Here is a 57,671-nt window from a genome sequence, read left to right as displayed (position 1 = left end):
TTGCAATCCTGCTTACGACGATCCCTCTCCTGCTACCGGTGCTGCCCGTGCTCGGGATCGACCCGCTGTGGTTCGGCGTGTTCGCCGTATTCATGGGCGAGCTCGCGATCCTCACGCCACCGGTGGGCATCCTGACGTTCGTCATCCACAAGCTGCTGCAGGATCCCGCCGTGAATCTCGGTAACCGGGTGACCGTCACCGATGTCTTCAAGGCTGTGTTGCTCTTCCTGCCGATGGCGATCCTCATCACGATCCTGTGGATCCTGGTGCCCGAGATCGTCACCTTCTTGCCAGGTCTCATGGGCACCTAGCGCGGCGATCCCTCGTAGCCCCTGAGCGAATCGAAAGGATGAAATGACATTGGTGCCGGAGACCATCGAGGGCGTTGTGAAGGCGGGACTGTGCACAGGATGCGGGCTCTGCGAAAGCATGGCCGGGCGGGAAGCCGTCGAGATGGGTCTTGGAATCAACGGGCACATGCGCCCACTCGTGCGCAAACCGCTTCCGTTGCTCGTCGAAAAGCGCATCATGCAGGTTTGCCCGGGAGCGAATCTCGAAGGGCCGTACGCCGAAGTCGAAGCGGCGTGGGAAGCCCCAGGGCCGGGTCGACCATCACGCATGACCGAGGTGCGCACCACACGGCGACGCCCCACCGCAGCCCGAGCCGCGCAGGGCGACGAGCGAATGCTGGCAGCCGTCACGTCCCTCGGGCCCGCCGACGTCGACACCACGAAGAAAGAGCCGCTGTGGGGTCCGATCCGCACGGTGAACCGTGCGTGGGCCTCCGACGAAGACGTGAGATACCACGGTGCCGGCGGCGCGACCCTCACTGCGCTGGCCCACTATCTTCTCGATTCCGGCGAGGTGGACGCAATCTTGCATGTGAAAGCCGATCCAGAGCGGCCGTGGCTCACGATCTCGACCATCTCGCGCGCGGTGGGCGATCTGGAAGATACCGCCCAGTCGCGCTACGGGCCGTCTTCGCCGCTCGTGCTCGCACACACCCTTCTTGACGAAGGAGCGCGGTTCGCGGTGATCGCCAAGCCGTGCGACGTCTCAGCCGTGCGTTCGCTGATGAGGCGCGACGAGCGGGCGGCCGGCCAGATCAGATACCTGCTGACGATCTTCTGCGGCGGCACGCACCACGCACGCATCCCAAAGGCGATCATGAGGTACCACCGAGTAGACGAGCGTGATGTGTCCGTTTTCACATACCGTGGCGATGGATGGCCCGGGCCCCTTCGGGTCCAGACGAAGACAGGCGACACACACGACATGACGTATCAGGGCGCATGGCTCAACAGGCCCTGGAAATACGACATGCAATTCCGCTGCAAGATCTGCGTCGACGCTGTCGGCGAGGTCGCCGACATATCCGTGCCGGACGGGTGGGTGATGAAGAACGGCAAGCCGCTGTACGAAGAGGCGCCGGGGACGAATATCGCGATCACTCGCACCGACGCGGGTGTGAGGCTGCTGCAAGCAGCAACGAAAGCGGGCTATGTGACGCTGGCGCCGATGTCCATCGAAGAACTCGAACCCATGCATGCCAACCACGTCGCTCGCAGGGTCGGCGGCTCGGCGCAGTTGTTCGCGCTCACGCTGCTCCGCCAGCCGTCCTACCGCACGAGCGGGTTCGGTCGGAGACTCCGCTTCACGGTGGCCGACTTCCGATCAGCATGGGATCAGTTCTTGGGGACGCTTCGTCGCGCGCGCGCCGGCGACAACGTCGAGCCCACGATCTGACGAGAGAGGGCACACCGCGCTGTACGCGCGGTGTGCCCTTTCTCGTGCCTGTGCGCCTGGACAGCCCGCTGTACGGGTGTACAACTTTGTGGCCGCGATCTTGGCCCGGACGCCGTTGGAGGCCGCTCGGGGGCCTGCAAAACTCGGGAAATCCTGATCGGACGACCGCTGGACGCCACGGCGAGGAGAAAAAGTGATGACAGTTGATACCAACATCCGTCGGCCCCTGGGCGAGGAGCGATCTCTCGTGTGCGAGGTCACGGGCCTGGAGCTGCAGGGGAGCGGAGCCATCGTCGTGCTGACCCTTGCACCCGCGGATGGGCGAGAGCTTCCTTCATGGACACCGGGTGCGCACATCGACGTGCTCATGGATAACGGGATCGAACGCCAGTACTCCTTGTGTGGCGATGTCGCGCCGGGGGAGCCGTGGCGAATCGGTGTGCTGCGCGAGCCGCAGAGTCGGGGCGGTTCCGAGTACATGCACACGTCCGTGAGCGTGGGTCAGCATCTCACTCTGCAGGGTCCTCGCAACAACTTCGAGGTCGTCGACGCGCCCGCATACCAATTCATTGCAGGCGGCATTGGCGTCACCCCGATCCTGCCCATGATCCGTAAAGTGGAGGCGGAGGGGAAGCCATGGCGGCTCATGTACGGCGGGCGCTCTTCATCGAGCATGGCCTTCCTCGATGAGATCAGCCAATACGACGGGCACGTCACGCTGTGGCCGCAGGACACCGCCGGCATCATTCCCGTGAGGGATCTTGTCTCGGCGCTCGAACCCGGAACTGCCGTGTACTGCTGCGGGCCGGAGCCGCTCCTCAACGCCGTGGAGGACGCAATGTCGCACCTCCCGGCCGACCAACTGCATGTGGAGCGCTTCCGTCCCCGCCAGGATCTGCTCGAGCAAGTGCGCACCCCGTTCGACATCGTTCTGGACTACTCCGAACTGGAACTCCACGTACCGGCGGACAAGACGATCATCGAGGTGGTCGAGGCGGCCGGTCTCGAGGTGATGAGCTCCTGTCGGGAAGGAACCTGCGGCACGTGCGAGACGGTGGTGCTCTCTGGCAGCCCCGACCATCGTGACTCCTATCTCACCGCAGCCGAGAAAGCGTCGAACGAGGTCATGATGATCTGCTGCTCACGGTCGAAGTCGCCGCGGCTCGTGCTCGACCTCTGATCGTCCCCCACGAGCTGTCGGCGTGGCGGAGCGAGAGCGGTTGTAGCGTGGAATGAGTTCCGTATGCCAGTGGGGCGGAGGTGACACCATGACAGGACGGCCAGCCCGTGCTGCCACGGTGCCGACACCCACTCCCGTAGGCAGGGTCGATGACCCGTCCGACTGGGAGCGTCTCGTCCTGCTCCTCGACGAGCTGATCGAGCAACAGATCACTGACCTGACCTATCATGAGCTGGCTGACGAGCTGGCTCAGTCGTCCTATCGCGACGTGTCAGTCGAGGAGTTCATTGAACGCTCGCGCATGGCGGCGATCCCGATGATCCGCGGAGTGCAGCAACGGAGAATGCCCAACGCCGGCGATGACGGTGCGGCCCTGCAGGCCACCGGGCGATCGCGTGCGCTCCGTGCTGTGGAGTTGTCGGACCTCGTCCGAATAACTCTGGTCGCACAGGTCCCCGTGGCGTCCTACCTGAGCGAGATGGCGCATCAACGCGGCATCAGCAACGAGACGATCGTAGAGATGCTGCAGTACCTCGATGCGTGGAACAACTGGTCGCTGCTGGAGATGATCGCAGGCTACCAAGAGACCGCTATCGAGCTGATCAAGCGCGATCAGCGCCGCCAGGATCTTGCGCTGCGCCAACTGTTGGGCGGAGGGCTCACTCCGGTGGAGATCCAGCGGGCCGCTGCTGAGGCGTCTCTGGACATCCGGGAGACGTACCACGTGCTGCGGGCGGTGCCGGGGGAAATAGCCTTCAACGAGGTGCGCCGTGCGCTTCTGATCTGCATCGGACACACGTCGACGGAGCCCTCGATCACCACGATGTACGGCGACATGTGTCTGGTCTTGGCGGACGTACCCCAAGGCGACGTAGCATTTCTCGTGGGGGTGTCGCCTCGCGTGCCGGTGTCAGAGCTCGCCGAGGGCTTCCGGCTGGCGACCCGCAGCGTCGATGCTGCTCGGCAAGTCGGCATCACCGGCCTCGTGAGTCTCGACGACCTCTCGATCACTGCATCTGTGTCCGCCGACCAAGAGGTCGCGCAAATACTGAAGCAGCGGTACCTCGACCCGCTTCTCGACAACGGCGCCGCAGGCCAGGCGATCATCGACACCGTCTCGGAGTTCATCCGCCGCCGGCGGAGCGTAGCGGAAACATCAGCGGCGATGTTCCTGCACGTCAACACGGTGCGGTACCGCCTCGAGCGCTTCGAGTCGATGACAGCTTGCTCGCTGAAAGATATGCGCACGCTCGCCGAAGTGTGGTGCATTCTCCATCTTCACGGCCACTGACCGCGCCCGGACCGGCCTGACTGTGCGGGCATACAGGGACAGCGAGGCGATCATCGGCGGAATCTCCGTTGAGTGTGAAACACGCTCCGAGTGGAATGGCAGGAGGGTCATGGCGACGATGCGATGACGATGGAGGCGTAGGCAGTGAGCAGACTCGACCGAGCAGTGAACATCGATGACATACGACGGCTTGCCAAGCGGCGGCTGCCACGAGCAATCTTCGACGTGATCGAAGGGGGAGCAGGAGACGACGGCACGCTGGCTGCGAACCGCGACGACTTCAGCAAGGTGACTCTCCTTCCGCGTTCACTGGTGGACGTTCGGAAGGGTATCGATCTCACCACTAATGTCGTCGGGCAGACCTTCAATATGCCAGTCATGCTCGCCCCCGCCAGCTTCGGTCGGATGGCAAACCCTGAAGCCGAGCGTGCAGTGGCGAAGGCCGCGGCGAAGTTCGGCACCGGCTACATCATGCCCGGAGGCGCAAGCGAGCCAGTAGAAGCTGTTGCAAAGGCATCGGACGGGGGTCCGCTCTGGTATCAGATCTACCTGGCCCCCGATGAGTCACGCAACGCTGACCTCGTCGACCGTGTGCGGGCGTCAGGATTCCAGGCGCTGGTCGTGAGCGTCGACACCCCGATGAAGCCGTACCGCGAGCGGGACATGCGCAACGGCATCAGCCTCCCCTTGTCGATCTCGCCCAGACTGTTGGCGACAGGAGTTTCGCGCCCGAAATGGGCCCTGGACTTCGTATTCGGCAACATGGCCTCCGGGTTCAGCGTGAACTCCGCCCGACGCGCGGTCTACAGCTTCGAGGCCGCGATGGCAGGACTTCGACCGGTGACGCTCGACGACATCGCGTGGCTGCGAGAACGATGGGACGGCCCGCTGATCGTCAAGGGGATCCTCAGCGACGACAAGATCATCGACATGATCGCACTCGGCGTCGACGGCGTAAGCGTGTCGAACCACGGCGGTCGAAACCTGGACGGCGTGGCCTCCGCAATCTCTGCGTTGCCGCGCGTGGTGGACGCTGCCGGCGACGATCTCGATGTCCTCGTTGACGGCGGAATTCGCCGTGGCATCGATGTCGTCCGGGCCCTCGCCCTTGGCGCAAAAGCCGCGCTGATGGGACGGCCTTACATGTATGGCCTCGCCGCCGGCGGTCAGCGCGGGGTTGAGCGGGTGATCGAGCTCATGCGAAACGAGATCCACATCGCGTTCGCCTTCACCGGCTGCCTCTCGGTCGAGGAAGTCAACCACGAGATCCTGCAGAACGGTCATGAACTGTTCGATGTCGCGCTGGCACTTGCGAGCGCTCAACCCGAGCCGGTCGCCGCTGGCGCGTGACGAGCCGGTCACAGAAACAGAGAACGCGAAGGAGAAAGCGATGACGACAATCCTGGAAGGCGTGACGACGGGAGCGCAGAGCGGCACGCGGTATCCGATCATCGATGCCGATGTGCACCCCGACTTCAACCCCGCGAAGCCCGGGGTGATGAGCCGACTCCCACAGCGCTGGCGTGAATACGCCGCCGAATGGGGACTCACTCGGGGTGGTAGCCCCGGCGGCGATCGCCCGCGACACCGCGAGTTTGCCCACCGATGGGACACCGAGCCTCCCGAGGGTGGCGCACCGATGTCCAACCCCGACTTCGCCCGCGAGCAGCTGCTCGATAAGTACGACATCACCGCGGCCATGCTCAACGACATCAGCGGCTACATGTTCAATGGATCGCGCAATACGCCGCGCGGCCTCGCCGATGCCATGTGTCGCGCGATGAACGAAGACCGGGAGGAGAGCTGGTTCGCGATCGACGAGCGATGGCACGGCGCGATCAACACTCCCTATGAGATTCCCGAGCTGGCCGTCGCCGAAATCCAACGCCGGATGGACTCGCCATACCGGGACCGATGGAACCTCATCAGCTTCGCGCCCGACAACATGAACCCTCCCGGGCACGAGAAGTATTACCCGATCTACGAGATCGCCCAGGAGTACAACATCCCCATCAGCATGCACGTCCTCGCGGCGCATCGGGTGACCGCATCCGGGAGCCCGACGTACTACTTCGAGGAGCACTGCGACTGGGGTGCGTACAACTTCCCGAATATTTCGAGTCTCGTCTACGAAGGTGTCTTCGATCGCTTCCCCAACCTGAAGTTCGCGCTGGTCGAACTCGCGTGGTCGTGGGCCGTGCCCCTGGCCTGGCGACTCGACAACGCCTACGACCTGATGAGCTCTGAGCTTCCCGATCTTCAGCGGCGGCCGTCAGAATACATCGCCGACCACTTCTGGTACACGACGCAACCCATGGAAGAGCCTGAGAAGCCTGAATGGTTCGCGGACGTTTTTGAGGCCTTCGAAGCCTCCGGTATGGGTGACAAGCTGCTCTACTCGTCGGACTACCCGCACTGGGACTTCGATGAGCCCTCCGCCCTTCCGGCCAGCCTGTCACAGGCTCAGCGGCGAGCGATACTCGGCGAGAACGCGAGCGCGCTGTTCGGCATCCCGCTCAAGCCCGGATCCGGCGCGGTCATCGACTAACGGCGGTGGCACGGACAGCGCGGCACTGGCCGCGCTGTCCGTTGCGAACGAACTTGAAACGACACATCGAAGGAGATGCGCGAATGGTCAACCTGCGGATGAGAGAGAAGCTGGAGTCGGGCGGAATCGCCATCGACTGCTGGCTGACGGGAACGTCGCCATCGAACGCCGAAGTCATCGGACGACTCGGGTTCGACTCGGTCGTCATCGACATGCAACACACGATGGCGAGTTTCGAGAGCGTCGCCCACTGCATCCTCGCGCTGTCTGGTACGGGGACAACTGTGATCGTGCGAGTTCCCGGGAACGACTCGAGCATGATCCAGCGAGTGCTCGACGCCGGAGCCGATGGCATCATGTGCCCGCTCGTCAATACGGTGGATGAGGCCAAGGCGTTCGTCGATGCGGTCCGCTATCCCCCGCTCGGAAAGCGGAGCGTGGGTGCCTACCGTACATCGGAGAGCATCGTCGATCATTTCCGCCGCGCAAACAAGGAAATCTTCTCCATTGTGCAGATCGAGACGATCGAGGCGCTCGCGAACGCCGAGGATATCGCCGCCGTTGACGGGCTCGACATGCTCTTTCCGGGTCCGGGCGACCTCGCCGTCTCCCATGGGGGCGATCCGATCCTCGACTTCGCTGATGAGCACATGGCAGCGTGGCACGAGCGCATCGTCGAGGCCGCCCATGCGCAGGGCAAATGGGCGGGGCTTCTGACGTTCGGCGAGCACGATATCGCGCGGGCGATTGCTTGGGGTTACGACCTGCTGTGTCCTGCAATGGAGGGCGGCCTGCTCGTCGGTGGTGCGACGCACACGCTACGGACGACGGGTGAGCTCATCTTGAGTGGTGCTGGCCAGCGGGCGAGAACGGCGGGCTGAACGGTGGCGGAGACGAAAATCGTCGTCGGTAAGGCCGACGACTTCAAGGACGGCGACCGTGTGACCATCGAGACCAGCAACGGTCGGAAGATCGTGGTCTTCCGACAGAGCGGCGAGTTCTACGCCCTTCTCAACCGATGCCCTCATCGGGGTGCTGACCTGTGCAAGGGCCGATTCGTCACGAATCTCACCTCAGATGCCGTGGGAGAGTATGTGTTCCACGGCGAGAACCGCATGCTGGCGTGCCCCTGGCACGGCTGGGAGTTCGACATCCGCACGGGGCAGTCCTACTTCGATCCGGTGGGAACACGCGCACGCCCGTTCAGCGTGCAGGTCCAGACCGGGGATGAGGTTCGCACTGAGCTCGACTCAGGAGAAGCTTCGTACACCCCCAGCGAGTACGCCGCTGCGGTTGCCGAGGTCGGCGGTTCCAGTGACGGCCCGCAGCCGGGCCCGTACAAGGTGGAGAGCTTTGCAGTGAGCATCGAAGACTCCTACGTTGTGGTGTCGCTACGGGCCGCCCGGCCCGCGCGAGCGCCCCGACCCCCTCGCCCTGAAGAGCCGATCAAGGAGGCCATCGGATGACGACCGCATTGTTGGAGCAGACCACCCGCCAGGAGGTGTGGGACGGTGCCGTGATCGATGTCGATGTGCATGCGAACATTCCCCAGATCGAGGCGCTCTTTCCCTACCTCGACGAGCTGTGGGTCGATTGGATCACCGAGCGCGCGTGGCGTGGTCCCGTCATGCCCAACCACCACTACCCAGTTGCGAGCGAACGTGCCGCTCGACTGGAGTGGCGCCCTGAGGGCGCCGGACCCGCCACGAGCGTGGGGCTCCTGCAAGAGCACATCCTCGACCCGTGGAACGTCGACAACGCCATAGTCAACTGTTATTACGGCATCGAGGGGCTGCGTCATCCCGACTGGGCGGCGGCGCTGGCGAGCGCTGTCAACGACTGGCTGATCGACCAATGGCTCTCGAAGGACGACCGGCTGAGGGCGACCATGGTGATGCCCGCGCGCGACACCGCAGCAATGATCAAAGAAATCCGCCGCGTGGGGGACCACCCGGGGTTCGTGCAAGCGTTCTTTCCGACGCGGAGCGACAACCTGTGGGGTCAGCGGCAGTACCACGGCGTGTTTCGTGAGCTCGCCGCCCGCGACCTCGTCGTGGGGCTCCACTACGGGGGTACGACCGAAGGCGCGCCGTCGTCGACGGGGTATGCGAACTACTACGTCGAGCAGTACGGCGCCGAGTGGCAGTCGTTCGCCACTCAGGTCACCAGCCTCATCTCCGAGGGCGTGTTTACCGACATCCCGGCTTTGCGCGTCTCCGTGCTGGAGGGTGGGTTCCTGTGGTTCCCCGTGTGGGGATGGCGGATGAATAAGGAGTGGAAGGGTCTGCGGCGCGAGGTTCCGTGGCTCGACCGTCCTCCGCTGCACATCATGCGCGATCACTTCCGATTCTCGACCGCGCCGATCGACGCGGGTCCGCCGGAGCTGATGGCCAAAGCATTGCAGTGGATCGGCAATGACGACATGCTCATGTTTGCCACCGACTATCCGCACCGTCATGATGATGACATCGCCGGTTTCCTCTCCCTGCTGTCCGCGGAGGCGCGCGCCAAGGTGATGGCCGAGAACGCGCGGGAGTGGTACCGGCTCTGATGACGATGCGAGCGCGGACGGGAACGCAGTGATGATCGACTCACATCGCGAGCAGTTCGTAGAGGTGTTGTCGCGCATTCGCGGCCGCGACGTCGCCTCGGTCTCCGCACGGGTCGAGACCGAACTGGCCGAGCTGGCCGTCGTCGCAGATGTCGACGACGACCAGCTTGCGTCGGTGTGGGACCAGCTACTCGAGGCGTGCATCGAGAGCACCCGCGACCGCACCGTGGTGGCTTGGGAAGAGGCTGCGTTGTTCGGGGAACGCGCCGCGAATTCTGGACAGTCGCTGTCTGAGAGCCTGAATCTGGTGCACGGGCTCCGTCACCTCGCGATGGAGTGCCTGCGAGAGCAGGCCACGGCTGACGACATCGACGAAATCTTCGTCATCGCCGGCTTCAATGGCATCGCTGAGACCATGAGCCGTGCGCTCCTCGACTTCAGCGCCGGTTACTTCAACGCCGAGATCGCTAATCAGGCCAGGCTACGCTCCCAGCAAGACGAGTTCGTGTGGAGCATCCTGACAGGCTCCGCCGAGGAGGTCGACGCCTTTAACCGCCTCGGTGCATACGGTCTTGACAGTGCCGCCGACTACTGGGCATTCAGAGCCCAGGTCGGCACCAACGAGGATTACGCCGATTTCGAGGAGCGGCTGGGACTCGCCGGTCAGGGTGCCGGACGCCGAGGGGTTTCAGCGGTCACCGGTGGTGAGGTGTGCGGTTTCGCCATCGCACCCCCGGTCACGGGAGGCAGCGGCCGAATCGGTGTCTCGGGCCCCGTGCAGATCTCATCGCTGCCGTCGGCGTTCCGACGTGCTACCCGGGCGTTCAACGCGGCGAAGATCGCCGGCATCGCAGGGGTGCAGAGCCTCGAGTCGCTTGGCATCGTTGCATCGATCATGGGTGACCGCGACATCGCCGACGTGACCACGGCGACGTATCTCCAGCCTTTGCGCCGACTCGGCGAGTACGGTGACACGCTCCTCGAGACCGTCCGGTGCTTCATTGAGAACGACTGCCAGGTCGATGTCACTGCTGACGCTCTCGCTCTGCACGTCAACAGCGTGCGCTACCGTCTGACAAAGGTCGAGTCAATCCTGGGTGTGTCAATGCGCGAGACCAAGACCCTTGTCGAATTCTGGTGGGTGCTGCAATTGCCTGACGGTCTGACTCTGGCGAAGTCCTAGCCGGTTCCTCATCAGTTGCTGAAATGGAAGTCAAATGACCACAATCGGTGAACCCGCACCGCACTGCACGTTCTACGATCAGGACGGCTCCTCCGTGACCGTCGCCGACTTTCGAGGGTCGTGGGTTGTGCTGTGGTGGTACCCGGAGGCAAACACGCCCGGATGCTCACGCCAGGCATCGTCCATAGAAGCGAGCCTTGACGCCATCACGCGTGACGGCACGGTTGTTCTCGGTGCTTCATTCGACCCCGCGGAAAAGAACGATAGCTTCGCCTGTGACAAGGGCCTGCGGTACCGGCTCCTGTCGGACCCTACCCGAGAGGCGGGCGCCGCTTATGGCGTTGACCGCACAGGCGAGGAAGAGTCGAGCGATCGAGCTGCTCGGCACACCTTCGTCATCGATCCGCGCGGGACGCTTGCGTTTCGGGAAGACGCGACCAGCCTCGACCTCGCCCGGTACGGCGAGCACGTGCTGGAAGTACTACGTGATCTAAAGGACGGCTGACGTCGGGATTTCCCGGTCAAACTCGGTGGGCAAGCCAGCAAGACAGCGCTGCGCCGTATGTGGAGCACATCAGCAGTGCACGGCCGCCCTACCCGCCCGAGAGGTCATTGCGGCCGGACCTTGCTGTCGCCGTGGCGGTGATGGATTGCGGCTAATGCGGCCGGGCATAGCGGGTCTGCGGTCCTGCCGGCAGGGCGACGAGCGGCATGGCGTCGTTGAGCCGCTGCGCGACGGCATCCAAATCGTCGTCGAAGAGATCGGCGTAGGTGTCGAGAGTCATCGCTGCCGACGCATGCCCGAGCATCCGCTGCACAGCCTTCACGTTCGCGCCCGAGCTGATGGCGAGCGATGCGGCCGTGTGACGGAGGTCGTGCGGAGTGAGCTGCGGAATCGACGGGTCGATTGCCTGCGCGCGCTTCACCGCGTTCGCGAACCAGCCTTGGCTGCCAGAGTTGCGCATGTGGTTGACCCCGTCGCCGAAGAGCAGCCCTTCCGGACCCTTGCCCGCGCAAGCTTCCTCGATCATCGGAGCGAGCCGCGGCGGGTACGGAACCGAGCGCCGCTCGTGCGTCTTGGGAGTGCCGACATGGATCTCGTAGGCGATCATCACCGCGTTCTCCTCAATGACAAAGCGGCGACGCAACCGATTCACGCTGCGCACGCGCAGTCCCGTCGCCTCGCCCCAGCGCAGGCCTGTATACGCCAGCGTCAGGACCATGGTCGGATGCGCCGAGCACGCGGCCAGCGTCGCCACCTGGTCGTGCGAGAGGTAGACGCGGCGCTTGCCCGGACCATTGCGAGGCAGATTGCGAATATGGCGGGCCGGATTGTTCGTCAATCGCCGATCGTCGATGGCGACATCGAGGATGCCGGCGAGGACCCCCAGAGCGCGAAGGACGACGGTGCGCGACTTCTGCGTTGCGAGCTCTGATACCCAGTCCTGGACTTCAGATCGCCTGATCGACCAGATCTCCCGATCTGCCCACATCGGAGCGACGTGATTGCGCCACGATTGCTCGAGCGTCGTGTAGTACGACGGCTTCGACATGGGCGGCTGCTTCGAACGCAGCCTACGGCGAACATGCGGACCGGAACCCGCGACGAGGACGGGTCGATGTACTCGCCCTTCGACTTGGACACTGTGACCATGGAGAGATAGAGCTGCGGCTTCACGCATCGTCGTGAAGCCGCGCTTCTGCGTCTCGGTGTGATCCGGCTTGCGATAGCGCACGCGGTAGCGGCGGCCCTTCGCCGTCTCGTACGGGGTGATGTAGCCCATCTCGACCTCCGTTCGGTGCGGATTGATCGTCCGTCTCCGGACAGTGTCGGTCACCGATCGGTCGTCGTCAACGCGACTGAGACGAGATGTGGATAGATGTCGGAGGACGTCGCCAACCGTCGTTGACGCAGAGGGTGGCGGGGCGGCTTCAGAATCCCCGTGAATTGGAGCGCTTCTGTAGGTAGCCCCGCTTGCTGCAAAGGTCCTGCCAGGCCTCTTCGTCGACCTGCGCGAAGAGGCGGCCTCGCACGCGGCAGACGTGTGCCCAGCCGTCCCGGCTGACCAGATCTTCTGACGGTACCGACCCGCTGTTTATGGCACGCAATACCTGTGCGTCGCTCCAGCTGGTGATGCTCATGGGTGTAAGTCCTTTGAACTCGCTCTCGTCCTCAGAACCTATCCAAAAGGTGGGTCGCGATCGCCTCACTGAGCGGTATCGGAACAGCGTTGCCGATCTGCCGCGCGATCGCCGTCTTTGAGCCGACGAACCGGTGCGTGTCGGGGAAGCCTTGCAGCACAGCGGCCTCGTAGTGGGTGATCGCGCGATTCTCCGTGGGATGCAGATAGCGGCCTTTTTCGGGCTTGAAGAACTCGGTACGTATCGTCACCGATGGTTTGTCCCAATGCAGTCGACCCATGACGTCGCCGGACCCGCTCTTGTGCCCGATCCAACATGGCGCCTTGAGTCGATCCGGCAGGTCGAACCTGTTGCCGCCCTCTGGAATCTCGGGGAAGCGAAGTTTGGAAATCTCGGCGTAGTCGCGACCGACGTGAAGCTCGAACGGGCGGAACACCCCGGGGAGCTCGACACCGAAGAAGGTCTTGAACCGGTCGTCGAGCCTGGTCTCGGTGACGGTCGGGACGATGTTCTTGAATGCTTGGCGCACGGTGCGATGCCGCCCTACGTGCGTCGGCTCGGGGATCCCGATCGCGGGCAGATCGCGGTGGCGGCCGATCAGGATCGCACGCTTGCGCGCCTGGAACGCGCCGTAGTCCGCCGCGTTGAGGATGTCCCACTCGAAGGTGTAGTCGCGCAGGAGCCCGTCGGACTGGGTCGACTCGCTGAAGTCCCGGAATTGCTGTGACTTCGCGAACGCCGCCACGTTCTCGACGACGAAGTACCTCGGCTGAGCGCGGAGGATCGTCGCCGCGTACTCCTGCCACAGGTAGTTTCGCGAGTCACCGCTGTCACGCTTTCCGAGCATCGAGAAGCCCTGGCACGGCGGGCCGCCGACGATGACATCGATCTGCGGGACGTCCTCCTCCTTCAACCACGTCTCGATCCCGCCGCGATAGACGAGGTCAGGGCCGAACGTGGCCGCGAAGGTCGCGGCGGCGGCGGTGTCGAGCTCGACGGCGCGCTTGACTCGGTAGCGATCCGATGCGGCATGGAATCCGGCCGTGAGACCGCCAGCACCGGCGAACAGGTCGAGCACCGAGATGGTGCGGGTCGCGCTCGTGTCAGTCGTCGGGGTCTCGACGTGCACCGGCGCCTGCAGAGTCATCGGGTCAAATCTACTGTGGAGGGGAGGAGGTTCAGCGGATGCCGGACAGCGAGTCGGACGCCGTCCCTCGTCGTGCCGAATCCTGGGCGAGCACACCGGGTTCGCGTGCGTCGATGCAGTCGAACCGCGGCCGCGATACGGCTCCCGAGTTGGCTGTCCGACGTCGCCTGCATGCGATGGGCCTCCGCTATCGGGCGTCGGTGCGTCCGATGCCGAATCTACGTCGAACCGCGGACATCGTCTTCACGAGAGCGCGCATCGCGGTCTTCATCGACGGATGCTTCTGGCACGGCTGTCCGGAGCACTATCAGGCCCCCGTACGCAACGGTGACTTCTGGCTGGCGAAGCGCCAGCGGAACCGAGAGCGGGACGCCGAGACGGATGCGGCCCTTACTGCCGCCGGGTGGACGCCGCTCCGGTTCTGGGAGCACGAGGTGCGTGCCGATCCCGCACTCGTGGCCGCCACTATCGCCGCAGCTGTGCGCCGGTCGATAGCCTGACGACATGGCTGACAGATCTTCGCTCAAGGGCTGGGTACTCGCCGCACTCCGGGAACTCGACGGCGAAGGCAAGATCGTCGAGGTCTGCAAGATCGTCTGGCGCGATCACGCAGACGAACTCGAGGCTTCCGGCGATCTGTTCTTTACATGGCAGTACGACATCCGCTGGGCGGCCCAGTACCTGCGCGACAACGGCTATCTCGTATCGGTGCAGAGGCGTCGCGACGCACCGTGGGTGTTGAGCGAGCTTGGCCGTACGACAGATCCGGATGCCGCGGCCGAAGCCGCCGGACGTCGCTGAGGCTCAGCTGAGGAGGAGCGCGCTCGGCGCACCCTTCCAAGTGACTACGAGCTCGTCCCGCGCACGGCTCGCGGCGACATAGAGCAGCGAGCGGAATTGCCTGTCCTTGTCGGGCTTGTCCTCTTCCGGCACACCCTTGTATGCCGCCGGTGGCGGGAAAAGCCCGTCGGAGACGTCGAAGAGCACGACGCGCGAGAATTCCATGCCCTTCGCGGTGTGCATCGTCATCGCGACGGGCTGGCCGCCCGTGACCCGCGGTTGTGTGATGAGCGCGACCGATACATCCCGCTGCCCGAGCCCCTGCTGAACCTTCTTGGCTGCGTTGTTCGAAGACGCAAGGATTGCGATCGTCTCCTTCCGCACGCCTTCGTCGATCCACCGCGAGATGTCTGCGGCGATCATGTCCAGTTGTTCGGCATCCGACTTCGCGGCGTGCATGGACGGCTTGGGTCCGCTGCGCGCCGATCGATAGCCGGCGGTCGACACCTCGAGGCCTTCGGCATCCTCGTACTCCTCACCAGCGAGCACCCCGAGGGCGAATCGCAGGTTCTCGAGCGTCGTCCGGTAGTTGAGCGTGAGGCGGCGCGATCGCCCCTGAATCTTGATGCCATAGTGCTTGAGTACGGTCGGCCGACCGTAGATCCGCTGGTGGCTGTCGTCCGCGATGAAGAGGTCGTTCGGGCCCTCCTCCACGATCGCGCGCATGAGCTTCCACTTCGACGGTTCCAGGTCCTGGCCCTCGTCGACGAGCACATGATCACCGAAGACGGTCCCGCTCGTCGTCAACCAGTGGGCGCCGATGGCGGCGATCTCGCCGTAACCCAGCTGGTTCGCGATGCGCTGGTCTTTGCGCATCTGCTCGACGACGGCCCAGACCGACGCCCGCTTGCCGCGGTCGAGTGCCACTCCGCGCCCAGGACGCCGCACGGTGAAGTATGCGTCGGCATCCATGATCGCGTTCGGGAGCACGACCTGCGCGTACTCGTCCTCGAAGAACGGCTTCGACTGGAGCGAGATGGGAAGCGCGGATCCCGCTTGGGTGATCGCGGCCGGCCATTCGGAGTCAGCGGGTGATGCCGTCCTTTCACGTGTGGAGCCGATGGTCGCGAGCGCGGATGCCCCGAACTCGTCGCCCGCGCGGAGGCGCACCTCGGCCGCGAGTTGATCCACTCCTCGCACCAGTACCCCGGCGTCGCCAAGCTTCTCGGCAATCGGAACCGTCGGATCGAGGCGTTCGAGATCGCGCCGCAGGTTCTCGGCGAGGGCGCGGGTGAAGGTCGTGAGGATCACCCGCGCGCCCGGGGTCGCCAGCGCAAGCCGGCGGGCGCGATGCAGGAGGACGACGGTCTTGCCTGTTCCCGCGCCACCACTGAGGCGGAACGCGCCGGAGTAGTCCCTCTCGACGTACTCCCGCTGTTCGGGGTGCAGGAACACCCGCCACGCGCCGAAGTCGCCGTCTTCGATGATCCGTCGCAGTTCCTCGCTGTCGGCCGCGTAAGTGAACTGCATGCGGGATGCCGGATGCTCCAGCGCCGCGAGCACCTTGGTAGCCTCGTCGGCGTCGGGAGCGATCTCCACGGGCTTGTCCAGACCGAGTTCAGCCTTGATGACATGCAGAGCTTCCCGCGCGGCCATCGACAGCAGGACTTCCTGCTGCCAGGGGGTGTCGAGTTCCTCCGCAAAGGCGAGCACGGCGTCTTCGTCGGTGAGCTCGAACGCCGCGTCGGCCAGTTTCTGCGGGAATCCGAACTGCTCGGTGAGGTCGGTGACGAAGTATCCGAGTTCGGTGAACAGCGGCTTCGACGCCGAGGCGACCGGCGGAGTGGATTCGGCGGCGGGAGCCGACACATCTGGTTCATGCGCCGCGATGGCCTCGCGCAGCTCGAGCACCCCGTTGACCGGGTTCACGTGGAGGGCGAGGTTCTTGGCCTTCTCGGTGCCCTCGTCATGGTTCCACGTGCCGGCGTAGATGTAGTGGGTGTCACCCTGCGGGGGATCGATCCGGAACAACACCGCCCGAAGGTGGATGTCGACGCGTCCCGTGCGCGCGCGCGAATCGACGGATCCGTTGATCGGCTCGATGTGAAGGCCGGGTGTCGCGTCGCTCTCGCCGAGCTTCTCCAGGAAGGTCTGGATCTTCGCCTTCACGTCGTTCCCGTGCTTCGGATGCTTCTTCGCAGCGATCGTGATCAACGGCATGTCAGGTTCCTCCGATCAAGGCGGTCACATCGGCGGCGAGGTTCACGGACTTCGGGTCGATGAGGGTCCAGCCGTCCGCTTCCAGCATCTCGTGCTCGCCGTCCTGCAAATCGAGCGCGATCGCGACCTGCGGCCTCGGCCATGCAAAGGAGAGTGGGATGCCGCCGGCCGCCTCCACGCCCATCTCAGGCTGCGGAACAACGGCTGCAGCGAGTTGCTCGATCACCGCGAGTTCGCCGTCTCTGGCGTGTTCCGCCAGGGCGGCCCACTCCGCGGGGAGCTCGACGGAGGTCGCGGCAGACGCGACGGCGGACACGGTGGCGAGTCGCGACCTCGTCGTGACCTCGACCCCCGACATGTCGCTGCGCCACCCCACGATGTTCGACAGGTGCAACCAGAGCCGCCATGCGCGATCGAAACCGGCGGTCGCCAAAGCTTCGTCGCGATCGTCGAGCACGAGGGCGAACTCGGTGGTGCCGTGTTGCTTGAGTCGCGTGGTCGACACGAGAGGACCGTGGGCAGTGACCCAGTCGGGGGCCGAGACCGTCGTCTTGGGCAGTCCCTCGGTGAACACCCGCGCGGCGCGCTCGCGCGCCGACTCGGCGCCGAACGGCGTCGACACCGCGCCCTGCCGCAGGATCATCGGCAGCACCCTCGCGACAGTGTCGCGCCGCTTCGCTTCGTCGTCCGGCCTCTGCATCCACTCCATGAGCAGCGTGACGGGATCGACGGTCAACTTGCCGAGTTGTGAGAGGGGAAGCTGTGCCTGCGCGGCCACTTTCTCCGCCCACGCCGGGACGAACCAGGATGCGTCCAGGTTGTCGCCGGTGAGATCGGCCCACGTGACGGCCACCACTCGATACCCCAGACCGCGCGCGGCGCTCCGCTTGTCGGCGTCGTCGCCGAGCCGGTTGTGCCCGACCGTGGCATGGAATGCCTTGCCGTCGGTGTAGATCGCGATGGGCTCGGCGCCACCGCCGAACTGCTCCAGGACGAAGTCAGGCTGGGTGGGTCCGAGGGGTACCTGGGGACGCAGCATCCAGATCCGGGAGTCACCCGGGAACGACACCTGCACTTTGTTGCCCCAGTCGCCGGGGATCTCCTTCACGGTGCCGCCGAGCGTCTTGGCACGCTCGATGAACGTCTGGCGGAAGAGCTGCTCGATGACGGACTCACCGAGCGGGACGCCCGGGTCCACGTCCGTGACGTCGAAATGCGCGGCGGGAGCATCCTCGGACACGTCGAGCAGCTTTGCGAGAGCTTGCTCAGCCGACGCACGCGAGAGGGTCGACGTTCCGGGAGCGAACGGCAGAAGGCAGCGGTGACACGCGGTGCGCTGCTCGTTCTGGCACTCGCAGTCCTTGAGCACATTCCATGCTGCGGTGAGGATGCCGCGCAACCGGGTCGGGTCGGCGAGTTCGGCGAGATATCCGGTTCCGCCGGGAACGGTGTCGTGCACCAGCAGGGCTTGGGCGGTGCCACCGTCGTCTCCGCCGAGGGGTTCAGTGACCGGGACGATCCGCAAGTGATCGGGGTCACCGCCCATCGACTCGCGGAGACCGAGCAGCACGGCGGCGCTCAGGCTCGGGACCACGACGCCGTCGCCGAGCGTCAGTGCGGGCGGCAGACGGAGGAAGATGCCCTGCGTGACCAGCGTGCGTGTGAGTGCGAGAGTGACCGTCCGCTCGGATGCCTGGTCGCGGCGGGGGCACCACGGACGATGGTCGCGCCGGTTGTTGCCGCCGGCCTGCGAGTCGAGCTGGCCGCACGTGTCGCACACACGGAACAGGGGGCCGGTGACTTCGGCACCGGCGAGCAACCTGCTCGGGCCGCTGCCGGAGCGCTTGCCCACGTTGATCCAGCGGATCGTGAGATCCCGCGCGTAGGTGACGCCGAATCCGGTGCCCTGGTCGTACCAGCGTCGGACGATGCCCGCGGGGTCGAGGTCGGCCGCGACCTTCACGGTGAAAGCGGTGCGCCGCCGGTCGTCGCTGCGATCGCCGATGACCGCTTCGTCTCGTCGGGCGACGGCCGACACGGTCTTGAGTTCGGCGACCGGCATCCGCTGCGCGGTATCCCCGATGCCCTTCGACCGACAGCGCGGGCACTCGGTGACAATGCCGTCGGCGGCGCGCCGAGCGAACCCGCACGCGGGGCAGAAGGTCCAGTCCTCGACCGCCTCGCCGCCGGGCCCGAGATCGACCGCGTCGACGGGGATCTCGAGCCCCTGGGCGTAGAAGTACGAGCCCGGGGCGAGCTCGTGGATCGCCACTGCCGCCCCACGTTCGTAGGCGTACGTGTCGTCGTGCCACTCGGACGTGTCGGGGTCGATCCACGACACCGCCGCGTCGAGACGCACCGAGTCGTCGAGGAGCGTGTAGTTCGGCAGAAGGCCGAAGCGCTCCAGTGCGCTTATCCAGTAGTCGTCGGTGAGGGCAGTCTGCTGCGCGCGAAGCATCCGATCCGCCGCCTGAGCGGCGCGGAAGGCGTCCTTCGCGTCGCTCTCGACGCCGAGCTCCGCCGCTTTCTCGAGGTCGGGGAGTGCGTTGCCGATTTCTGTACGCCGCCGGGTGACGGTCTGCAGCTCGACGTTCCAGCGGTGCACGGCATCGCGGACGGATGCGGCGAGACCCGACGTGCCGGGCTCTCCCGGCGGGGTGACCCACTCGCGCAGACGGTCGGCGGCCGCCGAACCCAGGCTCGGGAATGTGCCGAGGAACGCCTCGACGAGGTCGGCCGCGCTCTCGTCGGCGAAGGCGACGGCGTCACCGAGGAACGAGCCCGACTCGCTCGTCTTCAGAACGTCGCGTGCCTTCTGTACGGTGTCGGCTTCGGCGGAGCGACGGTCGAGGATCGATGCGAAGTACTGGCGTCTCAGGATCTCCTGGGCGTCGACGAAAGTCGCCGGGGGGCGCACGGCGCCGTTGATGACCGACAGCGGATCGCCTATGCGGGGAAGCTGATCGCCGCGCCCGGTCACCGTCGCAACCGACAGCGCGTTGCCGGTCAGGCGTCCAGCACGCCCGACGCGCTGCAGATAGGAGGCGACGCTGCGAGGGAGACCCGCGAGCATGACGGTCGACAGGTCGCCGATGTCGATACCCATCTCGAGCGTCGGCGTCGCGACGAGAACGTTCGGTGCCGAGGGGTCGCCGGACGACAATTTGAACCCGTTCTCGTATTCGAGCCGGATCTTCGTGTCGAGCAGGCTCGTGTGTTCCCGCGCCACGACGCGTCGCATCGATCCTTTGTCGTAGAGCGTGCGGTAGTAGTTCTCCGGGGAGCTCGCCGCGGGGACAAGGGTTCCCGGGCACCGCGCCGAGACGCAGGGCCCGCCGCGGAGTTGACCGAGCGCGTCCGCGGTGCCGGTCACCGGATTGCGGCACACGTCGCATTCGAGGCGCAGGTCACCGCGGGTGAGGGCCACGCCGTCGACGGGTTCGACGACGATCGCCGACGGCGGCAGCAGGTATGCCGTCGCCGCGCCGCCCGACACGGGGTGCGAGCGCACAAGCCCCGTCCGCTCGAGTTCGGCTAGCAGCGCCGACGTGAGCCGCACTCCGTCGGTGGGGGTCGAGCCGAGCACCTTCCTCGCCCAGATCGCGTACCAGCTCTGGGCCGACGACACGACGTCGAGGTGTGTGCGCTTCGCGTCGTCGCCGGTGGGTGCGTGCGGGCCGACGCGCGGGTAGCCGGGGGCGTCACGGCCGGGTGGGAACGCCGGCATCCCGACTCCGCGCGGCCTGCCGCCCCAGATCGGCCAGCGCTTGCCGTCTTCCTCGATGTAGCGGGTGAACCACTCGTGGCCGATGGCGCCGCGGTCGCGCATCCGCTCGAGCACACCGCGCACCCACCGCACGACGACCTCATCGGGGCTGGAAGCCGGGTCGAGGCCGCCGATCACGCCGTCAGCCGGTGTCTCGTCGAGCACCTTGCGGCCGGCCGCGCGCATCGACGCCTCGGTCGTGGAGACGGATGCCGCGAGGCTGCCGGTCAGTTCGAGCGTGCGTCCGACGCGCGACTGCAGGCCGAACTCCATCGCGAGGTCGAACTGCAGCCGACGCTTGACGCGCGTGAGTACAGCGGCTGGGACGCTGCGGAGCGTCGGCGCCTTCCAGAACTCGATGAACTCGTCGCGGTCGACCAGGTCGGGCGGCAGCAGTCGGTAGCGGGCGTCGGGGTCGTCTCCGGCATCCTGCACGAGGAGGTTCGCGATCTCGTCGAGCGGCGCCGAATCGTCGGCGATGCCGTGACGGATCGCGTTGCGCAGCGCGAACACGTGCGCGCGGCTCTGCACGAAACCGGCGCGGTGCGCGGCATCCTGCACACTGTCGGTGAAGACGAGTGCCTTCTTCTCGGCGCGGTCGAGGTCGGCGTCGCCGAACAGGGTCGTGACGACGACAGAGAGCATGGTCGCCATGGCACTGCCGAGGAATCGGATGCCGTCACGTCGGCCGCATGCGGGGCACATGTCGTCGCGCGAGTCGTCGTCGACCTCGCCGGTGGTCAGCGCGAGCACGGGGAGCGCGGTGCTGTCCTCAATATCGGAGGGCGGAGCTGTGAGGAGTGCGCGATGCTCGTGGTCGAACCAGGCGAGACCCTGCACCGGGTCGCCGCCGAGCGAGGCGTCGGCCTCGACGGGAGCGTGGAGGAGCGCACGGAAGCGACTCTTGGTGTCGCGCGCCGCGTGATCGCGCCGGATGTCGTCGTCGGTCGCCGAGAGTTCGTTGCCGACCGGCGCGAGCTGGACGCCCCAGCCGCTGCGCCCGCAGTGACGGCAGTAGACCGCGGGGAACCAGTTCGTCTCGACAGAGTCGTCGTGGCCGGGCGCGACGGGGCCGTCGTCGGCCCAGTGGAACCGCGCCGTCGACGTGGCGGCGCGGTCGATGCGCGTGAGTTCGCGGATCCACAGGTGCAGGTCGATCGACAGCGCGTCCCGACCGACTCGCGCGCGAACATAGCTCAGTGCGGCGAGGACGCGCGTGATGAATATGCGACGTTTACTGCTCCGCTGTTCGAAGGTCTCGGTGATGCCGAGGCCGGGGGGAAGCAACTCATCGGCGAGTCCGTCGATGTCGATCGCGGTCTCTGCACGTTGTGCGATCGCCTGGACGAGGGGATGGGATGCCACCGACGCGAGGAGATCCCCGTCGGAGGCGTTCGACCAATCGACGGCCGAGCCTTCCTCGAAGAGTGTGATCAAAACACGTTGGGCGAGGATCCGCGATGCGATCTCTTCGCCTTCGGTGTGCAGCGCGACGATCTGTGCCACGAGGGAGTTGTCGAGCGCGCGGGGTCGGCCACCCAGCTGGGTTCCGCCTGCGCGCGAGCCGTTGACCCACTGACGCATCGACTGGCGGGTATCGCGCACGACGCTGTCGGCAGGGAACGGGGTGCCGAACACCGTCTCGGCGAACGCGAGCATGCGCGCGGGATCGCCGTCGTCGCCGAGGGTCGCGCTCGTCGCGACTGGGGTCACGTCGCCGAGCGGACCGCTGCCGGTCGGCTCGGGTGATCCGGCCGGGCGCAGGCGTCGCAGCGTCAGGCCGAGGCGTCGGAGCAGCATCGCCACGTCAGTGCCCTGAGCGCCGTCGTAGGTGTGGAATTCATCGAGCACGAGGTACTGCAGACTAGTCGCCGCGGCCGCGAGCAGCGGCTGGTCGGCGCTGCGCAGCAGCAGCTGATCGAGCATCTTGTAGTTGGTCAGCAGGATGTCAGGCGGCTCAGACCGGATCGTGTTCCTGTCGTTGATCAAGCCCTCTGCTGTCACCCGCGTGCGGGTGCGCCCAGTCTCACCGATGTAGATCGCGGCGCGGACACCCTTGAGCGCATCGTGCCCACGGATCAGTTCGGCCAGGCGACGTGACTGGTCGTTCGCGAGCGCGTTCATCGGGTAGAGGATAAGCGCCTTGACTCCGGTGTCGCCCGCCGCCTTCGCGCGGATGACATGGTCGAGGATCGGGTAGAGGAACGCCTCGGTCTTGCCCGATCCGGTGCCCGTCACGACGAGCGTCGGCAGGGGAGCGGTCTTGACCGGCCCATCGGGCTGCTCGCCGAGGTTCGCCGAGCTTAGTCGCCGGAACGCCTCAGCCTGATGGCCGTACGGAGTGTGTCCCTCGTACCAGCCGAGCCCATCACGCCAGCCGGCGTCTGCTGCGCGGAACGGCACACGAGCGCGGACGTAGGGTCCGCGGAAGATGCCGTCATCGGGGTCGTCCAGGAAGTCACGGAGTGCACCCCGCGCCTCCTCGTCTGAGAGCGCGAACGTCGTCGTCAGGTAGTCGACGAGTCCGGATCGGACTTGGGCCGCCTGGCGCGAGGGCAGCAGTTCGCTCACGAGCGCTCCTGCAGGATCCGCTCGAAGTGCGCGTACGCCTGCCGCATGTCGGCCTCGCGGTCGAGGGTGACAAAGGGGAGGTAGTACTCGTACGTGTTGCCCGACCCGTTCGTCGCGGTTCGCTCTTCCTGTGTGATTGCGTCGCCCTTCTGGCGCCAGACCTTCAGAACCTCGTTTGGGACGACACGGCCGTTCGCATCGTAGAAGTAAGGGGACAGTCCACGGCCACGTTCGTAATCATGAAGGACGGGGAACTGCGTTCGATAGATCGTGCACAACTCGTCCGCAGATATGCCGAGCGATATCGCCACGATTGCGTCTATCTCGACGAGCGCCTGACGCCGGTCGGCAGCCCGCCGAAGTGGCGTCGACGGGGTCCAATGCGAATTTCCGGGCCACATTCCGCTGCGCCCTTTATAGTCCAGGCCGCCGGCCCAGGTGGAGTCCGTGGTGAGACTTTGGATCAGGGCGTTCCACACCGGTGCGTACGCGTCGGTGAGACACGTGAGCCTGGCAGCGCGGAGCGCGAGATGCCCAGTCAGTTGACCGATCGGAGAAGGCAGACGCTCAATAGTCCGCCGTCGAAGTGCCGACTTCGGCACCGCGCGGACCATGAAATCGAGTGGGAGTGAGACAAATGCGCCCAAGAGGGCGAGCAAGGTTGTCGCATCGGCATCGGGTGCTGCAAGGGAGTTAATCCCGTCGACATGCGCGGCACCCGGCGGGATCAGCGCAGCGCTGAGGGTGCGCTCGCCGGTGTTGGCCGCCATCGCTCGCCATGCAATCCTGAAGTAGCCGCGTGTGTCGATGTCTGTCTGCCGGTAGGCCGCGCCGTAGACGCCCGCGTCCACCGCTGGTTGATATGCGGTGATGGGATGCGCGTTTGATTGAAGCTCTTCGAGATCAACCAGCGACCAGTCCTTGTTGTTCTTGAGCGAAGGATTCGGATACTTGTAGAAGCTGGACCCCCCGAACAGGTGTGGACCCTGCAGGATCACTTGCTCCCAGGACTTCGGGTGCCCCCACTCCTTCTCGAAGTAGCCGCGGGTGAAGTCTGCGCCCTCGTCCCATCCCGTCGAGAAGATCAGCGGCAACGCACCGACGCGCTCAGCATTCGCTGTCTTGTTCATGGCGGAGGCGATCCCTGATGTGGGGGCGTAAACCATTCGGGTTCTGCTGGGAGACGAGTCGGCCGCGTCGAGCAACTCATGCCAGGCGGTGAGCGTATCCACGGTCACGGTCAGCACGCGAGCCCTGTGCGGGCGCACGTCCCACTCCCCATCGTCGGTTCGGAGCCCGGGTTCCGGCCCCGAACCGTCGTGCCTCAGCGAGCCCGTTACCGTCTCGGGATGGTACAAGTTCGTTGCCATGATGAAGTTTGGATCGGCCTCAGCCGAGTACACATGGACGCCGTAGCTCACAAGGTTGTGGATTTCGAATAGGCGCTTCTCGTTGATGAACTGCCAGTGCCTTCGCAACCGGCGGTACGCAGACTCGCGCAGGGCGCCAGCGTTTTCGTCCGTGAAATGTGTCTCCGGATGTATGAGTGCGGCTACCCCTTCTGGTCCGGCATGGAGCCAGGTCTGGGACATGAAGCATCGATAGAGATCTGGGCGAAGCCCGCGCAAGAAGGGGTACTGCGTGGCGCTTCCGATGAAGGCTCGAGTGCATACGACCTCGCTTTCATCACCAACGACGGCGTTCCGAGCGACGGGATCCTCAGCTAGAAGCTTCTTACGGTCTCGAGCAATCACTGCAGATGGCTTAGCCACGAGCGCCCACCACACATCGAATTCAGCCATTGCAGCCGCGGGGTCGAAGTCCGGCCGGACCCACGGCGGATTCCCCACCTGCAGATCAAAGCCACCCCGCGCGAAGACGCCCGCGAAATCGAGCTCCCAGTGGAAGAAGCCGTTCGCTGCGCTCACCTCACCCGCGACGCGTAACCAGGGGAACCCCGTCTCGATGTCATCGCTGGGCGCGGCGCCGGCGTACCCGAGGTCGACGGCCTCGGCATCCGCGAGGTTCCCCCAGCTGGTCGGCAGGCCAAGCGTCTGGGCACCTTCCCCACCGCGGCGCGGCTTCGCCTCGCTGTGACGGCCGAGCGTCGCCTCCAGTCCCTCGATCCACTCGTCGAGGGTCGGCGGTGTGACACCGTGCGTGATCGGATCGATGAGCGGCCAGAACCACAACGCACACCAGGCATCCATCACCCGGCGAAGCCGCTGGTAGGCGCCATCGGGGTCGCGCAAGAACGCCTCGATGTCGGCGCGGGAGACTACCGTACCGCCGACCTCCGTCATTGTGCGCGGGTCGTGCCACAGCGTGATGTCACGACTTACCTGCGCCTCGGCGATCTCGAGCCGGCGGAGGGTGAACTGCCACAGCATCTCGACGCGGTGCGAGAGCGCGGTCAGACGCTTGAGCTGCGTGTTCGTCGGCTTGCGGCGGATCGCACTACGCCACGCGCGGAGGGCGGCGTGAGCGTCAGGTGCCAGTTCCTTCGCCTCCTTGGCGTCGACCGCCGAACCCCACCCGTCGGCGGGGAGCAGGAAGTGGTGGATCTTGCCCGAGGTCGCGCTGCCGACGCTTCCCTCGTTCATGTCGTCGACGAGGGTCGACACCGGCACGTCGGCGGGGGTGTCGTTGAGCCACGCCTTGTCGGTCACCTGCTTCTGCGTGTACACCGCACGGCGCGCGCCGATGAGCGAGTTGCCGCGGCGAAGGCGCAGGCCGAACCAGGGCGCCTTGAGTCCGTCGACCATCGTGTCGAGCCACAGCGAGATCTCGGCGAGTTCGACGGCGGTGGCGTTGAGGTCGACGCCGTACACCTGGTGCAGCGCGATCGCGGCCTTCGCCTTCTGCAGCTCGCGCGGGCGCTCGTCGGGGTCGATGCGTTCACCGGTCTCGTGCTCGCGGCGGTCGAGGTACTGCTCGGCGAGCTGCCGCACCGCTTCGATGGCGAATGCGCCCGACCCCAGCGCCGGCTCGCAGACCGACAGCCCGAGGATCTCTTCGGCAGTCGTACGGTGGCCGTCCTGGTCGAGCAGCTCTTCGAGCGCCTGCGAAACGACGAACTTCGTCAGCACCTCGGGAGAGTAGTACGACGCGGAGGTCTGCCGTTCACGGCCTGAGAGGCGGAACACGAACTCCCCGTCGCTGTAGCGGCGCGGCTCCCGCCGGCCGAGGTCGTCCGGGGGCCCGAGCACGAAGTCCTTCGCCGCGATGCCGTCGGCCCGTGACACCGGAACGACCCATGAGCCCTTTGACCCGTCGCCGCCGGGCGCGACTTCGAGGAGCGGTTCCTTCGCGAAGAAGCCCGTGTACGACATCAGCCCCTCGTACACCGCCCCGAGCTGGTTGATGCCGAGGTCGGCGTAGGAGATGAAGCCGCGGTCGCGGCCCTTCTTCACCTGGTTCTCGCGGGTGAGCAGCAGCAGTTGCAGCACGCGCTGGAGCGCGCCGTCGCCGAGGCCGACCTCGTCAATCAGCGAGGTCGCCGCCTTCGCGAACAGGTCGGCGTTTAGCGGGTTGAAGGTCAGTCCTTCGCGCATGGTCTCGTCGGCCTCGTGTTGAACGCAGGCGTCGTGCCCGGCATCCACGAGTCGGAAGAGGGTCGCGAGCGAGGAGTAGAGGTGCGTGCGGTGACGCGACTCCTCGCCCAGTTCGACGAGCACGAGTTCGCGCAGACGGTCGAGGCCGTAGCCGAGCGCGTACTCGGGGGCGCCGACCGGCAGCACCTTCATCTCGGGCGAAGCCTCGGCGTAGAGGAGGAAGAGGATGCGGTAGAGGTAGCGCAGCGACTGGCGTGCGAGCACGTTCGCGTCGCTGTCGGGCAGCGGGTCGAGCCCCTCGGCCTTGCGGCGCCGGACGACCTCATTCGCGATGATCTCGATCGACTCGCGCACACCCTCGCGAAGGTCTTTCGAGACGCCGACGGTGTGCTTGACCGAGTCGTCCAGGGTTTCGGCCCACCACGTGGTGCCGTCGACGTCGGGTAGCACCGTCTCGCTGCTGAGCACGGCGACGGCGCGGTCGAACTCGCCAGCGCGCTTGGTGTCGTTGCGGTCGAGCGCGAGCTGCAGGTCGACGGCCAGGTAGCGGCCCTCGGCCCACCGGTCGCGCTCGGCGAGGAGCGCCCACGTGCCCGACAAGACCACGGCGAAGGCCGGCGTGTCGTCGCCGCTGAAGAGGTACGAGAGGCAGCGGGCGACCGAGGTGACCGCGTCAGCGTCTTCGGGGGTGAATGGCTCGAGGAGGGTTGCGGAATCCTTCGCCAGCAGATCGGAGAGGTCGTCCACACGCCGTGCGCGGACGACCGCCCCCGCGGGCGACTCCGGTGTGTCGGCGGGCGCGACCATCGTCACCGGACCGGTGACCGTGCGGTGCCAGCGTGCGTCGGCGTAGCCGAGGGCCGTGGCGAGGGGTGTGAGCACGGCGGAGTCGTAGGCCGCGGCATCCGTCGCCTCGCTCGCGAGAGCGCTCAGAAGGTCGCGTCGCACGCCGGCGAGGCGTGACGACGGCGTCTGCTCGCCGTCCTTCGCGCGCTCGTCCCATGACTTGCGGAGCGCCGCGACCCGAGACTGGAAGGACTGTTTCGTCGACTCGGTGTTGAAGTAGTGCTCGCTGATCCAGTCTTCGCCGACGACGAAGGCATCCGATGCCATTCTCAGTTCTCCTCGGGGACGATCACGAGCAACGGTCGGGCGAGCCGCCGCGCGGGCAGCATCGTCCGTGCGATCTCGGCCTCTTCGCGGACGCGGCGGGTGCGTGCGCGCAACTCTTCGATCTGCCGCTGCGATTCCGAGGCATCCACCCACTCCTGCACACGATCGGACCACTCGCTCACGCGGCGACGCACGTCTTGTGCCGCGGCCTCGGACGTCAGGCGCAGGTGCTCCTCGGCGGCGTCGACGGCCGTCGGGATGAGCTTCTGCAGGTCGTCGACGTCGCCCACGGGGGAGGGGTTGCTGCGGTCGTGCGTGACGCCGAGCTCGTCGAACGCCTCGGCGGCGTCGGCGAAAGGTTGCACCGACGTGCCGGAGACCGCGACCAGGTTCGTCGCGATGACCTGGCCGCGCTCGTTCGTGAGAGATCCCAGGACGAGGACCGTCGGCGCGAACACGTCACCGCGCACGACGAACACCTCATCGCGGCCGAGGCGGGCGAGGGTGCGATCGCCCGCCCAGTCGAGCACCGGATGCAGCGGGCCGAGGTAGTGGGCCTCGGGCCACAGCCCCTTCTGGTTCGAGCGGTCGTCGCGCGCTTCCTTGAGCGAGGCGTGCGCGAGCGTCGGCGTTATCGCGAGCTTCATGTCGTCGACGACGCGGCGGTCGGCGAGATAGGCCTGGGGGAGCACCGAAAGGCGCTGACGCAGATCGTCGGTCGGGCTGAGCTCCACCAGTCCATAGCCGGCGTGCTCGCGCCACTCGACGCCGCCCGCGGCCTGCGATGCGGCGGGGGTCTCGAAGACCTCCTCGAGCGCGGCGGCCAGGTAGGCGGCATCCGACGGGAACAGACCTGTCGTGATGCGCTCCGACACGGTCACCTCGGTGGTGGTGTCGACGTGGTGGTCTGCCTCATCGAGGATGAAGCTCAACCACGGGTCGGCGTCGTTCGCGGCGACCGCCTCGGGGGAGGGGATGACGTCTTCGAGGGACTGGCCCTTGCTGAGGGCGGACTCCACCGCCTTCTCTTCGGCGGCCACGCTGTAGCTGCCCATGAGTGCGCCGGCGTCTCCCAGTGCGCCGTGAGCCTCGTTCTCGCGCTTGACGAGGGCGGTGAGCACGCGCACGTCACCCGCGAACTTGTCGTGGCTCGGACGGAGCAGAAGCGTCGTGATCTGCGGCGCGTGGCGCTGCCCGTAGCGGTCGATGCGGCCGTTGCGCTGCTCAATGCGGATGAGGCTCCACGGGATGTCGAAGTGGACGAGCTCGTGGCACTGGGAGTGGAGGTTCACCCCCTCCGACGCGATGTCGCCGGTGACGAGGATGCGGATCGGGCTCGACGAGAGCTTGAAGGACTCGACGACCTCCTGCTGCTCGACGTCGGAGAGACCGCCGTAGAGGACGGCGACCTGCTCGGCCTTTAGGCCGAGGTGGGCCTGGAGCTCGCGTTGCAGCCAAAGGAGCGTGGGGACGCGCTCGGAGAAGATGACCGCCCGCATCTCGGAGGTTTTCGAGATGCCGATGCCCTTGAGGTATTCGATGAGCTTCTCGATCTTCGCGGACGGGCCGGCCGCGCTCGCCTGGGCGAGGGTGAGAAGTCGGTCGAGCGCCTCACGCTCGCGCTGCTGTGCGACGGTGAGCTCTTCGCCGAGCGTGCGGATGCGATTGCGTACAGACTCGACGAGCGCGGGCGGGCTCGACAGGTAGGCCTTCGCAAGGGTCCACGGGAACAGGCCCTTGTTCTCGCCCGAATACGGGCTTGTTCCCGCAGTCGGGTACAGCCAGACGTCCGCGAGCTCTTGAGCGACGGCATCCTCTTCCGGCGAGGCGTCGACGAGCAGATGCTGCAGCTCCTTGCGTTCCGCCCAGTCGTCACCGACTTCGCGCGCGACTTCGGCGGAGTGGCGGTGGCGACGAACGACGAGCCGGTCGAGCGCTGTGCGATCGATGTCGCCGTCGGGGCCGACCGCCGTCGGTTCGAGCAGGCGGACGAGCTCGGCGAACGACTCCTTGTTCCCGTTGTGCGGCGTCGCCGAAGCGAGGATCAGGGCCTCGGTGTTCGGCGCGAGGACCCGGGCGAGTGAGTTGTTCTGCGTACCCGAGCCGGTGAGGTTATGTGACTCGTCGATCACGACGGCATCCCACTGGTGCTTGCGGAGGTGGTTGAGGTAGCGGTCCTGTTTGAGCGTGTCCATCGAGATGATGACGCGCTTGTAGAGGCTGAACGGATTGCGCGTTGCCGGCAGCTTCTGGCGGACGCGCTGGATGCCGCCCGAATCGAGGCGGACGAAGGGCAGGGCGAAGCGGGTCCACATCTCGAACTGCATCTGCTCGAGCACGTGCTTGGGAGTGACGACGAGGATGCGCTCGCCGCGGCCCCGGCGGACGAGTTCGGACAGGATCATCCCGATCTCGATCGTCTTGCCGAGACCCACGGTGTCGGCCAGCAGGATGCGGGGGCGGAGGTTGTCATTGCTGAGCGCCTTGCGGACCGCGGAGCGCTGGTAACCGAGGGCATCGGTGAGCATCTGGGTCGAGACGGAGAGGCGGCCTTCGCCGAGGGGAATCGGCGTCTTGCGGAGCGTGGACTCGAGCCACAACCGCGAGCGACGGTACTTGGGGGAGTCGTCGGCGCGGACCTTCGTCTTGCGCGGGTCGTAGGGGACGATCTCGTCGAGGTGCTCATAGAACGCGGCGCGGGTGTCGCGCACGAGTTCGGAGAGCCCCGTGACTTCGATGAGGAGGCCGTCTTGCGTGGGGGACGCGTTTGTGACGAGCCAGTCCGCGTCGCGGACGCGGACCAGGGAGCCGGGGGCGACGTTGAGTGCGCTGCGCTCGGTCACCTCGGTGGCACTCACTCCGCAACACTCCCTCGTCCTGACACTCCACGACCTCGTCATCGTAGCCGGCCCGTCAGCGGCACCTGTCCGGGGCTCGGATCGGCCGACTCGCACCTAAGACATTAGGGGACTCTCATCTTTTGCCTATGCTCGAGAGGATTCGGGGCCGGTCGCGGGGGCGATGTCGGTGGTGGCCCCTAACGTCAGTCGGCTGGGCGGAGTTGCCCGGCGTGGACATCGTCCACTTGCTGAGGGGAGTAAGACTGTGACGAGCTGGCCGGAGCTCATGGATCCCGATTTGCGGGGCTACATCGAAGAGCGACAGGCGACCGCCCTGCGGACCTACGAAAACGATCCCGACCTGCTGCTGGAGCACGTCAGGCAGGAAGACAGCTTCCGCACCGGCGGCTACGGCACTCGGCAGATCAGCGAGCTGCTGCAGAATGCGGTCGATGCCATCGGGAGTACGGGCACAACCGGAACGGTGGAGTTCCGCATCGCCGATGGGGCGCTCTACTGCGCGAACGAGGGGGCAGGATTCACGCGGGACGGCGTCCGTGCGGTCACCTACGCCTTCCTCAGCACGAAGCGCGGCGAGGAGATCGGCCGATTCGGTCTCGGGTTCAAGTCGATCCTCGGCATCACCGACCACCCGCAGATCTACAGTCGCGCGGTGAGCTTCGAGTTCAACGCTCCCGACACGGCCGAGCTGTTCGCCGGCATCCCGACGGAGGGTGGTCGTCTTCCGCTCCTCCGCATCCCGACGGTCGCCCACCCCGTGCGCGCGGCGGCCGAAGATCCGAACCTCGCCGAGCTGATGTCGTGGGCGACGACTGTCATCAAGCTCCCCCTCACCCGTGAGGGTGAGCGACTCCGCAAGGAGCTCGAAACCTTCGAGGTTGAGTCGTTGCTGTTCTTCAAGCCGCTCGACCGGCTGCGGATCACGATCCAAGGGGCGCCGGGAGCCGGGCCGGTCTCCCGTGATCTTCTGCGAGCGGGTCACCCGGACGCCGGTGAGGTGCGCCTCATCGTTCCAGGATCGGAGCCCGTCCGCTGGCTCTACGCAGAGCGGTCGTACGAACCGACGATCGACGTGGCCTCGACCTTGCCCGAGACGTCGCGTCGGGCATCCATGACCGTGTCCTATGCCGTGCGCCCGGAGGGCCGTGCCGGTGTGGGCCGACTGTGGGCGTGGTTCCCCCTGATCGACGAGACGACGGCAAGGGGTATCTTCAACGCGCCGTGGCAGGTGAACGACGACCGCACGTCCCTCGTCCCTGGGTCACTCTTGAACCAGGCGATGCTCGGTGTCGCCGCCGACCTGTTCCTCGATGTCGTCACACGCGCAGCGACTCCGGCGGATCCCGCTGCGCATCTGGATCTGTTCCCCGCCCGCGGACGTGAGCTGCGCAGCAATGCCGACAGGTTCCTGTCGCAGGCAATCCCCGAGCGTGCAGCGAAGCGTCCGATGATCCCGGACACGACCGGCGAGTTGAAGATCCCAGCGTACTTCGAGCGCGTTCCCGATCTGCAGAAGGCCCCCATCACGCCGTCGGCCGCGCGCGCGTGGCAGGAACGCGCGCCACGCAAGACGATGCCGCATTGGCAGTGCTTCACGACGCCCACCCGCCGCCTTCGGCTGCGCACGCTGCTCGGTGGAACCGATGAGGAGCGCTCGTCGCGGGAGAGCGGCGTGGCAGCGTGGCTCGAAGAGCTGGCCCACGCCGGCGCCGTCGAAGACGTCGAGGCCGCGATCTCCATCGCCGCGGCACTGGCGCCCGTGTCTGCTGAGATGAAGAGCGTGGTCGGTCCCGCGCCCATCGTGCCGCTCGAAGGCGGGGGCTGGGCACGGGTGGATGCATCGACTTCGGTGCTTCTGCCACTGGACGGCGCCGATGTGCCGCACGGGGTGCGGACGGTACGAGCGGACATCGCGGCCTTCGGCACGGTGGCGGACGACTTGCGCTTGCTGGGGTTCCGCGTCGTCTCGGCTGACGAGACGGCATCAGCGTTGGCGTACGGTGCGTCCGATCGTTGGGGGCACGACGAGTGGGGGAGATTTTGGGGCGTCCTCGGGAGTGCGACTCCGGCGGTGGCGTCGGAGGCGATTCGCCGGGTTCGTGAGCGTGGGGTTGACATCCTCGTCCCGACCGTGGCCGGCGGTTGGCGCCCTGCGCGCGAGATCCTCGCCGATCCGGGATTCGCGAGGGCTGTGCCCGCGCGCCACTTCGACGACGCCAGGGTGCCCAGTGTCGCGCTCGTGAGGGCCGCGGGAGCCGTCGACACCCCGATCGGCGACTACCCGCTCGACCGGGATTCGCTGAGGCCGCACTATGTGTCAGCGGTGGAGAAGATGGCACGCGCTCATCTCCAGCGCTCGGGCTTCAGTGACGCGCGCGTCGTCGTACCTGACGGCGACGGAGTGGGGCCTCTCGACGTCCTTGCCGACGACCTCACCGACGAGGAGCGGGTCTTCTGGACGCGCGGTGTACTCCGGTTCATGGCGAGCCGCGAGATCACGCTGAGGGTCCGAGTCGCACCGGGGAAAGTCGCCGAGATTCCGGCATCCAGCTTCGAGTGGTGGACCGTTCGCAACTACGGCCGCGTTCTCACCACCCGGGGGGTGGTGCGGCCCATGGAGGCGGTGTCGTCCCGACTTCATGTGTTCGGTGCGTTCTTGCCCGTAGTGGCCGACGCGGAGTTCAGCGTCACGCTGGGGCTGCCCAGTCAGCTCGATGCGGTTCCCGCTCAACACCTAAATGCCTTCTTGGCCACGGAGGGATACGGCGTGTCCGACGCGAAGGCATTCGCGGAGCTCGTCCGCGTGTGCGCATCGCGCTCCGACGTCGCCATCCCGGACACCATCCCTGCCGTTTCCAAGGGCGTGGTGACGCTCACACCGCGACGTGAAGTCGCGGTGACGATGAAAACGAGCGATGTTGCGGCGCTCGACGAAGCGTCGGTCGCGTACATCCCGACGGACGGTGACTTCGGCGAACTCGTCTCGAAGTGGGAGCTGCTCACCGCGGGTGATGCACTGCAGCAGTCACTCGAAGTCATCGGCGTCGGCGAATCCACGCCGGTGCTCGACATTTACCCCAGTCTGCAGGGACGCGTGACGGCGCGCCTCAACAAGCAGAAGATCGCGCGGGCCGAGTCCATCTTCCGCGTACTGCAGAGTATCCACGGCGTGTCCAAACGCCGCCTCGTCGCGGCGAAGCAGGACGGTGTCGTGATCGTCGATTCGTCTCTGGACTCGGAGCAGACGCTCGAACAACTCGCGCGCGCGCTGGATCTGGGGCTCACCGCCGGTGATGTCAAGGGCGTGCTCCGCGACGACGAAGACGCGCGACGGAGCGAACTGATCGAGCGCGCGCAGGTGGCGCGCAACAACGAGTCTCGTCTGCTCATCCTCGTCGGAGCTGAGGTCCTCCGGCAGCGTCTGCCGAACGGACTGCTTGCGGCCGTGGAGTCCCGCACCGGGATCCTCGGCGATCGGGAAGTCGCCGAACTGTTCCTACAGGTCCATGGGCAGGACGCCGTGCGCGCTTTGCGGGAGGACCTGACCCGAGTAGGTGTTCCCGTCCCTCGCCAGTGGGACGGTTCGCCCGCTGCGCAAAGCGCGGTCAAGCTCCTCGGGTTCGACACATCTTTCGCGGGTGCACGCGAATCGCACCCGCCCTCGGTCACCCAGGTGCAGGGGCAGATCTTCCTCAACGAGTTGCACGACTTCCAGGCCGCGCTCGCAGAGCAGATCACCGAGCTCGCCACCACCGCTGATCCTGCGAGGAAAAGGGGACTCCTCTACTTGCCCACGGGTGCCGGGAAGACCAGAGTCACCGTCGAGGCGCTGCTCAGGCTCATGAAGATCGGTGCTGTGGAGTCGCCGCTCCTCTGGATCGCCCAGAGTGAGGAACTCTGCGAGCAGGCGATCACGGCCTTCACCGAGGTCTGGCGGTGGATCGGAGATGAGCGCCCGCTCGACATCAGTCGCTTCTGGTCAGGTCACGAGCTCGATGAGTCGAACGAAGAGTTGCAGATCGTCGTCGCCATCGACGCGACGCTGCTCAGTCGGCTCGGCGAACCGCAATACGCGTGGCTGACTCGCCCGGGCATGGTCGTCATCGATGAGGCACACACCGCGGGGACGAAGACGTATACCGACATCCTACGCAACCTCGGACTCACCGCGGCGCGCACCGACCGGCCTCTGTTGGGGTTGACGGCGACTCCGTTCCGGGGCCGCAATGAGGAGCTCAATCGACGGTTCGTGGAGCGGTTCGGGTCGAACCGGCTCGAGGCGCTGGACCCGGAGGATCCCATCGGCGAATTGAGGGATCGTGCCGTGCTCTCGGAAGTCGACTACGACATCCTCAGGGGCGTGTCGGTGTCGGTGTCTGATCAGGATGCCGAGTTCCGACAGATGAAGGAAGTCACGAAGAACATGCTGACCTTGATCGGTCAGGACATGGGCCGCACTCAAACCGTCGTCGACCACATCACGTCGCTCCTCCAGGAGAACCCTGACTGGCCGGTCCTCGTCTTCGCGGCATCCGTCGCCTCCGCACACACCATTGCGGCGCTCTTGCGTCTGCAGGATGTACGGGCCGACTCGGTGGACGGCGGTGTGCGGAAGCATCAACGGCGACGCGTGGTCGAGCGCTTCAAGACGGGGGAGTCGCAGGTGCTCGTCAACTGCGACCTGCTCACACAGGGGTTCGATGCGCCCAAGGTGCGTGCGCTGTACATCGCCCGACCGACGTTCAGTCCGAACCGATATCTGCAGATGGTGGGGCGTGGTCTACGCGGGCCGGCGAACGGCGGAACGGAAAGGTGCCTGGTCGTGAACGTCGAGGACACCTTCGAGCAGTTCGGCGAGCAGCTCGCCTACAACGAATTCGACTATCTCTGGAGCAAGAAATGACCGACACCACCGACACCAACGAGGTCGAACCCGTTCAGCCGATCTGCGACCCGCGCGCGGGCCGCGACGCCGTCATCGCCGAGGTGAGGCGACGCTGGCTGGGCCCCCTGGGTGGTGACGGCGAACTGCTTGAGCGGAACCCGGTCTACGCGTACCTGGTGGGAACGCTGTACCCGATCGAGGTCGGGGTGGCGCCTGCATCCGTGGTTGAGGACGTCGAGACCCTTGACGCTGACGAAGCGGTTGTCGAGATCGACGTCCCGATAGATGACGACGGGGCGCTCGATGTCAGCGCGACTGAGGTGGAGGAAGACCTCGGTATCAACATCACGGGTGCATTCGGCTGGGCACCTCAGTCCATGGGGGTGTCGTTCGTCCACTCGGGAGATGTCATCGCGGTTGACCTCCGTGCAGGTGTGTACGCGAAGGTGGGCGGCGACGAAGATCACTGGCAACGTCGGCAGCTGGCCGACCGCGAGATGGTCGACATCACGTCAAGCGGCAAACGCGAGGTACTCGACGGGCGTGCGCGCCTCTCGTGGCGGTCTCGTCACCACGCGGGCAAGCGTCTCACGACGGTCTCGTTGTCGAACTCCCGTGAGGTCGCGGCGGGCGAGGCGAAGCGGCACACGGACTTGTGTCTTTTCCAGGTCTCGATGTCGTGTACTGACGATGGTGGACTGTCGCCCTACCCGCAGGGTGATGTCTACGCGTCCGCTGAAGACCGCGAACTCGCGTTCCGCTATCGCAACAAGCCGTCGTTCGCGATCGGGCACGGAGTCGCCGTGGACTGGTCCCCGACTGAAGCGCCGACGACAGTCACGACCACGGTCCTCCCTGAAGCTGAGGTCGGTGCCATCCGCGCCAAGGCAGGGGCGGGCGACGTCTACCGGATGCGATGGCTGGCGGACGAGTCGGTCCCCGCCGAGGCCTACGCCGCCGCGCTGGCGCAGGTGGTGGCGGATTACCGCGCCTGGATCGCCGAAGAGCGTCTCGAAGCGCAAAGGACGACAGGTGTGTTCTATGACCTCGCGGCCGACATCGTCGACCGTCAGGAGCGAGCCGCCCGGCGCATGGAGGAGGGGATCGCTCTCCTGGAACGCGAACCCGCTGTCCTGACCGCGTTCCGCATGGCGAACACCGCGATGAGATGGCAGATGCTCCGCCAGGGGCGGTTGGTGGAAGAGGACGTGCGTTACGGTGCACGACTCGACGCCGATCGTGGCGATGACGAACCGCAGTGGCGACCTTTCCAGTTGGCGTTCATCTTGAGCGCCCTCGAGTCGACCGTCGACGAAGACCATGTGGATCGCGAACTCGTGGATCTCATCTGGTTCCCCACCGGCGGTGGCAAGACAGAGGCCTACCTGGGGCTCGCGGCAATCGAGATGATCAGGCGCCGCCTCGTCCGCGGCTATCACGGCGGCGGGCTCGCCGTACTGACCCGCTACACGATGCGGCTCTTGACGGCTCAGCAGTTCCAGCGCGCCGCGACGCTGATCTGCGCCCTGGAGCTCATGAGGGCGGACGACGAGCGGCTCGATGAGACCCCGGCGTTCTCGATCGGGCTCTGGCTCGGGAACACCACCACGCCGGGGACGTACAAGCAGGCGCAGAAAGAACTCGGCATCGTCCGGGGGCAGTCTCGACCGGAGAACCCGTTCCAGCTGCTCGACTGTCCGTGGTGCAGTAATCCGATCTTGCCGCCGCGGCACACTTCCCGGGACGAAGCTTATGGGGTACGGGCCTCTTCCAGCTCCTTCGAGTTCTTCTGCCCCAATGAAGAGTGCCCGTTCCACGACGAACTCCCCGTTCAGGTGGTGGACGAGGGGCTCTACGACAACCCTCCGACCATGCTGGTCGCCACGGTGGACAAGCTGGCCCGCCTCGCGTGGATAAAGCAGGGCGCGAAGCTCTTCGGCACGGGCGGTGTCTCGGATCCGCCGTCTCTTGTCATCCAAGACGAGTTACACCTCCTGTCCGGGCCGCTCGGCACCATCGTCGGGGTCTACGAGGCGGCGATCGGTGCACTTCTGCGATGGCGGGGCACCGCGCCGAAGACCGTGGCCTCCACGGCGACCACCCGCGCGTCGGTGAAACAGGTGCGCGAGCTGATGGCGAAGAAGGTGGAGTCGTTCCCGCCGTCGGGACTGGACGCAGACGACAACTACTTCTCGGAGCCAGATCCCGAGTCGCCCGGCCGCCGCTATCTCGGCATCATGCCCCAGGCGCACACGCCGTCCTGGGCCGTCGGTCAGTTGTCGGCCGAACTCCTGAACGCCCCTCAAGCGGTCAACCTCGCTGGCCCGGCGAAGAACGCGTACTGGACGCTGGTCGTCTACCACAACAGCCTGCGCGAGTTGGGCCGCACCGTCACGATCCTCCGCGACGACGTACCGTCGAACCTCGTCCGTCGTGAGAAATCCGAAGGATCAGCCCGCTCGCTCGGCTCCGACGGCGTCCACGAGCTCAATGGCAACGTCGACTCGGCAGAGCTCATCGCGCTCCTGCAGCGTCTCGAGAAGGGGCCCGACGACCCTCAAGTGCTCGATGCCCTCGCGACGACCAACATCATGTCCGTCGGCATCGACGTGAGCCGGTTGGGTGTGATGCTTCTGAACGGCCACACCAAGACGACGTCAGAATACATCCAGGCGACTTCCCGAGTCGGCCGTGGAAAGACACCCGGGCTCGTCGTCACGATGTTCCGCTCGGGCAAGCCCCGCGACCGGTCGGTCTTCGAGTCGTTCGGCTCCTACCATCAGGCCTACTACCGGTTCGTCGAACCGTCCAGCGTCGCCCCGTGGTCGCTTCAGGCGCGACGGCGGGCGCTCCGCGCCGCGCTCGTGATCCTCGTGCGACACGGCGCGAATCTGTCCGACAACAGCGACGCGTCGCTGTTCGACCCTGATTCGGCAGGTGTCAAGAAGGCCGTGGAGCTGCTCAAGGCCCATGTCGCGTATGCCGACGAACGGGAGAAGGATGCCGTGGCACAAGAGATCGATGATGCGGTGCTCGACTGGGTGGATGCGCGAAACCGTGTTCAACAGGAGGGCAAGAAGCTGCTCTACCAGTCGCGTGATCAGGACGAGCGTCTGATGAGGCAGTTCACCGACCCGGGACGCGGATGGCCGGTGATGAACTCGATGAGGAACGTCGACGAAGTGGTGCGAGTGCGAGCGAACGGAGAGCGTCATGGCTGAGCCGATGGTCAAGACGGTGCGGGCGTCGGAAACGGTCTCGCCATATGGTCCCGGCGCAATCGTGGACATCCTGGGCCAGTCGTTCATGGTGCCGACGGGCGACAGGTGGCCGTCGTCCAAGGTGAGGCGTCCTGTGCACTCGGATCGCCTCGCCGAGGCCCTGGGTGTCGACGACCTTTGGGCGGCGCCGACCACTCACACGCCCGAGAACCAGAAGACCCCCGGACTCGAGTTCGAGCGGTTCCCTTCATGGTTGTTCTGTCAGGTTTGCCGGCGCATGATCCAGTGGTCGCGCTCGATGGAGACGGGGGGAATCCCGGTCTGCCGGGAGACCGGGTGTGACGGTCGACTCGTGCCGATGCGATTCGTCGCCGTGTGCACAGCCAAGAGTCATATCGCGGACATCCCGTGGGTCGACTGGCTGCACAGGGGCTCAGATGGCGACTGCAAGGCATCCGACAAACTGCGGTTCCAGTCGGCGGAAGGTCGCGCCGAGGGCCTGAGCAGCCTGCAGGTCAGCTGCGAGCGATGTGGCCGTCGGCGATCGCTCGGCGAGCTGCGGAGAGACGTCTTCGCTGTCGAGGGCTTCACGTGCCGTGGGAAGCAGCCTTGGGAACGCGATTGGGGACTGTGCGGCAAGCCGATCGATCCTCAACAACGCGGTGCCACGAGTCTCCACTTTGCCGACACGTTGAGCGCGATCGACATCCCCATCGTCGACAGTCGGGACGAGGTAGACCTCGCGAAGCTGCGCGCGCACGCGTTCTTCGCCGCGTTGCGTGCGGCAACGGACGAATCGCATCGGGCGATGCTGTCCGCTCAGATCGCCCTGGACACCGGCACCCCGGTCGCAGCGGTCTTGGCACACGCGAACCCCCCGGGTGACGGCGGCGTCACCGATATCCGCGCCACCCGCAGCAGCCTGCAGGCGGATGAATACGAAGCCTTCGTCGCCGCCATCTCCGAACGCTCACCGGTTGCGGACTTCCAGACCCGCGCGGTCAAGTTGCGAGCCGATCGCGGTGATGCCGGCGACAAACTCGCGCACCTGATCTCCGACGTGGTCCTCGTGGATCGACTGCGAGATGTGCGAGCCGTCATCGGGTTCCGCCGGTACACGCCCGACGCGGAACTCGTGTCGGCTGTGCCGACGTCTCCTCATGAGCGCAAATGGCTGCCCGCAATCGAGGGGTACGGAGAGGGAGTGTTCCTTCGTTTCTCCGAGCAGGCGGTGAGCGCCTGGGCGGCGCAGGATGTGGTCCAGGGACGGGGCTCGACCGTTCTCGGTCATCAGAACGCATCCATGCTCGGCGGACGCCTGCATGTCGTGTCGCCGGAGTACATGCTGCTCCACACGTTCGCGCACCTCCTCATGCGCGAACTGACATTCGGAAGTGGCTACACCGCTGCCTCGATCCGTGAGCGGATCTACTGCGAATCAGACGGTGACTTCGGCGTCTTCATCTACACGACGTCATCCGACATCGAAGGAACGCTGGGAGGGCTCGTTCGGCAGGGTGAACCCGATCTACTCGTCGAGGCGATCGTTCGCGCTCTGGAGCAGGCGGCGTGGTGCCCGAACGACCCCGTGTGCATCGAGTCGGAGCCGCAGAGTATCGACGGACTGAATCTGGCAGCGTGCCACGCCTGTTGCCTTGCCCCCGAGACGTCGTGCGAGTCACAGAACCTCCTGCTCGACAGGGCGCTGATCGTGGGAAGTGACCGAGTTCGCGGCTACTTCTCGCCCGTGCTCGATGCGTTCCTCGGGCAGCGGATGTCACGACCACTGAAGCCGGAAAAAGATGAAGGATGATGCCGTGAGTGACAAGCCCATTCTGTTGTTCCTGCACGGCGTGGGAACCGGCGACCCGGACGGGCACTGGAAGGTGCGGCTCTCCGAATCGCTGAGGAGCATCGGATACCCCGGGCTCGAGTCGGTGAAGGTCATCGCGCCCCGATACGCCCACGCGCTGAAGAGGGCCGACGAACCTGAGTCCCTTCCGCCCCTCACCGGCAGGCCGCCAACAGGTGATGCAGCGAGACAGAACCGGAGGGAGTTCGAGCGTCGAATCGCAGCGATCGAGTTCCGGCTCGGAAGCCAAGACCGCGGCCCCGGGCTTCTCGGCGGCGACGCCCTCGTCGACTTCGCCGTCGCGGTTCCGTTCTTCGAACAAGCACGCAACTACCTCAAGGATCCGCAGATCCGGGCGCAAGTGCTCAACCGCATCCTGAGCAAGCTTCCCGATCACGGACGGATAGTGCTGGTCGGGCACAGCCTCGGATCCGTCATCGCCGCCGACCTCGTGCGGCGGCTGCCTTCGGGTGTCGAAGTGGTGGGGATGGTGACCGTCGGAAGCCCGTTGGCGAGCGCGAGTTTCGGGGTGGACAAGCTGCGCGAGACCTTGCAGGAGCCGCCGACGAACCTGGCGTGGTGGGTGAGCTTCTGGGACTGGCACGATCCGGTCGCGGCGCGACGAGGAGTTTCGTCCGCATTCCCATGGATGATCGACTTCCAGGTTCGCACCCGCGCGCTCGGTCCGGTCGCCCCTCATCAGGCCGTCGAGTACTTCAGCCACGACGTGGTCGCGGAGGCCGTCGGATTCGCACTGTTCGGTTCTCGATCGAAGGAACTGGCGCCGGTAGAGACCGGCGTGGAGGTCCCGCTCGATACGGCAGAGAGCTTCGCGCTGCTAGCACTGCGCTATGCCCACCTCATCAAGATGAGACTTGAAGGCGACAAGCGGGATCGATACACGGGTGCGCTTCGGAGCGTCCAGGCGATGCTCATCGACGTCCTCAAGGCAAAGCGTGAAGAGTCGGGGCGTCCGCTACCGTCGGCGGTAGCACGGCTGTCGTTCGACCTCTCCGACCCGCGCGCAGTGGCGCTTGAGCCGCTGCCGGCACGCCACCTCTCCAAAGAGGAAGCGGTCGTGCAGCTGACGGTGATCGCTTCCGAGAACGTCATCCTCCCGTTCGAGATCACCGTGCCTCCGGAAACCAGACAGAAAGCGATTGAGGAACTCGCGGCTGAGATGGGTTTGGGCAGCGTGTTCGGAACGGACCTCTTCTCGGCCGCCAAAGCGGCTCAGGAGGCCCTCGGCGGGAGTCGCGGGGTGAACTGGGTCAAGTGGGGTGCCATCGGCGCCGGTGCCGCAGCCGTCGTGGTCGCGACCGGGGGATTGGCGCTGGCCGCCGGCGCAGGATTGGCCGGCGCAGCGGCGATCACCAGCGCTCTTGCCGCCTTCGGACCGGGCGGCATGATCGGTGGTCTGCTTACGGCGGGAACCCTGGTCACGGCCGGTGGTGGCGGTATCGCTTTCGGTCTCGCGAGCCCTGGCACGAGTGCGGCGACTATGGAAGCAGTGGTGTTGCGACAACTGACGGCCGAGATCCTTCGCAAGCGACAGGGACTGGAGTCGGACCCATCAGTGTGGAGGAACCTCGTCGTGATGGAGATGGAACTTCGGCGTGAGCACGAGCGTTTCGATGAGTTCTCGGACGACACCGCCCCGTCGATCAAGGAACTGAAACAGAAGATCACAACGGTCGAACGCGCACTCGCACACATGAAGGCTCTCGGCCTAGAGCCCGGGGGGCCGATCGACGAAGACGCTTCGCCAGCTGAGTCGGCGCGCGACCCCTGGTACCGGCGGGTCGTCCCGAATCGCCCATAAGTCTCGGGTCAACTACGGCTCAATCATGGCCCTTGGCGAACGTCCCTAGCTGTCGCCGAGATAGGCGCGGACGTAGCCGGCGCCAGCCCGAAGTAGATCACCTACGACTGCCGAAGCCGGCGCCATCCACTGCTCTTCCCAGCGCTGGGCCGACTCCAACAACCAGCCGACATCGAAGCTGACCGCGGACCAAGGTCCCATCGGCTCGCCGGTCGGATTGTGGAGGATCGCCATGTCCTCAGCTTGTTCAAGCCATCCGGATGCCGGCAGATGAACTTGACCAGCCTCATCGAAAAGGAGAACGGGCAGATTCCCACGGTGGACGACCCACAGAGGTTCGTGCCAGTAGGCAACGCCACCGAGCCGTTGCGCACTCTCATACTCGCCAACCAGCATGTCCGCATACAGGTCAATCGCAGTCCGCGCGGTCGGAAAGACCTCTGTCAAGTCGTATGCGGAGAACCAGTCCGTCGACGCCAATCCGGCGGGGCGCGCATTCCATCGATACTCATCATTGGCCTCCGGGCCAGCGCCACTCAAGGCGGCGCGGAGCGCGGTCAGAACAGCCAGACGGTGCGTCTCGGCCGGTTCCGTCGTCGGAGCGCCCCAGTAATCGTCCCACTCGACGTAGGGCTCGTCCGAGCTTGTCGATGCGTCAGTCAGCGCGGCGAGGTCTTCCCAGTGGAGAGGCGTGGGTTTGACCGACTGGCCGCCGAGAGTCGGCCCGTCAGGATCATCGAAGTGCAACGCGGCGCCGAACGCGCCGTCGTGGACGGCGAGATGTCCGCCCTTTTCGTCGGGGAACTTCACCCACGTGACCAGGAGCCAGGGTCGTCGTGCCAAGATTGCCAGCGCTTTGTCCCATGCGAACCACTCGTCGAGATCGGAGTTGAGGTCGTAGTCGACGGCGCCGGTCGCGGCCTGGAAGGCCAACCCCAGCCGAGCCGCCCACTCATCGAGCGGGTCCGTGGTGTAGTCCCGCGAGAGCCAATCCACCGCGAGCGGGTCTAGCAGCATCACGAGCTGGGTGGGTACGCCCGCACCATGAAGCCACTTCGAATCTGACCATCCGAGTCCAAGTAGGAGAGCCGCCACGTGCTGTGCGGTTTCAGCGTCTGGATCGAAGCGGTTCGCGAGCTCGCGAGAACCGATTCGGGCGATCCGCGGTTCCGGTTGCCAAGGTCCGGGATCCACGTCCATCATCAGACCACGCACTGCATCGGCGCGGGCGATGAGTTCGCGCTTCCTTGCTGGTGTCAACGAGCTGACGGGCCACTCTGTCGTGGCGCCGTGGTTGTCATCGGCTTCCATGCCCACCTCCAAACGGCGGCTAGCGCCACGTCGCCGGACCACCGCCTCGCACGATCCCCCGATCAGCGTACAAGTGCGTGACGTAGCGCGCCGGATCTGGCCAGTTCAGCTTCTCGAGGTGCGCGCCGGTCGGACTTGCACTGTCCCGGCGAGGCGACGACTACCTGAACGGTGGCGGCTCTTCTACAGAGTTTCCCGCGGCCGGGAGGAATGTCCAATGCATGCGATCACCAACTCGAATCTGTTCATCACCGACGGGAAGGTTCCGATGTTGGCGGGCTGATTCCAGCATTTCACCGAACCAGCCCGCATACATCCAGTCCCTCGCGCGGCCGACGCGAGCGGGATCTGGAAAAGCCTGGAGTACGTGGTCTGCGAGCTCGTCTGTGGTGCACGTAGCATCGACGAGCATTCCGCCCACGTCATAGCGTGCTGCGGTTGTGTAGGCATAGGCGGCGCCTTCCGCCCGGGGCCATTGAACCCCGAAATCGTCGAATCGGGCAGTGTCGACATCGATCACGCGTGTACGCCATGCCATGCCACTGCCTGCGATGTTCGGGTAGATCCGTAACCGCTGGTGTCCACGGCGGTGCAGCACCGCCACGGACTCCAAGACGAGCATCGCGATCTCCCAATGGTCCATGGCCCGCGTTACCGGCGCGACCACGCGTGGCTCTTCCATGGGGGACTCCGCATAGAGGTAGAACCCCCGGATGCGCTGTGGTCGTCGGCCGGGGACGAGACGACGGACGACGTCCTCCGTGCTCCGGACAAGTGAGTAGACCCCGCCAGCAGACGCAACGCCTCTGAGGTACGCGGTCACGCCCTCCAGCGTTGTGTCCGGAGATAGTCGGCAATTAGTTTGTCCGACTTGAACCACCAGGTCCGTGAGGGATCCCCATCCCGTTCTCGCCGTAGGGTCACCGTCCAGTCGTGATTTGAGGGCTTCGTTGAACTCTTCGACACCCATGACCCCTGACGATTGGTGTAGCGGCGAATGGTCGCCAGAATCCTTCGGCCACGCTTTCCAGTCCATGTCCACTCCTCGGCTTTGATCGAGCACTGCTAATCCTGCCGTGATGAGCTTCGTCGATGGTCCTCATTTGCAGGACATCACAACCCCATTCAGGTCGCGATCGTAAAGTGCGATCGGAGTGCAATGCACGCAGGCGCCAACGGTGGGCGACACCCTTTGAAACCGCTTTGATGCATTGACCCGCAACGCGTAAAAATCCCTGGATAACGTTAAAAACCCGGCCTACTCTGGCGCCATGCGCGGAGGCCTGGAGAGATGGAAGAGGGGCGTCGAGTCGCGTGGCGTCCGGCAGGCGATCGCGTATGCATTTGAGGGAACCTGCGACGCCCACCTGCACCACCCGACCGGCGTCGAGGCGCTCGAGGCCTACGGCGCGGCATCCGATTCGACCGTCTCTCGTTTCATCGTCGAGAACGGCGTCATCACCTCCGACGGGCTCACGGCCAGCGGCCTTCGCGTCTGGCTCGCCGGGCATGACCCCATTACGGGGGAGGAGCGCGGCCACCAGCGACTGAGCCCCGACGCCGACCTGCTGCTCGACGGGACGCTCAATCACCCGAAGTCCTACAGCATCGCGGCGCTGCTGCATCCGGAACTCGCTGCGGAGTTCGAAGCGCTGCAAGACCGGCTGCGTGAGCGCATCCTGCTCACCTGGCAGACCGAGCTCAACGCGCGGCGCGGGCATGGCGGGCTCATCCGCGAAGAGATCACCCGCATCGAGGTCGTCGAGCTGCATCATCGTCGCTCCCGCGCGCTCGATCCACACATTCACCGCCACCTCTGGTTGAACATCAAGGTGCTTGGAGCGGACGGCAAGTGGTCGAACCTCGACTCGCGCGTCGCGATGAAGCTGCATACCGTCGTCACCGCCGAGGGCGAGCTCGCCGCACGCACAGACCCCCCATGGATTGCCGCACTTGCGCGCCACGGGTACACGATCGACGACTCCGGCGAAATCGCCGAACTCGCGGGCGCCGTCCGGCCTCTCTCGCGTCGGTCGGCGCAGATCGAGGCCAACCGCGCACGCCTGATCGCCGAGTGGTCGACGGCGCACGGGGGATCGGCACCCAGCGTTGACGTGCTGCAGCAGATCGACCGGCGCGCGTGGGCAGTGGCGCGACCGAACAAGCCGGCTGACCTCGACGAGATGTCGTGGGAGTCGCGCGTCCGTGACGAGATCGCGGCGGTGGACCCGAGACTTCTCGGCGTGCGATCACCCGTCGCGGTCGTTGCGATGGAACTAAGCGAGCTCGATCTCGATCTCCTCGCTGCCGTGACGATCGTCGACGCGGACGAACGGTCGACGTCATCCGGAGGGCGCTTCAGCCGCTTCGACATCCGCGCCGGCGCATTGCGCGCGCTCTCTCGCACGGGCATCGTCGCGCCGCGCGATCAGCTCGACGACATTGTCGCGGAGATCACTGCGCGCGCAACAAAGTTTGTCGTGCGCCTGGTTGCACCAGGTGCGCCACCGCACGTAGAGGCATTCATGGCGACCGAGACCGTGCGCGCCAAGACGCGCCTCGGCGGTCGGCTCGATGCACTCGCCGTGCCCGGGCGATCGTTGTTGCCCGGCGAGCTGCGACGCCTTGCATCGCACGAGGACGTTGCGATTCTGGATGCTTCGCAGAACGTTGCCGCGTGCGCCATCGCCGGAACGGACGGGCTCGTGACGGTGACCGGCCCGGCTGGCACAGGAAAGACAACGATGCTGCGGGCAGCGGTCCAGGCCCTCACCGCGCAGAGGCGGCGAACGGTGGTGGTCGCCCCGACGCGCAAGGCAGCTTCGGTGGCGGTTCAAGAGATCGGGGCTGCGGCGGCCAGCATCCATGCGCTGCTTCTCGATCATGGCTACCGATGGAGCACGGATGAAGCCGGGGGAAAGGTGTGGACGCGCCTCGCCCTGGGCGATGTCGACCCCGTGATGGGTGGCACCTACGGCGGCCCTGCGCACTGGGCTCTTCACGCTCGCGACCGCATTGTCGTCGATGAAGCCGGCATGCTCGATCTAGAGACCGCGAACGTCCTCATCGAACTTGCGCTCGAGCACAGCGTCGGGCTCGCATTCGTCGGCGACACACACCAGGCGTTGCCGGTCGGGCATGCTGGGGCGATGGCATCCGCCATCCGGCATGCCAACGCGTCCGTCGAACTCGACACCGTGCACCGGTTCGTCGATCCCAGGTACGCGGCGCTCACACTGCGCCTGCGCGACGCGGGCGATAGCGAGCACGCTCTGGCCGTGGCCGGCGAGCTCGCTGAGCGCGGCCACATCGAGCGGGTCGACCACCATGACGCGGCGCGCGAGCGGATGATCGACGCGTACTTCTACTGGCACGCGCGCGGCAAGCGGGTCACGCTCGTGTCGGGGACCAACGCCGAGGCGGATGCCATCAACGATGCCATCCAACAGCGCAGAGTCGATCGGGGCCAGCTCGACCCCGGCGTCGTCGCGTGGGGGATGGGGAAACAGCGCATCCTGGTCGGCGACGAGGTGCAGACCCGTCGCAACGATCGGGTCACCGGCGTCGAGAACCGCGCGCAGTGGGTCGTGCGCGGCGTCTACGACGACTTCGTCTCCCTCGTGTCAGTCGGCGACAGTGGTGAGCTGCGGCACATTCCGCACGACTATGCGCGCGAGCACCTACAGCTTGCCTATGCATCGACCGTGCACGGAGTGCAGGGTGACACCGCAGACGCATCAGTTGTCGGGCCGGACGTTGATGCTGCGGGGCTGTACGTCGGGCTCACCCGCGGGCGGCTTGACAACATCGCGATCGTTATCGCGGGTTCGGATGCCGCTGCCCGTGAGCGGGTAGCCGAGTCGATGCAGCGCGGTACGCCGGAACTAACGATGCAGGATGCTGCGCGCGCGGCGGAGGCGGAGGTCCGGCGCGCGGCGCCGAACCGAGAAGCGCGGGTCTGGGGACGGCCGAGTGTCGGGGCGCCGACCCGGGGGAGTGGAATCGGGATATAGGGCTTCAATTAGGGCACGGCGAAAGTGCAGGTGCTCGAGCTGGCCATGCGGGCGGTGAGGGGGCGCAGCATGGCTTCTGCCGGTTGACCTCGCGAGGTCCGTCGACCGTCTCGATGAGTGACCGCTCAGCGACCCCCTTTCGGACGGGCTCGGTAGGTTCGAGTGCATGTCGATCTCCCCGTACGTTGCCGAGCTTCGCGCGCGGGTCGGTCGCAACCTGCTGCTGTTGCCGGCAGTCACCGCGGTCATCAGGAACGGTTCGACGTTTCTGCTGGCACGCCACCGCGACTCCGGACTGTGGAGCCTGGTCGGCGGAAGCGTTGAGCCTGTCGAAGAGCCAGCCGACGCAATGGTCCGCGAGGTCCGGGAGGAATTGGGGGTCACACTGACCGTGGGCAAGATCGTCGGAGCCTACGGAGGTCAGTCCCTTGAAGCGGTCTACCCCAACGGCGACCGAGTCGCCTACGTCACCGTCGCCTACGAGTGCTCGCTCCCGACAGGCAACACCACCCTGGACGCCGATGAGCTTGTCGAGGTCGGCTGGTTCGACGCTGCGGCCATCTCCGCGCTCCCGCGACATCACTGGATCGACCGCATCATCCACGACTGCTCATCATGACCCGACAGCAAACCGAGTACAGCGCCAATCCCATGACTGCAGGCGCTGTCCACGCCTCTTGACGATGACCGAAGCTCGCTACGGTGGCGCCATGGACGAAGACCGCGACAATCTGCTTGCACGTCGAGAGATCCTGCGTGCTTACCTCCTCGTCCTCGAGCGCGCTGGTGAGCTGTTGCAGGTCTGCGCCAGCGTCGACGGCGATGCCGCGGCAGCACGGTCAGCGGTGATCGAAGCTTTCGGCGTCAGCGAGATCGCGGCCGACGCGATTCTCCATTTGCAGGTGCGAAGATTCACGCCGGCAGCCATCGAAGAGATCCGGAATGAACTGAGCGGCCTCGACCCTCGCCTGAGCCAATACTGACGCCCGCTGGTAGCACCGACGAGCTGCGTGTGCTCATCGACCGGCTATCGCGCTGCGCTCGATCGTCCGAGGTGCGTCATTGGTTAGTGTGGCGCTCGTGGCGCATGTCCTGATCACCGGCATGTCAGGGGCCGGTAAATCGACCGTGCTCGCTGCGCTTGCGCGTCGCGGGCTGCGGACCGTGGACACTGACTTCGACGGCTGGGTGCTCGACGACGGGACCTGGGACGAACCGCGAATGTCGGCGCTTCTCGCCGCGGAGACCACGGTGATCGTCTCCGGCACCGTCGAGAACCAGGGTCGCTTCTACGATCGGTTCGCTGACATTGTTCTCCTCACGGCGCCCGTCGAGATTCTCATGGAGCGCGCGACCCGCCGATCAGACAACCCGTATGGAACCTCGCTGCGGGACCAGAACGAGATCCGGGACTACGTTCGAACTGTAGAACCGCTTTTACGCGAGACTGCGACACTCACGCTCGATGGCCGCCGACCAGTCTCTGAACTCGCCGACATCGTCGAGCACCTTGCGGCAGGGTGATACACGAACGGCAAACGACCGCTCTGCGCGCAGTGCGCCGCACCTCGTGCCGACCGGTCGGAGTTTCGGGCGAGTTGACCTCCGCGCCGCTGAACAGAGCCGCAATGCGGATAGGGCGAATCAGGCTCCCCGAGGTCGCGGTTGCTGTACCAGCACTCTGCGGCGAGAGCGAGTCCTTGGCGGGTCTAGGGAAGGACCCGAGTTGCCGCCGGGCTGGCGATGGACATCGACCGCCCGGATTAGTCACCGCCTTGGCAGACCGGGGGCGCGTTCGCGATATCGTTCGGAGACCGCAAGCGTGAGGGGAACGCGAGTGCCAGTTCTGCAGCTTCGGGTACGACTCGTGCCCGACTCCATTGCTGTCGATGCCTTGTGCGCGGGTTACGAGGCAGGATCGTGGCGCGCCGCACATCTTGTCGAGGACATTTTCGATCGGCACCTGCTGACATTCGCCCTCACGTACTCAGAGGCGGCACGCGTTTCGAGCGCGACGGCCGTGCAATCGGTTCGCGATGCGGCCGTTTCGGTCTACTCCACCGACAAGTACCAGCGGCGAGGCGAGTTTGGCGAGTTACTGCTCCACGCCGCTCTCGTCGACTTCTACCAAGCGGAACCGGCGGTTAGCAAGATCTACTACGAGGATTCGTCGAACGAGGTGGTGAAGGGTTTCGACAGCGTTCACCTCGTTGGAGATGCGGACGGCGAGATTCGGATCTGGCTCGGAGAAGCGAAGTTCTACGGCGAGCTCACGTCCGCGATGACGAGCGCGCTTGCTGACATCGAATCGCATCTCGCGAGCGACTTCCTCCGCAAGGAGTTCATGTTCATTACTCGCAAAGTCGATGATGAGTGGCCGCATGCCAAAGCGTTCAAGACTGCTATCGCTAAGTCGCGCAGCTTGGACGAGATCTCAGACTCGATCGTCATGCCAATATTCCTCACGTACGACAGCGAGGCAGTCGATCGGCACGATGTCGTCGCCCAGGACTACGTTGACGCCCTGACGGCGGAAGTGTCAGAGGCGTTAGAAGCGTTTGAGTCCCGCCTGAAGAAACCTTTGGAAGTCGAGGTGCGTCTCATTTTGGTTCCGCTCAAATCGAAGGCCAAGCTGGTCGATCTCATGCACGCGAAGCTGCGCGCACTCCAGGGGATCTAGTGCCGGCCCCGCCAAGTGCATTTCGGGAGCTTCGCGAGATTTCTGATCTCCTCCTTCTGAGTGACGACGAACGTCCGGCAAGAGAACGGTTCATCCGATTCTTGGACAGGTTCGAAGCGTCGGGGCCGTTGGTGCCGGTGGTCGATTCGCTTGCTCTGCGATTGGGCTTGTACCCCTATGCGTCTCCGCTTGCCGGCGTGCACGACGAGGCGCAAGCAATGGAGCTGGCCTATCACTCACCGCGCTCTCTGAGCGGACGCGGATTCACCTTTCATTCCGAGCAGCAGCGCGTCTATGAGCGGCTAATGGACGGAGAGAGCCTGATTCTGTCCGCGCCCACATCCTTCGGCAAATCCGCGATCCTTGACGCGCTACTCCTCTCAGAGAGATGGGCGAACATCGTCGTGATCGTTCCGACGATCGCGCTCATCGACGAGACCAGACGTCGCGTCATCGACCTCGGGACGTCCTATTACGTCGTGTCGCACCCGAGTCAGACCAGGGGGCACCGGAACGTCTTCGTCCTCACCCAGGAGCGATTCCTGGAGCTGGATCCCTTTCCGGATGTGGACTTCTTCGTTATCGACGAGTTCTACAAGTTGGGAGATGGGGAGACCGACGACAAGCGCCGCGCGACGCTCAACATCGCGTGGCGGCAACTCCGAAACACGGGCGCTCAGTACTACCTGTTGGGCCCGAACATTGACTCACTCGGAGCGGGAACTGGTGAGGATCTGGCCCAGTCCTTTGTCCTCTCGGATTTCAGCCCTGTGGTGGTGGACGTCGAGGACCGATCGGAGGTCGATGACCGGCTCGTCGATATGAAGAAGTTTCTGAACAGCGACGCGGACGGCCCGAGTCTGATCTTCGTCAGCTCGCCATCGCGCGCTAGCCAAATAGCGCTGGAACTGGCGACCGGAGCCGCGGACTCCTTCGTCATCGACCTCGCTGCTTGGATCGGAGACAACTACGATCCCGAGTGGTCAGTCGCCAGAGCGCTCCATGGAGGTGTCGGCACGCACACCGGCCCTATGCCACGGAGCCTGCAACGCGCCATGGTGCGCCTGTTCTCTATGGGAAAGATCGATCGGCTGGTATGCACCACAACTCTGATCGAGGGTGTGAACACCGTCGCTCGCAACGTCGTGGTCTATGACAAGAAAATCGATCGGAAGCCGATTGACTTCTTCACGTTCTCCAACATTCGTGGTCGAGCTGGTCGGATGCTCAAGCACTTCGTCGGCCGCGTTATCTCTTACGCTGACAACCCCGAACCATCGCTCTCTGCAGTGGACCTGCCAATCGAGTCGCAGTCGGAAGCCGCCTCACTCGCCACTCTCATCCAGCTCGACGAGGCTGAGCTCACGCCGAACTCGCTCGAACGACTCAGCTTCGTTCTCAATCAGGACGTGCTGTCGATGGCGACGATCCGCAAGAACCGCGGCCTCGACCCTGAACTGCAAGTGCAGGCGGCGCGGGAGATGCGCAATGCATCGCGGAGTGAGTTCCAGCGTCTGTCCTGGACCGGGGCTCCCCGCTCCGAGGAACTCGCCGCGGTCGTGACATTCAGTTATAACGAGTTGCTGCGCGGCCGCGATCGAAGCGGTGACAACCCCGGGTCGTTGCTCGCGAAGCTAGGTGCTGCGCGTCGGTCGGAGGGCGATGTCCCATCGCTCGTCGCCGCTGCCATGCCATTCATTCGCCCCGGACAAACACGAAGCGACGTAGTGGACGATGTGTTGTCGTTTCAACGGAACTGGATGGGCTTCAAACTCCCGTCCGCGATCCGCGCTACAGCAACGATCCAGAATGAAGTATCGAAAGTCCGGGGCGAGCCTGCCGCAAACTACGAGTTCGCTATCCGCCAGATCGAGTCGCTCTTTCTGCCCCCGTTCATCGCGGAACTTGAGGACTACGGGCTCCCCATACCAGTGGGAGTTAAGCTCTCCTCCCTAGGACTTCGAGGCGACACGATCGAGGACGTCGTTGCCAAATTGATGGCGATGTCCACGAATCAAGGAGTCCTAGCGGCCCTCACCCGCGTTGAGCGGTGGTTCCTCTCGGACGTAGCCAAGGGCCTCGTGAACGAGAAGGTCACGTCAACTTCCTCTTCCTGACGAGCGTGATGTCGACCACTGCCGAGCGCTGCTACGGCGACCGGATCTTCACGCGGACGCCTTCTAGGCATTGGCTCGTCAGCCTTACCATCCTGACTCCCCCGCCTCCGCCAGCAGCAACAGCGAAAGTCATTTACATCGACGACACAGAGCCAGCCTGAGTCGCTTCTCGTGCGCGCTCGACGCGCAAGGATCCGTCTCATATCGAGTTCCGGGGAGCGGATCGCGAAACGACGGCCGTCGCACGATAACCGTCAGAGATTGTCGTTGGGCTTCGTATCTGCTTCCGCGTCGTGACGGTCAATCGTTCGTCGGAGGGCTTCGAGCCGGGCGCGATTCTTAACGGCCTCGCCGGTCTCCTCCGCCTGAAGCTCGGTCTCGATGCTCGATGGTTGGATCGACCAGGCTTTGACGAGCGGTAGAAGCTCATCCTGGCCCTCGTTGATCCTCGACGGATGCATCGCCATAGCACGCTCCTCCATCGTCATCGACTCCGCCTTGAAGTTCCGCTCGACGATCCGCCTATGCATCAAGTTCATCAGGCGGAGCCCGTTCTCCTCTCCCTCACGCTCCAGGCGAGCCTCGATCCGATGCTTACGATCCCAGACGTCGCGACCGTCGTCGTCCTTCGTCTCGAAGTAGACCCCGAACCGTGCCCGCCAGACCGCTTGCGTCGCCCAGTCGCGCATGTCGACGGCGATGCCCCGGCGGAAGCGTGCCTCCTTGGCTGTCCGGTCCTCTTCCCGATGTTCCTCGACGATGGAGTTCGCCCGCCGCGCAGTCCTCCAGGAGAAGACGGCGACGGCGACGGCGGCGACGGCGAGGACGATTGTCGCGATCGGGGCGAAGTAGTCGATCAGCGGGTCCGGAGTGAGTCGGTCGTCGAGGAGCGAGACGAGGTCGCCGAGGACGTCGGCGATCTCGTCGGCAGGGGTGGGAGTCGGAGCAGGCACGCCGTCCAGTGTGTCGGGGATGGCGTGGCGATGACGTTCCGACACACGTCAGGCAGCCGCCCCGCGTCGTCAGTCGGGGGGGCGAAGGGCAGCGCCTCAGAGCCCCATCGCACGCCCGCGGACCTCCGCGCCGACCCTTCGGGGCCGCGACCGTGTCGACCCAACTTCACTTCTCACCGGTCACCGCAGTCCGAATTCCGCCGTGTGGTTGCCGCGACGTTCCGCGCCCTCGTAGGGACTAGCTCCATCACGCCTTGGGTTGTGCTGCCCGGCTCCGCCGCCATCGCCGCTCCTGTACCAGCTGAGCGTTCACGGCGTCGGCGAGCCGCTTCCTCGCAGCAACCTCCGCATCGCGATGAGGTTCTGCCTCCTCGACAGGCACAGCCTGCTCACCCTCCTCGTGGGCTACGAACGCGAATTCGTCGAGCTTGGCTTCGAACGACTCCAGCGAGGATTGCCATTCCGTGAAGGCGTCTGAGACTTTGACGGACGCGTAAGCGCTCACGATCGCCCGCGCTCGAACGCGAACCGTCCGCCCCGGTTGCTCTGTCCGTCGGTGGGGCATCTCAGTGACAAAGTCCTCATGCGACGTCTCGAGCAAGTCGTAAGTCCGGTCGACCACCCACAGGCCGTATCGCTCGACAAGCTCCATGAGCTCCAGGTACATCTCGCTTCGCTTCGCCCGATCATCGCGGAGTCGTTGCTGTCGCCCAGTCGCGGCCGGAACGATAACGGCAAGGAGCGATACGAGGAGCGCCGCAATCGCTAGTCCGGTCGCGAGAGGGTCGCCAGACGAATTCGATGACCCCGCTGCAGCGACCAACATTCAGCGATCGTATCTACTCAAGCGCGGCTCCGGGATTGCCACCCTGGGGTCGCGATGGGCGGGCGCACGCATCTCAGCCCATTCGACAAGCCGCCGGATGTCGGCGCGGTCGCGACTCGGAATCTCCCGGGCGGCGGCCAGGCATCCAAGCGTGCAGGGGACGGGCCCACCTACGCGCATCGCCCGCTCGGGGTGGCGATGCAGCGCGTTTGGTCCCGTGCGCGACGTACCTCCAGCGTGCGCCGCCCGTTTAGGGATCCGCCATACTACGGTTGCCGGACCCGGCGAGGTTGCCACCAGGATCGTGATTATTGCGGCGCCCGCGTGAGAACGAGCTGGCGGCAAACTTCTACTCGCTCAGGTAGTAGGGCGGCGAATCCTCATACGGGTCGCCGAGATGATCGGTGACATCAACAAGTCGAGCCTTCTCAGTCTTGTGCAGGTCCGTGTAGTCGGGTGAACATCCGCGGATTTGCAGCACTCCAGCAGACTCAAGGTTGATGCGGTCGACAGTCTCCTGGCAATTGAAGGCAACACCGGGCGGGAAGTACTCGTAGAAGTTCGCGATGGCGCCAGCGCAATCAGCGTCACTCGCGGCAACGGGTGAGCAGAGCGCGAACGTTGTGCGCTCGGTGGCCGATAGGCCGCCCGGGATGGATATCCACGCCCCCGGCGACTCAACGCCGAGCTGCGTGAACGACAGGCAGTCATCATCATCCAACGCGCTGCACCAAGTTCCTTCGAGCTCCACAGGCAATTCCGCGACCGACGGCTCAGAAGGCGACAAGACTTCGGACGGCATTGCGTCCGCGGCACATCCGGTGAACGGAAGGATGGAAACAAGCGCGGCGACGGCGCCAATCGTTTTCATGCGGTAGTCCCCCAGTTTCGACAAGTTCGACGCTCAGCCGGAGCAGTATCCGGCGCTCCGGCGGGAGCTTAGCGGGCACGCCAGAACTGGTTAGCGAGACCGGCGGCCAAGACACGCCGTATGTCGCAAGCACACAGGCCCAGCGCGCTGCGAGGCGGCGGGGGTAGGGAGTCTCCCGCCTTTGGGGCGGAGCCCACAACGTCGGACGGTCCCACGACACCCACCAAGTGCTGCCGAGGCTGCTCGACTCACGTCCACTCGCGCGCGGTTCGCCTTCTTGTCCAGATCGGTGCTTCCTCCACCACTGCGAGCGCGGTGTGGTTCGAGGCCTATGCCGAAGCTCGGCCTCACGGCAAGCGCCGAGTGCGTTGCGCAAGTAGTCGACCTCGCCGATGGTGAGGCCTGCTTCGATATCTGCCTGCAGATCGTATAGGTGGCTTTAGTGCTCGATCTGCTCCTGGTTCTGCTTCTGTCACGAGTCGTTCTCGCCGCTCGGCGAGGCGCAGCAAGATCTCTACGCCGATGGAGGCGGCGACTCCGAGCAGCGCTCCAGCGATCAGCAACAGAAGTTGTGAACGATTCAATCCGCCTGGCTCAGACCACCGCGCAATACCGGAGTACAGAACTTGGACGTTTTGAGCGCTCCACTGAATTGAGTCGACGAACCGACCATTCCCCCAATCGATCACACTGTTGCTCGTCTGCTGCTCAACGCCTGTGCCCTCTGGCCCGTAGACCGCTTGTCGCTCTTCAGTCGCGGTCGCCTGAAGGGCAACAGCGAAGCTTGAACGCGCCGGAATAGTTGCCTCAACCGTTTTGAGCAGCGGGTAGTTGTAGTAGCTGAAGGGCGTACCGTCGCCTTCGTCCGCCCCGACGGAGATGGATGCCATCTGTGGCGATCGCGCAAGCCGCGCGTTCAATGTCTCGGAGCTCCAAGCCTCAATGGGCTTCCCCGTCAGCAGGAGAGACTCGCCAGGGCGGAGATGTGCGGTCAAGAGCTGATACTCGAGCTCGTGAAAACCGATCGGCTCATCCAATGCCTGGCAGCCGGAGGGATCACCGGCGGTTATCAACTCGTAGGCTGGCGGCGAATCCTGTTGAAAGTCCAGGCTCGGAACGACGTTCTCGAGCCTCGCGCCACACGAGAAAACGACGTAAGCGATTGCTGGTGCTCGATCTTGCCCGTCTCCGACGTGGGTGACTCGCAGACTAACCTGCCCGTCGGCGCTAAGCGTCCAGACAATGGAGAGCTCAGCCTCGCGGCGATCTGTCCATAGCTCAATCGAGTCCTTCTGATCGAGCGTCTCCAACGAAGGCTGTGCGATAGCGAGTAGGCCGCCCCATACTCCCGCGCCGAGGCTTGTGACAAGGATCGCTGCGACCAAGACGCGAGCCCAACCGGCCATCTCACGAACCCCCGACCGCGCGGCAGCCCTCGGCGCAACCAAATCGTTCTGGCGCTTGGTCCTGACATGCCTCGCTAGTCCCCATGATGAGAAGGTACCCAGTGTTGGTGCTGCCCTGGCTTCGGCACGTCAAGCAAGCTGCACTGCGCCGGTCGTTTCGCACCCGCTTGGGCTCACCGCCCGAATGCAGATCAGACCATGGTCGAGATCGGCGCCCTCGGCGAATCCGAGAGATCGTGACGCGCTACCACCGCGCTCTGACATGATGCCCTGGTGGGCAGCACCACAGGGGGGAGGAAGAGAGCGAGGCGACAATGCAGGACTTCCCGGAGGACATGCGATCGATGCGCGACGTGCTTGCGGAACGCCGGCAATACGGGTGGGGCGGACTGATTGAGTCCGGACAGCAGCATCCTCGCTACTGGCCGTGGGTTGAGCAGGTGGAGTCTCAGATGCTGCTCTGGCTGGACGGTGAGGAGATCGAGTACGTCGAGTTCGGCGTCGATCCGGTCGACGAGCGCGCGAGCGACCCCACAGCGGTCGTCCTGACCCGGCGAGTGTTGCTGAGGGTCCTTGTACGACGCGACCCTACCGCGCCCGGCGACGCGAGAATCAATTGGTGGCACGTCTTCAAGCGCGACGCGTTAGTTGACCTACAGGTAGACGCACAGAACGCGCTCCCGCATCTGTTTCCGTGGTCGAGGCGAATGAAGCTCAGCTATCCCGACCAGGTGTTTCCGACGTACATTCCGATAGACCTGGCGAGTGCAGGTGAGAGCTGGCCGACACAAGGGCGCGAGCTGTTCAAAAGTCTCCGCGATGATCTGTGGTCATCCGAGCTTTGACCGATACAAGTCGGACACGTAAGCCCAGCCTCCCGGTCGCCCGCCGAGCTCCCCGATTCGCGCACCGCCCGCTGAGGGATCGTTGTATCCGGCGCGATCCGACTCATGGCGCTCGGGCTATACGATCTGGTCGTGACCGACTTCGTCTCTGCGGCCGCAGACATCCGCGGCGACTACCGGTACAGCCTGACGCGGGTCTGGGATGCGTCGCAGCCG

General features: G+C 65.4%; 37 protein-coding genes (2 of these 37 running past the window's edge). 25 read left to right on the top strand and 12 right to left on the bottom strand.

Annotated elements, in window-relative coordinates; genetic code table 11:
* From ABD197_RS12415 to ABD197_RS12365, 11 genes are all read left to right on the top strand, one after another.
* Positions 1–311, top strand: the 3' portion of a protein-coding gene (locus ABD197_RS12415; protein WP_344054981.1) for a TRAP transporter large permease. The gene continues 1,192 nt to the left of window position 1, outside the view; 311 of the gene's 1,503 nt are visible here — the last part of the coding sequence; its start codon lies off the left edge, out of view; the stop codon is at positions 309–311.
* Positions 312–354: 43 nt separating this feature from the next.
* Positions 355–1,746 carry a Coenzyme F420 hydrogenase/dehydrogenase, beta subunit C-terminal domain gene (locus ABD197_RS12410; protein ID WP_344054978.1) on the top strand — a complete coding sequence of 464 codons (1,392 nt, stop codon included), beginning with the start codon at positions 355–357 and terminating at the stop codon, positions 1,744–1,746.
* A 196-nt stretch (positions 1,747–1,942) separates the two neighbouring features.
* Entirely contained in the window at positions 1,943–2,926 is a 984-nt protein-coding gene (locus tag ABD197_RS12405) for a PDR/VanB family oxidoreductase (protein WP_344054975.1), read from the top strand.
* A gap of 88 nt (positions 2,927–3,014) precedes the next feature.
* Complete coding sequence (locus ABD197_RS12400; protein ID WP_344054973.1) at positions 3,015–4,217, top strand: PucR family transcriptional regulator; 1,203 nt, start codon at positions 3,015–3,017, stop codon at positions 4,215–4,217.
* A gap of 144 nt (positions 4,218–4,361) precedes the next feature.
* Positions 4,362–5,567, top strand: a complete 1,206-nt coding sequence (locus tag ABD197_RS12395; RefSeq protein ID WP_344054971.1) for an alpha-hydroxy acid oxidase — start codon at positions 4,362–4,364, stop codon at positions 5,565–5,567.
* Complete coding sequence (locus tag ABD197_RS12390) at positions 5,512–6,765, top strand: amidohydrolase family protein (RefSeq protein ID WP_344054968.1); 1,254 nt, start codon at positions 5,512–5,514, stop codon at positions 6,763–6,765. Before ABD197_RS12395 ends, ABD197_RS12390 begins: the two co-directional genes overlap by 56 nt.
* Positions 6,766–6,848: 83 nt before the next feature.
* Positions 6,849–7,646 (top strand): HpcH/HpaI aldolase family protein, encoded by a 798-nt coding sequence (locus ABD197_RS12385; RefSeq protein WP_344054965.1) that lies wholly within the window; start codon positions 6,849–6,851, stop codon positions 7,644–7,646.
* Positions 7,647–7,649: 3 nt separating this feature from the next.
* Positions 7,650–8,231 carry a Rieske (2Fe-2S) protein gene (locus tag ABD197_RS12380; protein WP_344054963.1) on the top strand — a complete coding sequence of 194 codons (582 nt, stop codon included), beginning with the start codon at positions 7,650–7,652 and terminating at the stop codon, positions 8,229–8,231.
* A gap of 50 nt (positions 8,232–8,281) precedes the next feature.
* Positions 8,282–9,316, top strand: a complete 1,035-nt coding sequence (locus ABD197_RS12375; RefSeq protein ID WP_344054961.1) for an amidohydrolase family protein — start codon at positions 8,282–8,284, stop codon at positions 9,314–9,316.
* A gap of 31 nt (positions 9,317–9,347) precedes the next feature.
* Positions 9,348–10,499: a PucR family transcriptional regulator gene (locus ABD197_RS12370; RefSeq protein ID WP_344055857.1), complete on the top strand. Its 1,152-nt coding sequence runs from the start codon at positions 9,348–9,350 to the stop codon at positions 10,497–10,499.
* A 34-nt stretch (positions 10,500–10,533) separates the two neighbouring features.
* Positions 10,534–11,004 (top strand): peroxiredoxin, encoded by a 471-nt coding sequence (locus ABD197_RS12365; protein ID WP_344054959.1) that lies wholly within the window; start codon positions 10,534–10,536, stop codon positions 11,002–11,004.
* Between the two features lie 151 nt (positions 11,005–11,155).
* On the opposite strand, the gene ABD197_RS12360 is transcribed toward ABD197_RS12365, so the two are convergent.
* The 3 genes from ABD197_RS12360 to ABD197_RS12350 all read right to left on the bottom strand — a co-directional run bounded on the left by ABD197_RS12360 (position 11,156) and on the right by ABD197_RS12350 (position 13,788).
* On the bottom strand, positions 11,156–12,283 hold the full coding sequence (locus tag ABD197_RS12360; RefSeq protein ID WP_344054956.1) for a tyrosine-type recombinase/integrase: 1,128 nt from the start codon (positions 12,281–12,283) through the stop codon (positions 11,156–11,158).
* A gap of 148 nt (positions 12,284–12,431) precedes the next feature.
* Entirely contained in the window at positions 12,432–12,641 is a 210-nt protein-coding gene (locus ABD197_RS12355) for a hypothetical protein (RefSeq protein ID WP_344054954.1), read from the bottom strand.
* A gap of 31 nt (positions 12,642–12,672) precedes the next feature.
* Complete coding sequence (locus ABD197_RS12350; RefSeq protein WP_344054952.1) at positions 12,673–13,788, bottom strand: DNA cytosine methyltransferase; 1,116 nt, start codon at positions 13,786–13,788, stop codon at positions 12,673–12,675.
* Between the two features lie 38 nt (positions 13,789–13,826).
* Here ABD197_RS12350 and ABD197_RS12345 point away from each other — a divergent pair, with 38 nt between their 5' ends.
* Together ABD197_RS12345 and ABD197_RS12340 are read left to right on the top strand one after the other, a co-directional pair.
* The gene (locus ABD197_RS12345; protein WP_344054950.1) at positions 13,827–14,288 is read left to right on the top strand and encodes a very short patch repair endonuclease; all 462 of its coding nucleotides are present in this window, start codon (positions 13,827–13,829) and stop codon (positions 14,286–14,288) included.
* Positions 14,289–14,292: 4 nt separating this feature from the next.
* Positions 14,293–14,589 (top strand): hypothetical protein, encoded by a 297-nt coding sequence (locus ABD197_RS12340; protein WP_344054948.1) that lies wholly within the window; start codon positions 14,293–14,295, stop codon positions 14,587–14,589.
* A 3-nt stretch (positions 14,590–14,592) separates the two neighbouring features.
* On the opposite strand, the gene ABD197_RS12335 is transcribed toward ABD197_RS12340, so the two are convergent.
* Genes ABD197_RS12335 through ABD197_RS12320 form a run of 4 tightly spaced genes read right to left on the bottom strand, consistent with a single transcriptional unit; the run spans position 14,593 to position 30,650 of the window.
* Complete coding sequence (locus ABD197_RS12335; RefSeq protein ID WP_344054946.1) at positions 14,593–16,788, bottom strand: 3'-5' exonuclease; 2,196 nt, start codon at positions 16,786–16,788, stop codon at positions 14,593–14,595.
* A gap of 1 nt (position 16,789) precedes the next feature.
* The gene (locus ABD197_RS12330) at positions 16,790–23,125 is read right to left on the bottom strand and encodes a DEAD/DEAH box helicase (RefSeq protein ID WP_344054945.1); all 6,336 of its coding nucleotides are present in this window, start codon (positions 23,123–23,125) and stop codon (positions 16,790–16,792) included.
* On the bottom strand, positions 23,122–27,792 hold the full coding sequence (locus ABD197_RS12325) for a DNA methyltransferase (RefSeq protein WP_344054943.1): 4,671 nt from the start codon (positions 27,790–27,792) through the stop codon (positions 23,122–23,124). The genes ABD197_RS12330 and ABD197_RS12325 overlap by 4 nt, the downstream gene beginning before the upstream one ends.
* 2 nt (positions 27,793–27,794) lie before the next feature.
* Entirely contained in the window at positions 27,795–30,650 is a 2,856-nt protein-coding gene (locus ABD197_RS12320) for a helicase-related protein (protein WP_344054942.1), read from the bottom strand.
* A 247-nt stretch (positions 30,651–30,897) separates the two neighbouring features.
* On the opposite strand from ABD197_RS12320, the gene ABD197_RS12315 reads away from it, so the two are divergent.
* From ABD197_RS12315 to ABD197_RS12300, 4 genes are read left to right on the top strand one after another with little or no spacing between them, the layout of a single operon-like run.
* Complete coding sequence (locus ABD197_RS12315; RefSeq protein WP_344054940.1) at positions 30,898–35,556, top strand: DEAD/DEAH box helicase; 4,659 nt, start codon at positions 30,898–30,900, stop codon at positions 35,554–35,556.
* Positions 35,553–38,759: a helicase gene (locus ABD197_RS12310; protein WP_344054937.1), complete on the top strand. Its 3,207-nt coding sequence runs from the start codon at positions 35,553–35,555 to the stop codon at positions 38,757–38,759. The genes ABD197_RS12315 and ABD197_RS12310 overlap by 4 nt, the downstream gene beginning before the upstream one ends.
* Positions 38,752–40,572, top strand: a complete 1,821-nt coding sequence (drmB, locus tag ABD197_RS12305) for a DrmB family protein (protein WP_344054935.1) — start codon at positions 38,752–38,754, stop codon at positions 40,570–40,572. Before ABD197_RS12310 ends, drmB begins: the two co-directional genes overlap by 8 nt.
* Positions 40,573–40,576: 4 nt before the next feature.
* The gene (locus ABD197_RS12300; RefSeq protein WP_344054933.1) at positions 40,577–42,433 is read left to right on the top strand and encodes an alpha/beta hydrolase family protein; all 1,857 of its coding nucleotides are present in this window, start codon (positions 40,577–40,579) and stop codon (positions 42,431–42,433) included.
* A gap of 45 nt (positions 42,434–42,478) precedes the next feature.
* Here ABD197_RS12300 and ABD197_RS12295 read toward each other — a convergent pair whose 3' ends face one another.
* Positions 42,479–43,744 (bottom strand): hypothetical protein, encoded by a 1,266-nt coding sequence (locus ABD197_RS12295; protein WP_344054931.1) that lies wholly within the window; start codon positions 43,742–43,744, stop codon positions 42,479–42,481.
* Positions 43,745–43,904: 160 nt separating this feature from the next.
* On the bottom strand, positions 43,905–44,426 hold the full coding sequence (locus ABD197_RS12290; RefSeq protein ID WP_344054929.1) for a hypothetical protein: 522 nt from the start codon (positions 44,424–44,426) through the stop codon (positions 43,905–43,907).
* 589 nt (positions 44,427–45,015) lie between these two features.
* Between ABD197_RS12290 and ABD197_RS12285 the strand changes: the two genes are divergently transcribed.
* The 6 genes from ABD197_RS12285 to ABD197_RS12260 all read left to right on the top strand — a co-directional run bounded on the left by ABD197_RS12285 (position 45,016) and on the right by ABD197_RS12260 (position 52,554).
* On the top strand, positions 45,016–47,757 hold the full coding sequence (locus ABD197_RS12285) for an AAA family ATPase (protein ID WP_344054927.1): 2,742 nt from the start codon (positions 45,016–45,018) through the stop codon (positions 47,755–47,757).
* Positions 47,758–47,923: 166 nt separating this feature from the next.
* Positions 47,924–48,376 carry an NUDIX domain-containing protein gene (locus ABD197_RS12280; protein ID WP_344054926.1) on the top strand — a complete coding sequence of 151 codons (453 nt, stop codon included), beginning with the start codon at positions 47,924–47,926 and terminating at the stop codon, positions 48,374–48,376.
* A gap of 91 nt (positions 48,377–48,467) precedes the next feature.
* Entirely contained in the window at positions 48,468–48,740 is a 273-nt protein-coding gene (locus ABD197_RS12275) for a hypothetical protein (RefSeq protein WP_344054924.1), read from the top strand.
* A 97-nt stretch (positions 48,741–48,837) separates the two neighbouring features.
* Positions 48,838–49,281 carry an AAA family ATPase gene (locus tag ABD197_RS12270; protein WP_344054922.1) on the top strand — a complete coding sequence of 148 codons (444 nt, stop codon included), beginning with the start codon at positions 48,838–48,840 and terminating at the stop codon, positions 49,279–49,281.
* Positions 49,282–49,624: 343 nt separating this feature from the next.
* Positions 49,625–50,437, top strand: coding sequence for a HamA C-terminal domain-containing protein (locus ABD197_RS12265; protein WP_344054920.1), 813 nt, complete (start codon positions 49,625–49,627; stop codon positions 50,435–50,437).
* Between the two features lie 218 nt (positions 50,438–50,655).
* A complete protein-coding gene (locus tag ABD197_RS12260; RefSeq protein WP_344054918.1) occupies positions 50,656–52,554 on the top strand; it encodes a DEAD/DEAH box helicase in 1,899 nt (632 codons plus the stop codon).
* A 254-nt stretch (positions 52,555–52,808) separates the two neighbouring features.
* On the opposite strand, the gene ABD197_RS12255 is transcribed toward ABD197_RS12260, so the two are convergent.
* The 3 genes from ABD197_RS12255 to ABD197_RS12245 all read right to left on the bottom strand — a co-directional run bounded on the left by ABD197_RS12255 (position 52,809) and on the right by ABD197_RS12245 (position 55,228).
* On the bottom strand, positions 52,809–53,507 hold the full coding sequence (locus tag ABD197_RS12255) for a hypothetical protein (protein ID WP_344054916.1): 699 nt from the start codon (positions 53,505–53,507) through the stop codon (positions 52,809–52,811).
* A 247-nt stretch (positions 53,508–53,754) separates the two neighbouring features.
* Positions 53,755–54,333, bottom strand: coding sequence for a hypothetical protein (locus ABD197_RS12250; protein WP_344054914.1), 579 nt, complete (start codon positions 54,331–54,333; stop codon positions 53,755–53,757).
* Positions 54,334–54,682: 349 nt separating this feature from the next.
* Positions 54,683–55,228: a hypothetical protein gene (locus ABD197_RS12245; protein WP_344054912.1), complete on the bottom strand. Its 546-nt coding sequence runs from the start codon at positions 55,226–55,228 to the stop codon at positions 54,683–54,685.
* A gap of 1,696 nt (positions 55,229–56,924) precedes the next feature.
* Here ABD197_RS12245 and ABD197_RS12240 point away from each other — a divergent pair.
* Positions 56,925–57,455, top strand: a complete 531-nt coding sequence (locus tag ABD197_RS12240; protein ID WP_344054910.1) for a hypothetical protein — start codon at positions 56,925–56,927, stop codon at positions 57,453–57,455.
* 132 nt (positions 57,456–57,587) lie between these two features.
* Positions 57,588–57,671 carry the beginning of a DUF1643 domain-containing protein gene (locus tag ABD197_RS12235; protein ID WP_344054908.1) on the top strand. 390 nt of this gene lie beyond the right edge of the window, so the window shows 84 of its 474 coding nt (coding positions 1–84); it begins with the start codon at positions 57,588–57,590; the stop codon falls past the right edge of the window.

Origin of the sequence: Microbacterium lacus (assembly GCF_039531105.1) — a bacterium.
Classification (GTDB): domain Bacteria; phylum Actinomycetota; class Actinomycetes; order Actinomycetales; family Microbacteriaceae; genus Microbacterium; species Microbacterium lacus.
Note: the sequence above shows the minus strand (reverse complement) of the source record. Positions and strands in the feature narration are given on the sequence as shown.

Coding starts and splice junctions, on each gene's coding strand:
- ABD197_RS12325 (WP_344054943.1), bottom strand. CDS start 27,792: ATGGCATCGGATGCCTTCGTCGTCGGCGAAGACTGGATCAGCGAGCAC.
- ABD197_RS12340 (WP_344054948.1), top strand. CDS start 14,293: ATGGCTGACAGATCTTCGCTCAAGGGCTGGGTACTCGCCGCACTCCGG.
- ABD197_RS12385 (WP_344054965.1), top strand. CDS start 6,849: ATGGTCAACCTGCGGATGAGAGAGAAGCTGGAGTCGGGCGGAATCGCC.
- ABD197_RS12370 (WP_344055857.1), top strand. CDS start 9,348: ATGATCGACTCACATCGCGAGCAGTTCGTAGAGGTGTTGTCGCGCATT.
- ABD197_RS12360 (WP_344054956.1), bottom strand. CDS start 12,283: ATGGGCTACATCACCCCGTACGAGACGGCGAAGGGCCGCCGCTACCGC.
- ABD197_RS12260 (WP_344054918.1), top strand. CDS start 50,656: ATGGAGCTGGCCTATCACTCACCGCGCTCTCTGAGCGGACGCGGATTC.
- ABD197_RS12405 (WP_344054975.1), top strand. CDS start 1,943: ATGACAGTTGATACCAACATCCGTCGGCCCCTGGGCGAGGAGCGATCT.
- ABD197_RS12310 (WP_344054937.1), top strand. CDS start 35,553: ATGACCGACACCACCGACACCAACGAGGTCGAACCCGTTCAGCCGATC.
- ABD197_RS12335 (WP_344054946.1), bottom strand. CDS start 16,788: ATGCCGTTGATCACGATCGCTGCGAAGAAGCATCCGAAGCACGGGAAC.
- ABD197_RS12355 (WP_344054954.1), bottom strand. CDS start 12,641: ATGAGCATCACCAGCTGGAGCGACGCACAGGTATTGCGTGCCATAAAC.
- ABD197_RS12285 (WP_344054927.1), top strand. CDS start 45,016: ATGCGCGGAGGCCTGGAGAGATGGAAGAGGGGCGTCGAGTCGCGTGGC.
- ABD197_RS12250 (WP_344054914.1), bottom strand. CDS start 54,333: ATGTTGGTCGCTGCAGCGGGGTCATCGAATTCGTCTGGCGACCCTCTC.
- ABD197_RS12290 (WP_344054929.1), bottom strand. CDS start 44,426: ATGGAAGAGCCACGCGTGGTCGCGCCGGTAACGCGGGCCATGGACCAT.
- ABD197_RS12365 (WP_344054959.1), top strand. CDS start 10,534: ATGACCACAATCGGTGAACCCGCACCGCACTGCACGTTCTACGATCAG.
- ABD197_RS12345 (WP_344054950.1), top strand. CDS start 13,827: ATGCCGGACAGCGAGTCGGACGCCGTCCCTCGTCGTGCCGAATCCTGG.
- ABD197_RS12410 (WP_344054978.1), top strand. CDS start 355: ATGACATTGGTGCCGGAGACCATCGAGGGCGTTGTGAAGGCGGGACTG.
- drmB (WP_344054935.1), top strand. CDS start 38,752: ATGGCTGAGCCGATGGTCAAGACGGTGCGGGCGTCGGAAACGGTCTCG.
- ABD197_RS12280 (WP_344054926.1), top strand. CDS start 47,924: ATGTCGATCTCCCCGTACGTTGCCGAGCTTCGCGCGCGGGTCGGTCGC.
- ABD197_RS12350 (WP_344054952.1), bottom strand. CDS start 13,788: ATGACTCTGCAGGCGCCGGTGCACGTCGAGACCCCGACGACTGACACG.
- ABD197_RS12295 (WP_344054931.1), bottom strand. CDS start 43,744: ATGGAAGCCGATGACAACCACGGCGCCACGACAGAGTGGCCCGTCAGC.
- ABD197_RS12275 (WP_344054924.1), top strand. CDS start 48,468: ATGGACGAAGACCGCGACAATCTGCTTGCACGTCGAGAGATCCTGCGT.
- ABD197_RS12240 (WP_344054910.1), top strand. CDS start 56,925: ATGCAGGACTTCCCGGAGGACATGCGATCGATGCGCGACGTGCTTGCG.
- ABD197_RS12390 (WP_344054968.1), top strand. CDS start 5,512: ATGTCGCGCTGGCACTTGCGAGCGCTCAACCCGAGCCGGTCGCCGCTG.
- ABD197_RS12400 (WP_344054973.1), top strand. CDS start 3,015: ATGACAGGACGGCCAGCCCGTGCTGCCACGGTGCCGACACCCACTCCC.